Genomic DNA, 56,200 nt, shown 5'->3' with positions numbered 1-56,200 from the left:
CGCCGGTCGTGTGCCGGCAACGTGCCGCCGCTCTGGGCGCGGTGGGCGCTGTCGAGGTAGCCGGTGACGATGTTCCAGCCGATCCGGCCGCCGGTCAGGTGGTCGAGGGTCGAGAGGCGCCGGGCGAAGGTGTAGGGCGCCTCTTGGTGGACGTTGATCGTCACCCCGAAGCCGAGATGTTCGGTCACCGCCGCCATGGCGGTGATCATCACGGTCGGGTCGTTGACCGGGAGCTGCACGGCCTCCCGGGCGGTCACGTCGATGCCGTCGCCGTAGACGTCGTAGACGCCGATGATGTCGGCGATGAACAGGCCGTCGAACAGGCCGCGCTCCAGGAGCTTCGCCTGGTCGGTCCAGTAGCCCAGCGTGTTGTAGGCCGACGAGCGGTCGCGCGGGTGCGTCCAGAGCCCGTGATTGATGTGGCCCACGCAGGCCATGTTGAAGGCGTTCAACAGGATCTGCTTCTTCTGGGCGGCCATCAGAGCGCTCCGTGCCGGGGCGGCAGCCGGCCGTCGAGGTGGTAGGCGCCGATCCAGTGGTACTTCCAGCGCACCGGATCGTGCAGGGTGTGGGTGCGGACGTTGCGCCAGTAGCGGTCCAGCGCCTCGGCCCGGTCGGTGGCGGAGGTGCCGCCGAGTTCGATGAGCGCGTTGGCCGCCCGCAGGCCCGCCCGGTGGCTCGCCGCCCGGGCCTCCGCCACCGCCACGGAGGCCGCCGCGACGTTGTCCGCATCGGGGGCGTCCTGCGCGGCGTCCACGAAGCGGCCGGCCCGCGTCAGCAGGGCGTCGGCCGCCGCGAGGCGGACCTGGACGTCGCCCAGCGCGTGGAGGGTCAGGGGATCCTCGCTCGCTCGGGTGACGCCGGAATCGATCCAGGGCCGGGCGCGGTCCCGCACGAAGGGCAGCGTCGCCGCGAAGGCGCCTTCGCCGATGCCGAGATCGATCCCGGCGTGCAGGATCTGCGCGAAGGGGCCGATGGCGGTGGGCCGCTCCAGCGAGGCCTGGAACGGCACCACCCAGCCGGGCTCCACGGCGACCCGCTCGAACAGGACCGAGCCCGAGCCGGTGACCCGCTGGCCGAACCCGTCCCAATCGTCCACCAGGGTCACGCCCGGCGCGTCCCGGGGGATGAAGACCAGGTAGGTGGCCGTGCGGCCCGCCTCCTCGGCCTCGACCAGCGTCGGGATGCGGTGGGCATAGAGCGAGCCGGTGCAGTAATACTTGCGGCCCTCGACGAACCAGCCGGCCGGATCGCGCACGAGCCGGGTGCGGCGGGTGTGGTCCCGCGCGCCGATCTCGGCCAGCGCATTGCCGAATCGCTCGCCCGCCAGGACGCGGCCGTAGAGGTCGCGCTTCTGGGCCTCGGTGCCGCCGTTGCGGAGCACCTCCAGGGCGTAGAAATGGTTCTGCGGGATCTGGCCGAGGGACCCGTCCGCCGCGGCGATCCGGGCGATCACCTGCGCGACCGTGGCGCTGTCGAGGCCGGGGCCGCCATAGGCCTTCGGCACCGTGATCGCCCAGAGGCCGGATTCGCTGAAGCGCTCGACCTCGGCGACCGGCAGGCGCCGCTCGAGATCGCGCGCGACCGCGGCCTCCGCGAACGCGGCCGCCAGCGTGTCGGCGATGGCCAGCGCCGCCGCGGCGTCGGCGATCACCGGCACCGGGCGCGGCGGTGCGGGCGCCTGCGTGAAGGCGGTCTCGTGGGGCTGGAGCGGCATGGCCCGATCCTCAGTTCCACTGGTGGCGGGCCGGCAGCACGCCGTTCAGGGCGTGGTTGCCGAGGAGGTGGTACTTCCAGCGCACGGGGTCGTGCAGGGTATGGACCCGGGCATCCCGCCAGAACCGGCCGAGATTGTACCCGTCGCGGGTCGCCGAGGCGCCGGCGAGTTCGAGCAGCCGCTCGGAGGCCTCCAGGGCGACCTCGGTGGTGAGGATCTTCGCCTGCGCCACCGCCACCGAGGCCTCGGCCGCGCTCTGGGCGGTGACGGGGGCCGCGGCGATCCGGTCCAGGGTCCGGCCGGCCCGGGCCAGGACCGCCTCGGCGGCGTGGAGGTCGACCGTGAGCCGTCCGACCTCGCCGAGGATGTGGGGATCCTCCGCGACGGTCTCGGCGGTGAAGGGATAGGGCCGCGTCCGGGTGCGCAGGAAGTCGAGGGCCGCGGCGACTGCGCCCCGGGCGAGGCCGGCATCGATCGCCGCGTGGATCAGCTGGGAGATCGGCCCGAACAGGCCCGGGCGCCCGGCGAGGGGCGCGAGGTCGATCGTCAGATCCGCCTCGACGGGGGCGTTCTCGAAGATCACGCTGCCGCTCGCCGTGGTGCGCTGGCCGAAGCCCTGCCAGTCGTCCACGACCCGCACGCCCGGGGCGTCCCGGCGCAGGAAGACCAGGAGCGGTCCTCCGTCGGGGCCGACCGCGCGGGTCGGGATCCAGTGGGCGAAGAGCGCGCCGGTGGAATAGAAGCGGTGGCCGCTCAGGCGCGGGCCCGCCGGCCCGGATGTCAGCCGCGTCTCCACGCGGGTGATCGCCTTGCCGTTGCGGGCGGGGCCGGCATTGCCGATCCGGTGGCCGGCGAGGACGTCGCGGTAGATCCGCGCCTGCTGGGCGGGGCTGGCGGCGACCGCGACCAGCGCCAGGACGCCGAACTGGTTCTGGGGGATCTGCGCCGCCGAGCCGTCGGCGGCGGCCAGGATCGTGAACACCTCGGCCAGCGTCGCGTACGAGACTTCCGCGCCGCCATGGGCCCGCGGCACCGTGAGGCCGCCGAGCCCGCTGTCGGTGAAGGCCGCGATCTCCCCCCAGGGCAGGCGCCGGTCGCGGTCGCGCTCGGCCGCGCCCGCCGCGAAGATCCGGGCCACGGCCTGTGCGGCCGCGATCGCCTCGGCGTCGGATCCGATCCGGTGCGGGGGCGACGGCGGCGGGGGCATCGGCTCGGCCGCCCCGTCGGCGACGGATTCGTCCATGTCCAGGCTCATGGGTGCAGGCTCATGGGTGCAGGCTCACGGGTTCAGCCTCAGGGATGCGGCCTCGGGTGTGGGCCGCCTCCTGCCGGGGCGCGGGGCCGTCAGCGGGCCCGGAGCCGCCGCACCGCGGTGTCGCCCGCGAACTGGACCACGCACACGAGGGCGATCAGGATCGCGATCACCGCCATCATCACGGTGGTGTCGAAGCGCTGGTAGCCGTACCGGATGGCGACGTCGCCGAGGCCGCCCGCGCCCACCGCCCCGGCCATCGCGGAGGCGCCGATCATCGACACCACCGTGATGGTGAAGCCCGCGACGATCCCCGGCAGCGCCTCGGGCAGGAGCACGTGGGCGAGGATGTGCCGGCGTCGGCAGCCGATGGACTGGGCGGCCTCGATCAGGCCGGCATCCACCTCCCGCAGCGAGACCTCGGCGATCCGGGCGAAGAACGGGGTGGCGCTCACCGCGAGCGGCACGATGGCCGCCCAGACGCCGATGGTGGTGCCGGCCACCAGCCGGGTGAACGGGATCAGCGCCACCAGTAGCACGATGAACGGCACGGCCCGGAAGCCGTTGACCACGGCCCCGACCACCCGGTTGGCCGCCGGTGCCGGGACGATGCCGCCGGGCCCGGAAATGACGAGGAACAGCGCCAGGGGCAGGCCGGCCAGCACGGCGATCCCGGCCGAGACCCCGACCATGAGCCCGGTGTCGAGGAAGGCCTGCCAGAGGCGGTCGATCATCTGCGGGGTCATGCGGGGCTCCGGGTCGGTGGGTTCGAGGGGGAACCGCTTGCGCGGCGGAGTCTCTGCCGGGGTCCGCGGGGAAGGCGGCCCATCGTCGCCTCACCCCGCCTCCGCTTCCGGGGCGACGTAGCCGAGCCTCTCGACGGCCCCGCCGAGCGCCCGCAGGCGCGCCTCCACGTCCGGATCCGCGCCCGGGACGGCGACCAGCATCCGGCCGACCGCGTGGCCCTGGATCCGCTCGATGCCGGCCTGGAGCAGGCGCACCGGCGTGCCGGCCGCCACGGCGAGGCCCGAGAGATCCGGCGTCCCCTGCCCGGCCCAGGTGATCCGCAGGATCGCGGATCCGCCGGGTGTCGGCAGCGGCTGCAGCCGGTCCGCCAGATCCGGCGGCAGGCCGCGGGTCAGCGGTTCGAGCAGCGCCTGCGTGGTCGGGTGCTCGGGCGCCCCGAAGACGCGCCAGACCGGCCCGGTCTCGACCACCCGGCCCCGTTCCAGCACCACCACGTCGCTGCAGATCTCGCGGATCACGTGCATCTCGTGGGTGATCAGGATGATGGTGATCCCCAGGCGCCGGTTGATGTCGCGCAGCAGGTCGAGGATCGCCAGCGTGGTTTCCGGGTCGAGGGCGGAGGTCGCCTCGTCGCAGAGCAGGATCTCCGGATCGCTCACGAGGGCCCGGGCAATGCCGACCCGCTGCTTCTGGCCGCCGGAGAGCCGCGACGGGTAGGTGTCGGCCTTGTCCTCCAGGCCGACGAGGCGCAGCGCCTCCGCGACCCGCGGGCCGATCGCGCTTCTGGGGACGCCCGCGACCGTCAGCGGCAGCGCCACGTTCTGCCGGACGGTCTTGGCCGCCAGCAGGTTGAAGTGCTGGAAGATCATGCCGACGCGCCGGCGCAGGGCCACGAGCCCGTCGGTGTCGAGGGCATCGACGGGGGCGCCGTCGACCAGAACCCGGCCGGAGGTGGGCGCCTCCAGCCGGTTGACCATGCGCAAGAGGCTCGACTTGCCCGCCCCCGAGCGGCCGATGATGCCGAAGATCGCCCCCGCCGGAATGGCGAGGTCGACGCTGTCGAGCGCGCGGACCGGTCCGGCGGCGGACGGATAGGTCTTGGAGACCGCCTCGAACCGTACCGTGCCGGGCCTCCGGCCGGGCGCTGCGGCCGGACCTGGGGCGGTGGCCGCGGCGCCCGGACTCCGCCGTCCGGTCGCGACCGGCGTGCCCGGAGTGTGCAGGCTGTCGAAGACGAGGCCGGCCATCAGTTCTGCCACGCCAGCAGGTAGAGCTTGTCGCTGTCGGCGAAGGACTTGCGGATCTGCCGCTTCACGGCGTCCGAATTCTGAAACAGGGTCACGAACTTCCGGATCGCCGGGTCGTCCTTGCGGGCCGTCTTGGTGACGAAGCTGACCGTGAACAGCTTGTCCTCAATGCCGGAATAGATCAGCCCGCTGGTCGGGTCGAAGCTTCCGGCCGCCACGATGAAATGCGGATAGCCCTGCGCGAGATCGACATCGCCGGTGATCCGCGCGAGCTGCGGTCCCTCGACCTCGGTGAATCGCAGCTTCTTCGGGTTCTCGACGATGTCGTCGAGGGTGCCGAGGAAGCCGACACCGTCCTTCAGCCTGACCAGCCCGGCCTTCTGGAGGAGCAGCAGGCCGCGGCCCTGGTTCACCGGATCGTTGGCGAGCGCCACCGACCCGCCCACCGGGATCTCGTCGAGGCGCTTATGCTTCAGGGAGTACAGGCCGATATTGGACAGGATCCCCTGCCCGACGATGTCGAACGCGTAGCCCTTCTGCTTGGCCGCGTTCTCCATGAAGGGGCGGTGCTGGAAGAAGTTCACGTCGATGTCGCCGGCATCGAGCGCGACGTTGGGCGTCGTCCAGTCGCTGAACTCGACCACCTTCACGTCGAGGCCCTCCGCCTTGGCCTCCCGGGCCGCCACCGTGACGGCATCGCCGTAGGCCCCGGGCACGACGCCGATCCGGAGGGCCTCTGCCCCGGCGGAGGATGCGCCGAGGCAGAGCGCCGCGACGGCGAGGAGACGCAGGATCTTCATCGGGCAGGACTCCGGCGGGGCAATGATCGGGCAATTCCGGATGTGGAGCCGCGAGACAACGGTCGACATCCGACGCGCAGGCGCGGGCGATCCCTCGATTCGACAGGCACAATCTTGTCCGGATGAGCTTCTTGAGAAAGTCTAGATCAGCTCGACGCGATCCGAAATTCCAAAGATGATTGTTTGGCGACATGAAAGATCTCCGGAAGGCCCGGTCAGGGGGATGCGGATGCTGCGTGCATCCCGTACGGCGCCTCTCGATCCTCGTCTCGGACGAGACCGGACCAGTGCCCGTCGGATCGGGACCGTACCGGTCATCGAGCACGAACCGTGGCTCATCCAAGACCGCGTTCGTCCGCGAACAGGCCGCGACCGATAGCCCTGGATCCGGGGGATGAGCCTGCGCGGGAGGATTCCGTGCCCCGTTGGGCGGCCCCCAGGCGACGCCGGCACAGCCTGGGGACCGCGCCCGACGTCCGCGTCCACGGCCGACGGCGATCCCCGCAGATCTGTCGCGCGAGAAGACATCGAGTGTCTGTTTTCGCGACACTTTCCCGGCTCGACGGCGCGTACGGCCCTGACTCACGAAAATGTAGGCTCCCGCCACCGCGGGCATCATCCCGAACCCGGAACCCGGCCGTGTCCGAAACGTCGGGCCGGTCGCGACCACCGCGGCCGATCCCCGGCCGGGGCGGGCTGGCCTGTCCGGGGAGCATGATGGCGCAGGGGAACGACAGAGCGCGCGCGGCCCACGCGGCCGTGTCCGGCCCCGTGGGCGCGCCATGACCGCAGATCACGGTGTCTTCGCCTTCGCGCATGTCGGCGATCTCCATCTGGAGCGGAGTTCCGACCCCCATGCCGCCGACCTGCGGGCGATCCTCGCGGAGGTGGACGGGCTGCACGGACACGGCCTCCTCGACTTCGCCTACCTCCCGGGCGATCTCGCCGAGGACGGGCGGGCGGAGCAATACGCGGTCCTGCGCGAGGCTCTGCGCCGGCACCCGGACCTGCCGGTGCGCCTGATCGCCGGCGACCACGACCGCCAGCACGGCACGATGACGGATTTCGACGCCCTGTTCGCCGCGGTGGCGGGCAGCCCCCGCGGCGGCGGCCACGCGGCGCGGCGCCATGACCTGCCGCGCCCGCACGACCCGGCCCCCGTCACGCATTACTACTTCGCCGAGACGTTCGCGGGCGTGCGCTGCCTGTTCCTCGACATGGTCAGCCCCGGCTACGGCCGGAAGGGGTTCGGCCTCGACTTCCGGCTCGGCCCCTGCCAGCTCGCCTGGCTCGCCGAGGAGCTGGCCCGGGCCGACGAGGAGGGCCGGCCCTGCGCGGTCTTCACCCACACCTACCCGGACGATCTCTGCGTGCCCGACGAGAAGGCGGCGCTGGCCGGCCTGATCCGCCACCACGGCGTGCGCCTCGTCGAGATGGGCCACACCCACTACAACGAGCTCGCCCCGGACGGGCGCACCCTCTACGCGGCGGCCCGCTCCGTCGGCCAGAACGAGGACGGCTCGGTGGGCTACGCGGTCGCGGCGATCGACGGGCCGGTCACGAGCTGGCGGTTCAAGCCCCTCGACCGGGCGCTGCCCTTCGTGATGATCACGAGCCCCGCCGACCGGCGCCTCGCCACGGCGCCCCTCGCCATGGCGGACGGCCGGATCTCCGTGCGCGCCCTCGTGCTGTCGGACAGGCCGCAGGGCGACTGGTGCTGCTGCGTGCGCGTCGATGACGGGCGGCCCCACGCGATGGTGCCGGACGGGCCGCGCACCGTCCATGCCCGCATTCCCTGGCCGGAGGGCGCCCGCCGCCTCGCGGTCACGGTCACGGACGGCACGGGGCAGGCCGATACCGAGGTGATCGAGCCCGTGGGCCGGAGCTTCGTCCCGCCGACCGCACCCGATCGCCCCGGCAGCGACGCCACCCGGCTCCCCGCCTGGCCGCAGAAGGGGCTTCGGGGCGACCAGCTCGGCCCGAACCGCAACGGCCGGCCCTGGTAGCCGGCCTCACCCGAATCGCGGCACACCGCACCGCACGATCCACTCCACCAAAGGACCACCGGACCCGATGGGCGCGCTGACGCTGACCCCCAATATCGCGACCTGGGCGATCGCCGCGCTCGCCACCCTCGGCGTCATCCTGCGGCCGTTCGCGTGGCCGGAGGCGATCTGGGCCGTGCTCGGCGCCGGCGCCCTCGTGGCCCTCGGCCTGCTCGCCCCCGCCACCGCCTGGGACGGCGTGCTGAAGGGGACCGACGTCTACCTGTTCCTCGTCGGCATGATGCTGATGTCGGAGGTAGCCCGGAAGGAGGGCCTGTTCGACTGGCTCGCCTCGATCGCCGTGCGCGCCGCCAAGGGCTCGGCGACGCGGCTGTTCACCCTGGTCTATCTCGTCGGCACCGTGGTCACGGTGTTCCTGTCGAACGACGCCTGCGCGGTGGTGCTGACGCCCGCCGTCTACGCGGCCACCAAGGCCGCCAAGGTGGAGAAACCCCTCCCCTACCTGTTCATCTGCGCCTTCATCGCCAACGCGGCGAGCTTCGTGCTGCCGATCTCGAACCCGGCGAACCTCGTGGTCTTCGCCGAGCACATGCCGCCGCTGGTGCGCTGGCTCGGCCTGTTCGCGCTGCCCTCGCTGCTGGCCATCGCGACGACCTACGCGGTGCTGCGGCTGACCCAGGCGAAGACCCTGCGCGGGCAGGAGGTCGCCACCGACGTCGAGGCCGTGTCGCTGTCCCGCACCGGCCTCGTGGCGGGGATCGGCATCGTGGCCACCGGCGGCGTGCTGATCGCCGCCTCGGCGCTCGGCCTCGACCTCGGCCTGCCGACCTTCGTGGCCGGGCTCGCCACCACGATCGTCGTGCTGCTGCTCAAGCGCGGCGGCCTCGTCGAGGTGGCCAAGGACGTGTCGTGGAGCGTGCTGCCGTTGGTGGCCGGCCTGTTCGTGCTGGTGGAAGCGCTGGAGAAGACCGGCGTCCTGGCGATGCTGGCGGACCTCCTGAAGGGCTACGCCCACGCCGCTCCGGAGGCCACCGCCTGGGGGGCGGGCGGCCTGGTCGCGGTGCTGTGCAACCTCGTCAACAACCTGCCGGCCGGCCTGATCGCGGGCGCCGCCGTGCAGGCCGCCCACGTTCCCGAGAAGGTCGCGGGCGCGATCCTGATCGGCGTCGATCTCGGGCCGAACCTCTCGGTCACCGGCTCGCTCGCCACGATCCTCTGGCTCACCGCCATCCGCCGCGAGGGCCAGGATGTCGGCGCCTGGACCTTCCTCAAGCTCGGCCTGCTGGTGATGCCGCCGGCCCTCGCGCTGGCGCTCGCCGGCCTGCTCCTCGTCTGATCCCTTCCCGGAAACCCAAGGTCCGCGCCCGTGACGGCAGCCCTCCTCTATCCCTTCATCCTGGTGGCGGGCGCGCTGCAGGCGATCGGCAACGCCATGAACGCGCAGCTGCGGGGCCGCATGGTCAATCCGTGGCTCGCCGCGACGGTGTCGTTCCTGCCGATCGTCTTCGTGTTCACGACCCTATTCTTCACGATGCCGACGCCGCTGCCGAGCCTCGACAGCTTGAGCAAGATGCCCTGGTACGCGCCCCTCGGCGGCCTGGCCGGCGCGGTGGCGGTGTTCGGGGGGCTGGCTTTCATCGACAAGGTCGGCGCCGGGCCGTTCAACGGCCTGACCCTCACCGCCAACATCCTCACCTCCCTGGCGATGGACGCGCTCGGCCTGTTCGGCCTGCAGGCCGCGGGCTTCAAGCCGATGCCCTGGCTCGGCGGCCTGCTGATGGCCGTGGGCGTGATCTTCATCGCGCGCTCGGGGGGCAGGAGCAACGGCGGCGAGGGGCACGGCGAGGGGCACGGGATGTCGGGCAAGCTGCTCTACCCGTTCATCCTCGTGGCCGGCGCCCTGATGGCGATCGGCGTGGTCTGGAACGCGCAGCTCCGCGGCGCCCTGGAGAACCCCTGGCTCGCCGCCACGGTGTCGTTCGTGCCCGTGGTGTTCGTGTTCGCCCTGATGTTCCTGCTGCGGCCGTCGCCGCTGCCGACCCGGGACGACATCGCGGGCGTTCGCTGGTGGATGCCGCTCGCTGGGATCACCGGGGCGGTGGCGGTGTTCGCCGGGCTGCTCTTCGTCGACAAGGTCGGGGCCGGGGCCTTCAACGGCCTGCTGATCACCGCCAACCTCCTGACCTCGGTGGCCCTGGACCATTTCGGCTGGTTCGGCATGAAGCAGGTCAAGGCCGGCCCGCCGCGCCTGATCGGCGCCGCCGTGATGGTGGCCGGCATCGTGCTGATCTCGCTGTTCTGAGCATCCGGACCGATGTGGAGCCTGCCCGCCTGGTTGCTGCGCCGGGAAATGCTTCTCCTGGCGGGCGCCGCCCTCCTGGGCGCGGGCGGGATCGCGGCGTGGGTCCTGCTCCAGGCGACGGTCCTGACCATCGCGGTCGCGCCCCGCGACGGCACCGAGCCCGGCCTGATCAAGGCCTACGCGGACGCGCTCGAGGCCGCCCACGAGAATGTCCGCCTGAAGATCCTGTCCTTCGACGACGTGCGCGAGAGCGCCGCCGCCCTGCAGGACGGCCGGGCCGACCTCGCGGTGGTCCGCCCCGACGTGCTGCTGCCGACGAACGGGCTGACCCTGGCGATCCTGCGCGACCAGGCGATGGTCATCGCCTCGCCCGAGCAGGCCGGGATCACGAGCTTCCCGAAGCTCGCCGGCAAGCGTCTCGGCATCGCGGCGCACCGGGACGCCGATCTCTGGCTGCTCCGGAATCTCCTCGGCTATTACGGCCTCACCCTGGAGGAGGCCGCCGGCCCGGCCCGGGACTCGACGGTCCTGCTGGTCCCGGTCGATCAGGAGGCGGTGGCCGGCGCCTTCCGCGAGAGGCGGATCGACGCCTTCGTCAGCATCATCGCCCCCTCGGCGCCCAAGGCGCTGGCCCTGGTCTCGGCCGTGCAGGGCGTCGCCCGCGGCGGCAAGGTGGCGTTCGTCGCCGTTGAGGATGACGGCGCCGTGATCGAGCGCTTCCCGCGGCTCCAGGCGGTCACCGTCCCGGGCGGCCTGTTCGGCGGCCGCCCGAAGCTGCCGGCCGACGACGTGAAGACGGTGGGCGCCTCGTACCGGCTGATGGCCCGCGCCTCCTTGAGCCGCGTGGTGGCGGCCGACGTGACCCAGCAGCTCTTCGAGAAGCGCAGCGCCGCCGCGCTGGCCACCGACGCCGCCGAGTACGTCCAGGCCCCGGCCTACGACACGACCGTGGCCGCCACCAGCGCCCGGATCCCGATCCATCCCGGCGCGATCGACTATTACGAGCGCGACCAGCACGGCTTCATCGAGCGCTACGGCGACACCCTCTACCTCCTGGGCGCGCTGGCGGGCGGCCTCGTCTCGGTGCTCGCCTGGATCCGGAAGCGCCTCGCCAGCCTGCGCCGGGAGCGCATCGACGAGATCATGGACCGGCTTCTGGAGATCGCCGGGCAGGCCCGGGCGCTGCGCGACCCGGCGGCGATCGAGGCGCTCACCGTCGAGGTCGACGCGCTGGCCATGGACGTGGTGCGCTACGCCCGGGAGCGGGAGCCGGACACCCGGATCCTGTCGGCGGCGTCCGTCGCCATCGACACGGCGCGGGCGACCATCGCGGATTGCCGGACGCAGGCGGTCGAGGGCGGGGGGCGGATCGGGCGGTCCGTCCGGCTGCACGGCGCGGGCGGGGCCTGACATGTCCGGTCCCGCCACCGTGCCCGCGCCGGACGTCGCCTCCGTCCGGGACCGCGTCGAGGCGCGGGTGCAGCGATCCCTGCGCTCGCGCACCGTGACCTGGATGACGGTGGGCTTCGCCACGATCCTGGTGATGACCGCCATCGCGCTCGGCGCCTTCGTCTACCAGCAGCGCGGCATCGACGCCGTGCGCCACACCGTGGCGGTGGACGGGCGCCTCGCCCGGGTGCTGTCGGCGGTGCAGGACGCCGAGACCGGCCAGCGCGGCTACCTGCTCACCGGCGACGAGGCCTTCCTGCTGCCCTTCACCGAGGGCCGGCTGAACGTCGACCGCCAGCTCGATTGGCTGCGCGACCTCGTCCAGGATGACGCCGACCAGAGGGCCGAACTCGACACCCTGGCCGCCCTGATCCGCGAGAAGCTCGACGAACTCGGTGCCAGCGTCGCCCTGATGCGCGGCGGCGACAGCGCCGCGGCCCACACCTCGGTGGCGGACGGACGCGGCAAGCAGGTGATGGACGCGATCCGCGACCGCGTGCGCCGCATGGAGACGTACGAGGCGGACAGGATGGAGCGGCGGCAGGCGGCGGTGTCCCGGATCGCCCTCGCCCTCTGGATCATGGTCGGTGCCCTCGCCGTCCTGTTCGTGCTGTTCGCCGTCTCGGCCCTGCGGGAGGCGACCCGCCGCAACCGGCTGTCGCGGTTCCTGCCGCAGGAGCTGGTCCTGCGGCTCGCCGACGGCGACGGGAGCCTGAAGGCCGGCCGCCGCCAGCAGGCCGCCATCGTGTTCGTCGACATGCGCGGCTCGACCACCCTGGCCGAGAACCTGGATCCGCACCGGCTCTCCGAGTTCCTGTCCGCCTTCCGGCGGCGGGTGACGCGCCTCGCCCGCCTCCGGGGCGGGGTGGTCGACAAGTTCATCGGCGACGGTGCCCTGGTGGTGTTCGGCCTGCCCGAGCCCAGGTCAGACGATGCCGCCCGTGCCCTCGCCTTCGCCCAGGATCTCGTCGCGGTGATCGCCCGCTGGACCGACAGAGCCGGGCCCACGGGGACCGTGCGCATCGGCGTGGGCGTCCATTACGGCGAGGTGTTCTGCGGGATCATCGGCGAGGAGGCGCGCTACGAGTTCACAGTGCTGGGCGATGCGGTCAACGTCGCCGCCCGCCTGGAACAGGCGACCAAGCTCCACGGTGTCCCGATCCTGGTCTCCGAGGCCGCGCGGCGCGCCGCCGGGGCCCCGGTCGAGGCGTGGCGCGAGGTCAGCCGCGAGCCCCTGCGGGGACGCCGGGAGCGCATGGCCTATCATACCCCCGCCGGCCCGGGGCCGGCCGCGCCGGCGCCCTGTGGAGACGAAGATGTGCCGCTTCCGGCGGCAGGAACGGCGGTCTGAGAAGAACCTGTTTGCCGCCGATGGCGGATAGAGAACAAGCATCTCCCCGGACAGAGAAATACGAAAGACGCGTCCATTGCGAAGGGACAGGCCGAGCGCGACATTCGCCATCATGCGCAGCGCCTCCGAAAACCAGTCGCCGGCCTTCGATCCGTTCGGCGAGCCCGTCGCCGACGGCGTCGCCCGCGCCTGCCCGGCCACCGCGGCCGGCGACCGCACGGCCCGTCGCGTCGGCGGTGCGGTGTTCTGGACGCTGGCCCTGGCGATCCTGGCCGGTCGCGTCTACGCGTACGATCTTCCGGCCGTTCAGGTCGTCGCCACGCACGCCGCACAGGCCCTCGCCCTGCGCTGACAACCCGGATCGGGTTTCCGGCCGGGGCGTCGTTCCGGGCCTCTCAGTACGTATCGGCCAGGTAGGCGGCGATCGCGCCGGCATCGGCCTGTTCGATGGGGGCGTGGTAGGCCTTGATCATCTTGGACACCTCGGCATCCCAGAACGCCTTCCCGCGGCCGGGCGGCTGCGTGGCGATGTAGTCCACCGAGTGGCAGGTCTGGCAATTGGCCTGGGCCGCCTCGTAGCCCGGGGTCAGGCTGTCCGCCTTCGGCGGCCGCAGCTGCGCGGTCGGGTCCGGAACCGCGTAGGTCCGTGGCGCGGCCCAGGCCGAGCCGGCCGTCAGGCCCCCGATCATCGCGCCGAGCAGAAGCATACGCATCCCGTTCGTCCTCCCGTTCGCGTTCACGCCGCCTGCACCCGGGTGGTCTCGACGCCGTTGCGCATGTAGCCGGACGGGTTCCAGCGGGACGCCATCGGCTGGCTGCTGCCGTCGTTGGCGGTGGCCCGGACCCGGATCGCGTGGGCGCCCGGCGTGAGCGCGGCCGTGAGCGACCAGGGCCGGAACGCGTAGGGGCCGAGATCCCGGCCGAGCGCGGCCTCGGTCCAGGTGGCGCCGTCGTCGGTGGAGACCGCGACCGTCCGGATGCCGGAGCCGCCGTCGAAGGCGATGCCCCGCAGGGAGACCGGACCGGCGGTCACGCGCGCGCCGTCGGCCAGATTCGTGAGGAACGACCGCACGTTGAGGCGCCCGATCGGCACCGTGGCGGCGGCCGCCTGGCCGGGTTCGGTGCAGGCGCAGGGATTGTCGGGGATGCGGTAGGCGGTCTTCATGAAGAAGCCCTCGAAGGGCTTGTCCAGCACCGTGACGGTATCGAGGTGCTTGACCCAGTAGGTGCCGTAATAACCCGGCACCACGAGGCGGAGCGGGTAGCCGTTGAGCCAGGGCAGGTCCTCGCCGTTCATGCCCCAGGCGAGCAGCACCGCGCCGTCGCCGGCCTGGTCGAGGGTGAGCGCCTTGGCGAAGTCCGGCGTCTCGGGCAGCACAGGCCGGTCGAGCCCGTTGAAGGCGACCTGTACGGCCCCGGCCTTCACGCCGGCCCGGTCCAGCACGCTTCTCAACGGCACCCCCGTCCACCGCGCGCAGCCCATGGCGCCGTTGCCGAGCTGGCCGCCGGCCATCCGGGGCTCGAAGAAGCCGCGGGAATTGCCCGAGCACTGGTTGACCGCCACGATCTCGGTCCGGCCCGGCAGCGCCTTCAGCTCCGACAGCGACAGCGCGACGGGTCGCTCCACATGGCCGCCCACGGTCAGCCGGAACGCCTCCGGGTCGATCTCCAGGGGGATGTCGGCGAGGTGGTAGCGGACGAAGAAGGCGTCGTTCGGCGTGATCGCGCCCTCGTCGAAGACCGCGAACGGCGTCTCCAGCTGGGGCGGCCGGGCGGTGGTCTGCAGCAGCGGCCGCTTGCCCGGATAGGCGACGAGCGGGCGCTCGCCGTTGCCGAAGGGCAGCTGCGCGTCCTCTCCGGCCCAGGCGGGCCGCAGGCCGCTTCCCGCCGCCAGGGCACCGAGCGCGGCGCTCTTCAGGAAGGCCCGTCGTGCCGGATCGGTCATCCCCTGCTCCCTCCCGGTCTGCCCCGACAGCCTCGGTCGCGCGGCGCCGGATCCATGGGATAGCCTGCGCCGGGCGAAAGGCCCAGATCCCCCCGCGTTCAGCCCTGCGTGAGATGCCGGCGCACCGCCGCGGCGATCACGGCCGAGACCCGGACGTTCGATTCCTGCGTCACCCCGGCGATGTGGGGCGTGAGGATCAGGTTCGGCACGCCCGCGAACGGGGCGCCGGCCGCGGCGTCGAGGGGCTCGCGGTCGAACACGTCGAGGGCCGCGCCGCCGAGATGCCCGGACCGCAGGGCGGCCGCCACCGCGGCCTCGTCGACGATGCCGCCCCGGGCGGCGTTGATCAGCACGGCGCCCGCGGGCATCCGGGCGAGGGCGGTCGCGTCGATCAGGCCGCGGGTCTCCGCGGTGAGCGGGACGTGCAGGGAGAGCACGTCGCTCTCCGCGATCAGCGCCTCCAGATCCCAGCGCCGCACCGGACCGTATGGGGGCGTCCAGGCCGGATCCTCGGCGGCCAGGAACGGGTCATGGGCCGCGATCGCCATGCCGAGGGCAGCGGCGCGGCGGGCGGTCTCCCGGGCGATCGATCCGAAGCCCACGAGCCCGAGGCGCTTGCCGGCGATCTCGCGCCCCATCAGGGCGTTGCGCGGCCACGTCCCCGCCGCGACCGCCTCGCTCGCCCCATAGGCACCGCGCAGCAGCAGCAGCGCGGTGGCGACGACGTACTCGGCGACCGCGCCGTCATTGGCGCCCGTCGCCGGCTGGACCGTGATCCCCCGCGCCCGGCAGGCCGGAACGTCGATGTTGTCGAGGCCGACCCCGAGACGCCCGACGATCCGGAGGCGTCGGGCACCCGCGAGCAGCGCGCCGCGGACCTGCGTCCGGTTGCGCACGATCAGGGCGTCGGCCTCCGCCACGGCGGCGGCGAGTGCCTCGGGCCGGTCGACGAGTCCGGGATCGTACAGGGTGTCGAAGCCCGACAGGTCGGCGGCGATCGCCGCAGGGTCCATGAATTCGCTGATGACGACCTTGGGCATGGCGCGCCTGTTCCCCGGTTCCGCGTGGTCGCCCCCCGCTAGAGCCGTTCCCGGGCGCGTGGCAACACGGATCCGTCCCCGCCCGCGACGCGGCCGGGACGATTCCGGCGCTCCTTCAGGCGACCGCGCGGACGGTCTGCTCCGCCGGAGCGGCCGTGCGCGGCGCGCACGCGATCCGTATGCGCTCGATCAGGCCGGGGATCTCCCCGGGCGGCCGGGCCGGGCTGTACAGGAAGCCCTGCGCGCTGTCGCAGCGCCGCAGCCGGAGCAGTTCGGCCTGCTGTTCGGTCTCGACGCCCTCGACCGTGACGTCGATGCCCAGGTCGCGGGCGATGACCATGATGGCCGCGATCACCGTCAGGCATTCGGGGCGGCTGCTCAGGTCGCGGACGAAGGCGCGGTCGATCTTGATCTTGTCGACCGGGAACTGCGTCAGGTAGCTCAAGGAGGAATACCCCGTCCCGAAATCGTCGAGGGCGATCCGCACCCCGAGCGCCCGCAGGGAGCGGAGATTGTCCAGCACGTGCGGCGTGTTGGCCAGGAAGATCGACTCGGTGATCTCGATCTCGAGGCGGTTCGCCGCCAGGCCGGTCTCGGCCAGGACCGCCGCGACGTCGGCGAAGAAGTCGGGCCGGCGGAAATGGACCGACGAGATGTTGACGGCGACGCGCAGGCTTGCCGGCCAGGTCAGCGCCTCCGTGCAGGCCCGCCGCAGGGCCCAGCGCCCGATCGTGACCACGAAGCCCGTTCCCTCGGCGATCGGGATCAGCTCGGCGGGCGAAACGGGACCGAGGCCCGGCCGGGTCCAGCGCAGCAGCGCCTCGCAGCCCACCACGTGGCCGTCCTGCAGGCTCACGAGCGGCTGGTAGTGCAACGTCATCTCGCCGTCGGCGATGGCGTGGCGCATCGCCTCGTCGAGTTCGCGCCGGCGCTGCACGCGCACTTCCAGGCCGCTGTCGAAGTCCCGCCAGCGCCCCTTGCCGGCCTCCTTGGCGCTGTAGAGCGCGAGATCCGCCTTCCGGAGCAGATCCTCGGGATCGGTTGCGTCCGCGGGCGCGCAGGCGATCCCGATACTGACGCCGATCTCCGCCCGGACGCCGTCGAGGAGGTAAGGCTCGCGCAGGGCCCCGATGATGGCTTCGGCCAGGGCCTGCGCCGCCGCGGCATCCCGGCCGCGCTGCAGGATCGCGAACTCGTCGCCCCCGAGGCGGAACGCCTGCGCGTCGGCCGGGAGCAGGGCGCGCAGGCGATCGCCGACCTGCCCCAGCAGGGCATCGCCGGCGGCGTGGCCGATGCTGTCGTTGACGGTCTTGAAGCCATCGAGGTCGAGGTAGAGCAGGCTGACCACCGGGGCCGGCCCCTGCGCGACCGCTGCCGCGCAGGCCTCCGACGCGACCGCGTGGAACATGACCCGGTTCGACAGGCCCGTCATCGGGTCCCGCGTCGCCAGGAAGGCGATGTGCGCTTCCGTCCGGCGGGCCTCCGTCATGTCCGAGCCGACGCCCCGGAAGCCTGCGAAGCGCCCTCCCTGGTCGAGGAAGGGCTTGCCGCTGAGCCGGAGCCAGCGCCGGCCGGCCGGCGTGTCGACGGCGATCAGGAGCTGGTGGAAGGGGGTGCCCCCGCGGAGGCGCTCCAGCAGGTCGACGCTCTGATCGGCCTCGATCGGCGCCTCCCTCCGCCCGGCGAGCAGGGCCTGGAACCGGGCGTGCTGGAGCGTCTCTACCGGGCGGGCCAGGACATCCGCCATCCGGGTAGAGACGTGTTGGAACTGCCCGGTCTCGTCCGTCTCCCAGAGCCAGTCGCTGGCATTCGCCTCGAAGGCGTTGAGCAGCAGACCGATCGTCTCACTCTGATCCTCGACGCGCACCCGGTCCAGGATGCGCTGGCAGGACAGGCGGCTCATGCGGCGCACGCTCGTCACCACGAACACCGCGTAGACGGCGAGCAGGAAACCGATGCTGAGCGCGATCGGCTCCCCGGACCGGGCGAGCCCGACGAAGCTGCCGACGATGACCGGGACCGCGAACAGGTACGAGACCGACAGGAGCGGCCCGACCACGTAGGCGTCCGAGATCAGGCCCGCCACGATGGCGACGACGAGCAGCCGCTCCTCGCTGCTGCAGGGGGTGAACAGCACGACCGGCATGGTCGCCCAGGCGAGGCCCAGGGCGAAGGCCAGCCCTGCCGAGATCCGGCAGCCCCACCGGACGCTGCGTTCGGACGCGGTGCCGGCATAGGCGCGCCAGTAGAGCCAGGTCGTGTAGGTCGTTGCCGTGATCAGCGCCGCGACCACGGCGAGCAGGCCGAGAAGATAGGTGTGCGAGGCCGAGCCCCAGAAAAAGTACGTGACGGCCAGCGCGATGATCAGGTGCGTCACCGCCGAGTAGGTGGCGAGCTTCAGCGTCTCGTCGAGGAGCCCGGTGCGCACCTGCAGCCGGTAGCGGTTCGGCAGCGCGTCGACCGTGTCGGGGCCGCGGAGGCGGCCGAGCAGCGATCCCGTCCGGCGCCGCGACCGCCGGGCCGGATCGGGCCCGCCGGCCGGGCCGGCGGCCGCGGCGGACGTCTCACGCGACATGGCGGGGCTCGACCCTCATCGTCAGGCCGCCCTTGGGCCGCAGCGTCACGCGGAACTGCGTCGCGGGCATCGCCCGGGTGACCGGTCTGAAGCGGAAGGCGGGCAGCAGCGTCGCCAGGATGACGAGGCACTCGGTCAGGGCGAGGCTCATGCCGATGCACACCCGCGGGCCGGCTCCGAACGGCAGGTAGGCGTAGCGGTCGCGCGCGGCGGCCCGCTCGGGGGCGAAGCGATCCGGATCGAACACCTCCGGCCTGTCCCAGAGCAGGGCATGCCGGTGCAGGGCGTAGACCGGCACATGGACCGATTGCCCGGCCGGCACGACCCTGTCCCCGAGCCGGACCGGCGCCCGGGTCCGCCGCACGATCAGCGGCGCCGGCGGATAGAGGCGCATCACCTCGAGGAGCACCTGGCGGGTGTAGGGCAACCGGTCCGCGGCCTCGGGATCGGCGGCGGGGTCGTCGCCGAGCCGCGCCATCTCGGCGACGACGCGCGCCTCCACCTCCGGGTGTTCCGCCAGGACCCGGAGGGTCCAGGCCAGCGCCAGGGCGGTGGTCTCGTGGCCCGCGGCCACGAAGGTCAGCAGGTTGTCGACGACGCGCGCTTCGGGGAGCGGCTGTCCGGTCTCCGGATCCCGCGCCTCCAGCAGGAGGCCGAGGAGGTCGGTGCCGGGCTCGCCGCGCGCCCGGCGGCGCGCGATCGTCCGGGCGACCTCGCCGCGCAGGTGGCGCACCGCGGCCGCGCCCCCCCGGGCCCCGGGATGCGGGACCCAGGCCGGGGCGCGCAGCATCGCGAGGGCGATCTTCCAGCTGGTCTGGCCGAGATAGGCGTCCATCGCGCGCCCGAACGGCTCGACCTCCAGATGGGGATCGCCCGACACCATCGTGGCGACGATCACCTCGAAGGTGGTGCGCATCATCTCGTGCAGGACGTCCCGCTCCGCCCCGGCCGGATCGGCGCCATGCCAGCGCGTCCGCGTCGCCGCGGCGGCCCGGGCCATGGCCGGCACGAAGCTCCGGACCCGGTCCGGGCGGAACATCGGGCTGGCGGTCCTGCGCTGCCCCCGCCAGTGGGAACCGTCCGCGGTGAGGACGCCCGAGCCGAGGGCGGGCGCGAGGGCCCGCAGCATGAACGGCTCCCGCTCCAGCGCCTCGGCCTGATCGACCAGCAGGCTGCGGATGTGTCCGGGGTCGCAGACGTAGGTGGTGCGCTGGCCGAGGAAGCGCGTTGTCACCAAGGGTTGTGTGTAGATCTGCCGGGGCCAAGCCTCGATCAGGCTGCCCAGCATCGTGACGAGCACCGATGGCAGGGCGATCGCCTCCGCCACAGCCTCCCCCACGGCCTCCGTGAGCGGCAGCCTTCCCGGCTCGCAGACCCTGAACGTTCCGACCGCTGGCATCCCGGCACCCTCGCGGGACCAGATTCGAGGCTCAACGTTAAGTTTTGGCGCTCCTCGGCGCCGCCGTCGAGGCATTCGCGCCCGGGCGGTGCGGAAATCGCCGCGGTGCTTACCGGAGGCTTACCGGAATGCCTCCGGGAAGCCGTGCGGCCGGACGGGGGATCCGGCACGCGCCGCCGACGCGGATGCCGGGCGGGCGGGTCAGACCGACGGCCCTAGCGGGCCTGCGCCCGGAGGGCCTCGCGGAGCCGGCCCTCGATCAGCAGGGCCGAGCCGTAGTGGAACTCGATGTCGAAGGCGTGGCGCTGGTTCATCGAGAGCGACGCGCTCTGCATCGCGACGAGATGCCCGGCCTCGTCGAACAGGCCCGAGCCCGACCCTCCGTAGCCGTCGTTGCAGTCGTGGCGGGCGCGGCGGATGTCGCCCTCGCTGGGCGGATCGATCCGCCGGATGGCACAGGATTCCCGGCTGCTCTGACCGCGGTAGTTCTCGTGGCCGGCGGGGGAGACCATCGTCACCGGGAGCGTCAGGTCGCCGGTCGGAAGGTGCGGGGCGTCCGGGATCGGCTGCGGCCGTGCCTCGGCCGGCTCGGCGAGGCGCAGGAGCGCCCAGTCGTCGGTGATGTGCAGGCGCCGCGCCTCCGGCTCGATGCCGAGTTCCAGAAAGTCCGGCGCGAAGCCGTAATTGCGGCCGGCGATCTGGAAGTAGCAATCGGCAACGGTGCGGGTGACCTCCAGTTGGCGATTGCGGAAATTGTGCGCGTTCATCAGCACGAGGGAGCGGGTCCCGATCAGCCAGGCGGCGGCGGCCTTCTGGGGGATCCCGTCCGGGCGGCGGCACCACAGGACGCCCGCGCCGGTAAAGCGCTCCAGATCCGCCCCCGTCAGTTCGCGCCGCCCGTCCTGTGCGTAGAGGGCGGCGAAGCGTTGTCCGCCGCCGGTCCCGGCCGCCGTGGCCGGAATCGCGACACAGGTCGCCAGCGCCAGAAAGCGGCCTGCGCCGCCCGTGACAAGACCCATCGCGTCCTCCCGGAGCGGGTCGGCGGACGGCACCGTGCCCGCACGCCCGCATATCGTTTCCGCTTGTCTGGGATGGATGTCGGCGATCGGTCAAGACCTCGCTGATCTTACCAAATCTCCGGTGGCGTATTGCCAGATTGTCCCGAAAAGAAATGTTTCGTTTTGCAAAGACACGCATTACAAGCCGTGCGAATAATCGAGTGGCGCACAACGATAATAAGTCTTTCATAAGCCTAGCGAATACTGGAAATAGCCGGGATATCGCGATGCTGAAAGCGGATTTGTCGTCGGAAGACGTGTCGCCATCGGATGAACACCACGATGACTGCGAGGCCAAACGGCGTGGCAGTCCGGCGAGGAGACGCAGGATGATCAGGCTCCGGAATTCCGTCTCGGCATTGGCGATCATGGCGCTCGCGCCGGTCGCCATGGCGGGCGTGGCGCAGGCCAACGACAAGCTCGTCGAGAAATCGAAGAGCGACGAGAACTGGGTGATGCCCGGTAAGAACTACGACTCGAACAATTACAGCGATCTGACCCAGATCAACAAGAGCAACGTCAAGCAGCTCAAGCCGGCCTGGACGTTCTCCACCGGCCTGCTCAACGGCCACGAGGGCGCGCCGCTCGTCGTCGACGGCGTCATGTACATCCACACCTCGTTCCCGAACAACACCTTCGCCCTCGGCCTCGACGACCCGGGCAAGATCCTGTGGCAGGACAAGCCCAAGCAGAACCCGGCCGCCCGTTCGGTCGCCTGCTGCGATCTCGTCAACCGCGGCCTCGCCTACTGGCCGGGCGACGGCAAGACCCCGGCGCTGATCCTCAAGACCCAGCTCGACGGCAACGTGGCGGCGCTGAACGCCCAGACCGGCGAGACGGTGTGGAAGGTCGAGAATTCCGACATCAAGGTCGGCTCGACGCTCACCATCGCCCCCTACGTGGTCAAGGACAAGGTGATCATCGGCTCCTCGGGTGCCGAGCTCGGCGTCCGCGGCTACCTCACCGCCTACGACGTCAAGACCGGCGCGCAGGTCTGGCGCGCCTACGCGACCGGCCCGGACGAGGACCTGCTGCTCGCCAAGGACTTCAACATCCACAACGCTCATTACGGCCAGAAGGGCCTCGGCACCTCGACCTGGGAGGGCGATGCCTGGAAGATCGGCGGCGGCACCAACTGGGGCTGGTACGCCTATGACCCGGGCACGAACCTGATCTACTTCGGCACCGGCAACCCGGCGCCGTGGAACGAGACCATGCGTCCCGGCGACAACAAGTGGACGATGACGATCTTCGGCCGCGACGCCGACACCGGCGAGGCGAAGTTCGGCTACCAGAAGACCCCGCACGACGAGTGGGACTATGCCGGCGTCAACGTGATGATGCTGTCCGACCAGAAGGACAAGGACGGGAAGATGAGGAAGCTCCTCACCCACCCGGACCGCAACGGCATCGTCTACACCCTCGACCGGACGGACGGGACGCTGGTCTCGGCCAACAAGATCGACGACACCGTCAACGTGTTCAAGTCGGTGGATCTGAAGACCGGCACGCCGGTGCGCGATCCGGAATACGGCACCCGGATGGACCACCTCGCCAAGGACATCTGTCCCTCGGCGATGGGCTACCACAACCAGGGGCACGATTCCTACGATCCGAAGCGCCAAGCCTTCTACATGGGCATCAACCACATCTGCATGGATTGGGAGCCCTTCATGCTGCCCTACCGGGCGGGTCAGTTCTTCGTCGGCGCGACGCTGAACATGTATCCGGGCCCGAAGGGTGACCGGCAGAACTACGAGGGCCTCGGCCAGATCAAGAGCTACAACGCCATCACCGGCAAGTTCAACTGGGAGAAGATGGAGCGCTTCGCGGTCTGGGGCGGCACCACCGCCACCGCCGGCGACCTGGTCCTCTACGGGACGCTGGACGGCTTCATCAAGGCGCGCGACTCCGACAACGGCGACCTCCTCTGGAAGTTCAAGCTGCCGTCGGGCGCCATCGGCTACCCGATCACCTATACCCACAAGGGCACGCAATACGTCGCCATCTACTACGGCGTCGGCGGCTGGCCGGGCGTGGGCCTGGTGTTCGACCTCGCCGACCCGACCGCCGGCCTCGGCGCGGTGGGCGCCTTCAAGAAGCTCGCCAACTACACCCAGATGGGCGGCGGCGTGATGGTGTTCTCGCTGGACGGCAAGGGCCCCTACGACGACCCGAATGTCGGCGAGTACGAGCAGCACGCCGCCAAGTAGGGCCCGCCGAGTAGGGCCATTCAAGTAGGGCCCGCCTTCATCCCGCCGGCCAAGCGGCCGGCGGGACTCCGGGCCGGGTCCGGGACGCGCGGGGCGCCACGGCGCCCCGCAGCCCGGCCGCGCCCCTCCGGACCGCCATCAAGAAACGCTTCGACAACAGGGATCAACGTCCATGCCGCGCCCGCGCGCCCGCATCCTGGCGGCCCGTTTCGCCGCCGTCCTGACGCTCGCCACCCTGGCCGCCGGGCCGGTGGCGGCCCAGGACTCCGAGGCCCAGGCCATCCAGCAGGATCCCGGCAAGGCCCCGGCCGCCCCGCCGGCCGACCCCGCGACCCTGCGCATCTGCGCCTCCGAGAAGCAGCCGCCGCTCTCGATGCGGGACGGATCGGGGCTCGAGAACCGCGTCGCCGTGGCGGTCGCGGAGGCGATGGGGAAGAAGCCCGTCTTCGTCTGGCTGCCGAAGCCCGCGATCTACCTCGTCCGCGACGGCCTGGAGAAGCGGACCTGCGACGTGGTCGTCGGCCTCGACAGCGACGACCCGCGGGTGCTGACCACGAAGCCGTACTACCGGAGCGGCTACGTCTTCATCACGCGCGCCGACAAGGATCTCGACGTGAAGTCCTGGTCCGACCCGCGGCTCAAGACCCTCGACCACATGGTGGTGCCGTTCGGCTCCCCCGGCGAGGCGATGCTCAAGGATATCGGCCGCTACGAGGAGGACATGGCCTACCTCTACTCGCTGGTGAACTTCCGCTCGCCGCGCAACCAGTACACCCAGATCGACCCGGCCCGCATCGTCAGCGAGGTGGCCAACGACAAGGCCGATGTCGGCGTTGCCTTCGGTCCCGACGTCGCCCGCTACGTCAAGGATTCCCCGACGCCCCTGCGCATGACGCTGGTCCCGGCCGACACGGTCGGCAGCGACGGCCGCAAGGTCCCGCAGGTCTTCGACCAGTCGATGGGCGTGCGCAAGGACGACGAGGCCCTGCGCAAGGCCCTCGACGCCGGGATCGAGAAGGCGCGGCCCGCCATCGCGGCGATCCTCAAGCAGGACGGGGTGCCGGTCGTCGCCTCGAACTGAGCCCCGCCCGCCCCGACTCCCCCGAGACCGGCCCGGCGCGCCCGGGCCACCGACCAAGACATCAGGATCCGCTCAACAGATGCTCATCGTTCGTTCGGCACGCGTCGCCCTTCTCACCCTCGCCGTGGCCATGCCCGTTGCGGCCCGCGCGCAGCCCCAGTCCGGCCCGCAGACCGGGATCGTCTTCCGCAACACCATCACCGGCGAGGCGATGGACACGGCCGAGGGCAAGCCGGGCGGGCGGGACACGCAGGCGGTCAAGACCTTCTTCCAGACCGGCAAGAATCTCTACATCGACGACAAGTCCTGCCTGCGCAACGGCGAGAGCCTGTTCCTGACTTCGTGCTCCGGCTGCCACGGCCATCTCGGCGAGGGCAAGGTCGGGCCCGGCCTCAACGACGATTACTGGACCTACCCGGCGAACACGACCGATGTCGGCCTGTTCTCGACCCTCTGGGGCGGCGCCAACGGCATGATGGGACCGCACAACGAGGATCTCAATCCCGACGAGATGCTGCAGGTCATCGCCTGGATCCGCCATCTCTACACGGGTCCGGTGAAGGATGCCGAGTGGCTCACCGACGCGCAGAAGAAGACTTACAAGCCCTTCAAGGAGGGCGAGACCTTTGCCAAGGACGTGCCCGGCCAGTGCAAGCCGCTGGACTAGCCGTTCTCGGCAAGTCGCGCCCCGCAGGAGACGGGGCGAACCGACGGCCCGACCGGCCGGCCAAGGAAGAGACGGAGGAATCAACGATGCGCACAGTGATCACGACGGCGATGCTGATCGCGGGGGCGGCCTTCGCGGTGCCGGCGCTGGCCTATGACGGGCAGACCTGCAAGGCGCCGGGCAATTGCTGGCAGCCGAAGCCCGGCTTCCCCGAGAAGGTCGCCGGGACCAAGTACGATCCCAAGCACGACCCGAAGGAGGTCAGCAAGCAGGCCGAATCCATCAAGCAGATGGAGGAGCGCAACAAGAAGCGGATCGAGAACGCCAAGAAGACCGGCAAGTTCGAGTACGACGTCGCCAAGATCTCGTCGAACTGATCGCGTCGAACGGATCGCGGCCGACCGATCCGGCCGGCCGATCGGGCGTCCTGGGGCCGGCCCGCGCCGCGGCGCCGGCCCGCAGCGACGCTCGGTACCGCGCGCCGCACCGACACGCCGCATCGACACCCGGCGCCACCGTACCGGCGCCCCGCCCGACACCGCAGGCACCGCCTCATGAACACCCTCCGTCCCGGAGACACGATGCTCACCGACTGGCGGGCCGCGGCGGCCCGCTTCGAGGCGGAGGTCGCCAAGGCGGTGGTCGGACAGGAGCGGGCGATCCGCCTCGTGACGATCGCGATCTTCGCCCGCGGCCACGTGATGCTCGAGGGCGATGTCGGCGTCGGCAAGACCACCCTGCTGCGGGCGGTGGCCCGGGCGCTGGGCGGCGCCTACGAGCGCGTCGAGGGCACGGTCGACATGATGCCGACCGACCTGATCTACCACACCTATCTCGGCCCCGACGGCCGGCCGCGGGTCGATCCCGGCCCGGTCCTGGCCCGGGCCGAAGATCTCTCGGTGTTCTTCTTCAACGAGATCAACCGGGCGCGGCCGCAGGTCCACGCCCTGCTGCTCCGGCTGATGGCCGAGCGCAGCGTCCAGGCCTTCGGCCGCACCTACACGTTCCCGAACCTGCAGGTCTTCGCCGACCGCAACCGCGTCGAGCGCGAGGAGACTTTCGAGCTCCCGGCCGCGGCCCGCGACCGCTTCCTGATGGAGATCGGCCTGGAGGCGCCCCGGGACGCGGCGGTGCGCCGGACCCTGGTCTTCGACCCGCGCTTCCACGACACCGACGCCCTCGTCGGCGCGGTCGCGGAGGGCGTGCTCGACCACGCCCGGATCGGCGGCATCGCCGCCGCGATCCAGCACGCCGTCCGGGCGGAGCCGTCGATCGAGGCCTACGTGGTGGCCCTCTGGGACGCCCTGGTCCGCCCCGCGGAGGCCGGGATCCGGCTCCCGGGCCTCGACACCGCCACCCTCGTCCAGGGGGGCGCCTCGCCGCGCGGCGTCGCCTTCCTGGTGCGCGCCGCCCGGGTGCGGGCGTGGCTGGAGGGGCGCGACTGGCTGGTGCCGGAGGATGTGCGGGCGGTCTTCACCGAGGTGATGGCCCACCGCGTCTTCCTCGAACCCGTCCACGAATTGCAGCGCGGCGCGATCGTGCCGGCCCTGTGCCGGGCCGCGTTCGAGACGGTGCCGGCGCCGTGAGCGACCCGCGCACGGCCGACATCGTCTACCTGCCGCGCTGGCGGCCGCGCGGCAGCCGGGCCGGCCTCCACCGGGGACGCGACGCCGGCGGCTCCGGCCCGTTCCGCGATCAGGTGCCGTTCCTGCAACTGCCGGATGCCCGCCGCATCGACCTGCGCGCGACGCTGCGCGACCCGTTCGAGGGGGTGCATGTCCGCCGCTTCGAGGCGCGGACCGCGGTCGAGACCTGGGTTCTGGTCGATCTCTCGGCCTCTATGGGCTTCCGCGGCACGGCGGACCGGACGCGGCTCACGGGCGATCTCTGCCGGGCGCTGGCCGTCTCGGCGACCCGGATCAGCGACGGGTTCGGCCTGATCGGCTGCGACGAGACCCTGCGCGACGACCTCACCCTGCCCGCCACCCGCCACCGGGGCGCGGCCGTCGCCGCCGCCGAGCGGGTCGCGGGCGCGCCCCGCACGGGTCGCGGCTGCGCCGGCATGCTCGAGGCCGCGCGGCGGCTCGCCGGGCGGCCGAAGCTCGTCTTCCTCGCCTCCGACTTCCGCTGGCCCGAGGCCCTGATCGCCCAGGTCTTCGCCGCGCTGGCGCCGCACGACACGGTGCCGATCCTGCTCGCCGACCCCGCCGAGGCGGAGGCGCTGCCGGCCTTCGGCCTCGTCGAGCTCGACGATCTGGAGGGCGGCGGCCGCCGCGTGGTCCTGCTGCGCCCGAGCCTGCGCCGGGCCTGGATTGCCCGGGAGCGAGACCGGATCGCCGCCCTGGAGCGCGCCGCCGCGCCCTTCGCCCGCCGGGTCTTCCAGCTCGCCGGGCGCTTCGACGCCCAGGCGCTCACCCGCCACCTGATGACGACCTGAGCATGGGCGCGCGCGTTCCCGCCCTCCTGCTGGCCGGCCTCCTCGCCGCGCCCCTCGCCCTGACGGCCGGCACGGCGGCCGCGCAGGTGCGCTCCGTCGAGGTGCGCAGCCCGCGGCCCTTCGGAATCTTCCTGGGCGACCTCGTCGAGGCGCAGGTGGAGATCCTGGCCGATCCCGATTTCCGGCTGCAGCGCGCGACCCTGCCCCAGCCCGGTCCGGTGACCTACTGGCTCGACCTGCGCGCCGTCGCGGTCGACGACGTTACGGTGGCCGGCGCCCGGCGGGTGCGCCTGCGCCTCACCTACCAGAGCTTCTATGCCGCCCTCGACGCCCGCACCCTGGAAGTGCCGGGCTTCCCCCTGACGCTGGCGAGCGAGGCGGCGACCGGCCTGACCACCGCCGCCGTCCAGGTGCCGGGCTGGAGCCTCGGCGTCTCCCCCCTGCGCGAGGTGCAGCCGCAGCGGCGCGAGGATCCGGCCGAGTACCTGCGCCCGGACGGTCGCGGCGGCCGGATCGATCCCGGGCCGGATGTGGCGGCGGCGGCGGGCCTCGGGACCCTGGCCGGCCTCGCGGCGCTCGCGCTGGCGCATGACCGCGCCTGGGGGCCGTTCCGGACACGGCGCGGCCGTCCCTTCGCGACGGCCCTGCGGGTGCTCCGGCGGCAGCGGGCGGGGGCCGAGCCCGATCAGGCCTACCGGGCGGCGCTGCTGGCCCTGCATCGGGGGCTCGACCAGACCGCCGGCCGGCGGGTGCTGGCCGACGATCTCGGGGACGTCCTCGCGCGCCACGGGGCGTTTCGGGGGCAGGCGCAGGGGCTCGCGCGCTTCTTCGAGGCCTCGCGCCTCGCCTTCTTCGGCGGCCGCCTGCCCGCCGCGCGCGCGGCCTGGCCCCTCGCCGAGGCCGAGATGCTCCTGACCCGCCTCGCGGCGGCGGAGCGGAGCGCGTGACGCCGTGACCGATCTCCTCGCCCGCCTCGGCGCGACCGAACCCTGGATCCTGTGGCTGCTGCCGCTGGCGCTGCTGCCGCTGGCCCGCTCGGCCCTGCGCCGGACCTCCGTGCCGGCGGTCGCCGCCGCCCCGGCCGATCCCCTCTCGGCCTGGCTCGGCCGGGCGCTGACGCTCGCCGGCATCCTGGCCATCGCCGGCCTGATCGTGGCCCTGGCGGGCCCCTACCGGACGGGGGCGCGGATCGAGCGCCTCGGAATCGGCGCGCAGGTCTCGCTGCTGATCGACCGCTCGGGCAGCATGAACGAGACCTTCGCGGGCCGGCAGCCCTCCGGCGCCGAGGAATCGAAGGCCGCCGCCTCCCGGCGCCTCCTGGCGGATTTCGTCGGCGCGCGGGGGCACGACCTGTTCGCCGTGACGGCCTTCTCCACCGCGCCGATGCTGGTCATGCCGATGACCGACCGCCACGACGCCGTGCGGGCGGCGATCGCCGCCATCGACCGGCCCGGCCTCGACTACACCAATATCGGCCGCGGCCTCGGCATGGCCCTGTCGCAGTTCGGGGTCGATGTCGGCGCCTCGCGGGTGCTCCTGCTCGTGTCCGACGGCGCCGCGGTGATCGACCCGCGCATCCAGGACCAGCTGCGCGCCGCCGTCGCGCGGATCCGGCCGAACCTGTACTGGCTGTTCCTGCGCACCAAGGGCTCGCCCGGCATCGCCGACCGGCCGGCCGGCGAGGACACGCCCCAGGCCGCGCCGGAGCGGCACCTCGACCTGTTCTTCAAGAGCCTCGGCGTGCCCTACCGCGCCTTCGAGGCCGAGGGCGCCGCGGCGGTGGAAGCCGCGATCCGGCAGATCGAGGCCCTGGAGCGGGACCCGATCCCCTATGTCGAGGAGCGCCCGCGCCGGGACCTGACCGGGCTCGCCGCCGCGCTCGCCGCGCTGGGCCTCGCCGTGCTCGTCCTCGCCAAGCTCGTGGAGGCGGACCTCGTGGAGACGGACCTCGCGGATGCGCCGGCGGAGGCGGAGGCGGAGGCGGAGACGGCGACGGAAGCCGCGGGCGCGGCGCCGCGGAGGGCGGCATGAGCTCCGGCGCCCTCCTCGACGGCCCGGCCCCGCGCCGCCGCGCCGCCCTTCACCGCCTCGGCGTGGCCGCGGCCTGGCGCAGGGTCCGGCCGGCCCTGCTGGTCGCCCTGCCGCTGGTCCTCGCGGCCGCCGCCCTGTGGTTCGCCGTCTCGGGCTGGAGCGCCGCGCGCGACGACGACCGGATCGCCGCCCTGGAGGCGGGCCGCGACCGGCCGGTCGACCCGGATGCGCGGCCGGCCCTCCTGGTGGCGCGGATCGGCTTCCTCGCCGCCCGGGACCGTCTCGGCGAGACCGAGCCCCTCCTCGACGCCCTCGACCGCGCCGGCGCGGTGCGGGAGGCGGCCCGGGCGCGGTACGTCATCGGCAACGCGCGGATGCGGCAGGCCTTCGTGCTGATCGGCCGCGGCGATCTCGACAAGGCCGCGCCCCAGGTGACGCTGGCGCGGCAGGATTACCGCCGCGCCCTCCAGGCCCGGCCCGAATTCTGGGACGCCAAGTACAATCTCGACGTCGCCTCGCGCCTCGTGCGCGACTACCCGGAATTCGACCGCAAGACCGGGGACGAGCTGCGCGCCGAACCGAAGAAGATCTGGACCGACATCCCCGGCCAGCCGCGGGGCGGCCCGTGAGACCGCGGCGCGTCCTGCCCCCCGTTCGGCCCTCCGTCCTGCCCCCCTTCGTCGCCCGCAACCTGCGCGACGGGCGGTTCCGCGTCCTGGCGGCCGCCCTGGTGCTGGCGCTGGCGGCCCTCGTCGCCCCGCCGATCCCGTTCACCCGCACCGGCGTGTCGGTGCTGGCGGTGGTCGACATCACCGGCAGCATGGCGGTGCGCGACTATCCCGCCGCCGCGGGATCCTTGAGCCGGCTCGAGACCGTCAAGGCGGCGCTGCGGGCGATGCTGCCCGACCTCCCCTGCGGCTCGCGGGTGGCGCTCGGCCTGTTCACCGACCGGCGGCCGTTCCTGCTGTTCACGCCGGTCGAGGTCTGCGCCGATTTCGCGCCGCTGGACGGCGCCATCGCGGCCCTGGATCCGCGCATGGCCTGGGAGGGGGACAGCCGCATCGCGGCCGGCCTGTTCCGGTCGCTCGCCATGGCGGGGGAGATCGACGCCGACCTCCTGTTCCTCACCGACGGCCAGGAGACGCCGCCCCTGCCGGCCTCCGGCGGCCCGACCTTCGACGGCAAGCCCGGCGCGGTGCGCGGGCTGATCGTCGGCGCGGGCGGCTACGGCCTGTCGCCGATCCCGCGCTTCGACGATCGCGGCCGGCCGGCGGGCTTCCTGGGCGAGAGCGACGTCCAGCAGGAGAACCGCTCCGGGCCGCCCCCGGCCGACGCGGAATCGCGCGAGGGCTACAACCCGCGCAACGCCCCCTTCGGCGCCCAGGCGGCCCATGGCAGCGAGCACCTCTCCGCGGTCCGCGAACCCTATCTGAAGCGCCTCGCCGCCGAGACCGGCCTCGGCTACGCCCATCTCGACGGCCCGGGCGGCCTGGCCGCCCCCCTGCGCGCCGCGGCGACGCCGCGCCCACTGCCCGGCCGGCTCGACCCGCGCCCCGCCCTCCTGGCGGCGTCCCTGGGGCTGACGCTCCTGGCCCTCCTGGCGAACCCCCTCGCCCTCGTCCAGCGCGCGCGCCGCGGGCGCGCGGCCCACCCTGTTCCAACCCTCGTTCCAACCGGACCGATCAGGACCTGACCATGCGGATGCCCCTCGCCCTCGTCCCGGCCGTCGCCGCGGGCCTCACCGTCGTCGGCCTCGCCGGCGCGGCGCTGGCCCACGGGCCGACGCCGCAGAAGATCGACCAGTCGATCACTATCCAGGCGCCCCCGGACGCGGTCTGGAAGGTGGTGGGCGATTTCGGCGGCATCGGGCGCTGGCACCCCGACGTGGCCAAGGCCGAGGCCAGCGGCGGCAATGTCGAGGGCACGACCCGCCGGGTGACCCTCAAGGCCGGCGGCACCCTGGTCGAGGGGCTGGACGAGTGGCTGGCCGACGGCCGGACCTACTCGTACCGGATGTCCGACCCGGACCTGAAGGCGCTCCCGGTCTCCTCCTACTCGGCGACCCTCACGGTGACCCCGGACGGGACCGGCTCCAAGGTGTCGTGGATCGGCCGCTTCTACCGGGGCGACACCGGCAACGAGCCGCCGGAGAACCTCAGCGACGAGGCCGGGCGCACGGCGATGAACCGCTACTTCGCGGACGGGCTCAAGGGGCTGAAGGCGGCCGTCGAGGGCCGGACGACCCATTGAGGCCCCGCATGCGCCACCTCCGGCTGATCGCGACGCTCGCGCTCGCGGCCGCCACCGGGACCGGTGGCGCGTCCGCCTCCGCCGACCCGGTCTGGGTCGTCAGCCAGCAGGGGGCCGAGCTGGCGCGGATCGAGGCCGGGACCGTGGCCGGGCGGATCCCGCTCGGGCCGGCGCCGGTGGCGGCGGCCACCGACCGGGCCGGCCGCCTCTATCTCACCCACCCGGACGGGCGCGCCGTGACCGTCGTCGAGCCCGGCAAGCCACCCCGCCGCCTGCCCGTCCCCGGCCAGGTCTTCGGCCTCGCGGCGAGCCCCGACGGCGCGCACCTGTTCGTCGGCGACTGGTCGGGCGACCGCGTGCTGCGGATCTCCGCGGCGACCGGCGCCGTCGAGGGCACCGCGGCGGTGGGGCACGAACCGGCCCATCTCGTCCTCGACCGGCGCGGGCGGCTCTACGTCGCCGACCGCGAGAGCCGTCAGGTCAGCGTGATCGACACGGGGACGATGACCCGCGTGGCCGTCGTCCCGACCGGCGAGGCGCCCTTCGCCCTGGCGCTCGCGCCGGACGAGGCCAGCCTCTACGTCGCCAACGTGCGCAGCGGCGACCTCACGGTGATCGACACGGCGACGTTGCGGGCCCGTGCCACGGTTCCGGCCGGCCGGATGCCCTACGGCGTCGCGGTCACCGGCGACGGCAGCCGGATCCTGGTCACCAACCAGCATGCCGCCGCCGTGACGGTGATCGATGCGGCCCGGCTCGAGATCGTCGCCACCGTGGCGGTGGGGCCCTATCCCGAGGGCATCGCGGTGGTCGGTCCGCGGGCCTACGTGGCGAACTGGTTCTCGGACGATGTCTCGGTGATCGATCTCGCCACGTGGCGCGAGACGGCGCGCATCAAGGTGGCGGAGGGCCCGCGCACGGTCCTGGCGCCGGGGGAGCCCGCGCGATGAGACGGGCCGGCCGCATCCGGATCGCGTCCGGCTTGGTCCTGCTGGCCCTCGGCGCCTGCAACCGGGACTCGGACGAGCGCGGCGACGCCGCGGGCGCGGTGGTCGCCACCACCGCCGAGGGCACCCTGCCGGCTTGGCTCGCGCCGACCGACGGGACCGACCCGGCCCGCTGGCTCGCGGGCCGGGAGGCCGGCAAGGCCCTGCCGGCCGACGAGCCCCGCGTGCGCGCGATGGCGGCGGCGCTGGCCCGGGCCCGCGACGGCTTCATCGAGGATCCGCGCATGATCGCCAACCGCACCGTCCAGCTCGGGCAGATGCTGGCCGAGGCCGGCATCGGCGAGGGCTACGGCGCGATCCTCGACGGGCTCGGCGGGATCGCGGCCGAACGCGGGCGCCGCAAGAGCCTCTACGGCGAGATGTGCCAGCACTACTACAACGCGCGGATGCAGGGGGCCGACCATGCGGCCGCGCTGGCGCGCCTCGCCGCCCCGCATCCGGTCCTCGAGGGCACGCCGTGAGCGCCGCCCGGGCCTCGGCCGATTGGCCGGCGGGGGGGGACGGTGCGGCCATCCTCGACGCGGTGCTGATCGTCGACGACCACCCGGTGGTGCGGCGCGGCTTCCGCCACCTCGCGGAGGATGCCGGCGTCCGGGCGGTCCACGAGGCCGCCGACGTGGTGTCGGGATACCGCACGTTCCACCGCCACCGTCCCGGGCTGGTGGTGACCGACCTCGGCTTCCGCGACCAGGGCCTCTCCGGCCTGTCGCTGATCCGCCGGGTGCGGGCCCTGGAGCCGGCGACCCGGATCCTCGCCTTCAGCATGCACGACGACCCGGTGATCGTCGCCCGCGCCATCGAGGGCGGGGCGCATGGCTTCGTCCTGAAGGACACGGCGGTGACGCGCTTCCACGAGGCGCTGGCGGCCGTCTCGGCCGGGCACAGCTACCTGCCGCACGAGGTCGCGACCAAGATCGCCATGCTGAATGCCGGTCTGCTGGACTCGCCCCTCGCGCGCCTGACCGCGCGGGAGGTTCAGGTCCTGTCGCTGCTGGGGGCGGGCAAGTCCAACGAGGCGATCGCCGACAGCCTGTCGATGAGCCACCGAAGCGTGTCGGCCATCGTCTCGGGCATGAAGCAGAAGCTCGGCGCCGGCAGCCTCGCCGACCTCCTCCGCATCGCCCTGTCGCGGGACGGGCGGCCGGTGTGAGGCGGGCAGCCGACAGCGCGTCCGACAGCGCCGCCGACAGCGGGCCGGGGCTACCGCGGCACGATCAGGCCGGGAATGATCGATCCCTGCGGCCCGAACGTCGCCTCGGCCTTCCGGCAATTCGCCGCCACGTCCTTCTGGTAGGCCGCGATGTACCGGGTCGCGATCAGGTGCAGGTCGCCGGTCTCCAGGCTGGCGGCATCGACGCCCAGGGCCTCGACGGTCTGCTTGAGGCGCGCGGGATCGCTCCGCAGGCCGGGGCATTCGAGGTTCACGAATCCGGCGAGCCCGGCGAGCTTCGCCGCCTGGTTGCGCCGCGGGTCGCCGGCCGATGGGTCCTGAGTCTGGGTCTGGGTCTGGGTCTGCGCCTGGGCCGTCAGCAGGCTCAGAAGGAGGCCGGCCGAGACCAGACCGGACAGACGGACCACGCGCATGGCTTCTCTCATCCTGTTCGAAGAGCAGCGCGTCCGTCGACCGTCACCGCTGCGCAGAGTCACGCAGGGTTATGCCGCAGGATCGGGGATTTACAATGCAGACCAAGCTTATAATCGTCTTAATTGCTCTGACCTGCGGGACCTTGCCGGCGGATGCCGCCCGCCTGACCATGGACGACAAGGCCTCGCTGTGGCCGCGGGCGAGCATGACCGACAAGATCGATTTTTCCAGCCGGATGGGCCGGGCCTTCCACACGCTGTCGCCCAAACTCGACGAAGCGTATTTCATGCGGTGTCTGGAAGAGACCGCCAATATCGGTGACACGAAGGAACTCAGGCTCGAAGAGATGGTGCGGGCCTGCATCTCCCTCGTCCGGGACGAAGGCGAGTGAGCGTCCGGCCGCGCTGGCCTGCGGTGCCGCCGACATCCCCGGGGGCCGCGAAGGTCAGGATCCGGCCGTGATCCCTGACCACCTTCAGCCCGGGTCCGCCTGTGGTCCGCCTGCGGTCCGCGTATCGGAAAGCTCCGCGGGCAGCCCGGCAAGGGCCGATGCGGCGCGCCGGACGCCCGCGGAACCGTGCTCCATCCGCCTCCGGGATTACACGCAGCAATTGAAATCAGGTCTTCCGGAAAGAATCCGGAAAGCTCCCCGTTGCTAAAGTCCCGCCTGGTGGGAGCGTGCACCGTCCAGCAGTACGTTCGCGCAGGCGGACGAGTGGGATCCCCGGAACATGAACAGTGGGATGGGCGCGCTGCGGGAGAAGGCGAAGCTTCTGGACACCGTCCTCGACACGATGGACCAGGGTCTCATGATGATCGACGCCGCCGGCGTCGTTCAGGTCTGCAATGCCCGCGCCCTCACGCTGCTCGATTTGCCGCCGGCGCTGATGCGGACCCGCCCGACCTTCGAGGCCGTCCGGCAATATCAGATCGCGCAGGGGGAGTTCGGCGCGGCGTGCGAGACCCTGCGGCGCTGGGTGGCCGCGCGCGGACTGGAGCGCCGCGCCCACACCTACGAGCGCGAGCGCCCGAACGGCACCGTGCTGGAGATCCGCACCGTGCCGCTGCCCGATGGCGGGGCGGTGCGGACCTTCACGGACATCACCGCGCGCAAGCGGGCCGAGGAGACGCTGCAGGTCAGCGAGACGCGCCTCGCCCTGGCGCAGGACGCGGGCAGTGACGGGCTCTGGGACTGCGATCTCACGACCGGGGAGGCGTGGTCCTCGGATCGCTGGTGGGGGGTGCTGGGCTACGAGCCCGGCGAGCTGGCGAGCCACGCCCAGACGTGGCGGGCCCTGCTCCACCCGGAGGATGCGGGCGCGGCCGAGCGGGCCCTGATCGAGCATCTGAGCGGGCGGGCGCCGACCTTCGCGTGCGAGCACCGCATGCGGCGCAAGGACGGCACTTGGGCCTGGATGATGACCCGCGGCAAGGTCGTGGCCCGCGCCGCGGATGGCCGTGCCCTGCGCTTCATCGGCACGCAGATCGACATCAGCGCCCGCAAGGCGGCTGAGGGGCAGGTGGCCCACATGGCGCGCCACGACGGCCTCACCGACCTGCCCAACCGCGCGCTGTTCTACGAGCGGCTGGAGATCCGGCTCGCCGACCTGCATCTCCACGGGGGCGCCTGCGCGGTGCTGTGCCTCGACCTCGACCGCTTCAAGGCCGTCAACGACAGCCTCGGCCACGCGGCCGGGGATTTCCTGCTCCGGGCGGTGGCCCATCGCATCCGCGCGGTGCTGCGGGCCGAGGACATGGTGGCGCGCCTCGGCGGCGACGAGTTCGCCGTGCTGGTGGCCGATGCGGGCGATCCCGCCCACGCCGAGACCCTGGCGGCGCGCCTCATCGCGGCGGTGCAGGCGCCGATCCGCTTCGGCAAGCAGCGGCTGAAGGTGGGCCTGAGCGTCGGCATCGCGCAGGCGCCCGGCCACGGTCCCGATAGCGAGACGCTGTTCCGGCGCGCCGATCTCGCTCTCTGCCGGGCGAAGGCGGAGGGCGGGAACACCCATCGGGTGTTCGAGCCCACGATGGACGAGGCCGAGGCGGCCCGGCGCGACCTGGAACGGGATCTGCGCCAGGCGATCGAGGGCGACGAACTCATCCTGCACTACCAGCCGCAGGTGAGCACCGCCACCGGCCGGCTCCTCGGGTTCGAGGCGCTGGTGCGCTGGGAGCATCCGACCCGCGGGCTGGTGCCGCCGAATGCCTTCATCCCGCTGGCGGAGGAGAGCGACCTGATCCTGCTGCTGGGGGAGTGGGTGCTGCGCGCCGCCTCCCGGGAGGCGGCGCGGTGGTCCCGTCCGCTGAAGGTGGCGGTGAACCTGTCCCCGCGCCAGTTCCAGCAGGCGGATCTGCCCGAGCGCATCCTGGCCATCCTCACCGAGACGGGCCTGGCGCCGACGCGGCTCGAACTCGAGATCACCGAGACCCTGATCATCAACGACATGGCGCGGGCGCTCGGCATCCTGCGTCGGCTGAAGGCCTTCGGCATCTCCATCGCGATGGATGATTTCGGGACGGGCTACTCGTCGCTGGCGACGCTGCAGGCGTTCCCCTTCGACAAGATCAAGATCGACCGGTCGTTCGTGGGCCATGTCGAGGTCAGCGCCCAGGCCGCTGTGATCGTGCGCGCGGTCCTGGGGCTCGGCCGCAGCCTGGGGATGAGCGTCGTGGCCGAGGGCGTCGAGACGGATGCGCAGATGCGCTTCCTGGCCGCGGAGGCGTGCGACGAGGCCCAGGGCTATCTGATCAGCAAGCCGCAGCCGATCGAGCATTTCGCCGAGCAGATCGGTGCGTGCGAAGGCTTCGTGGCACCGGGCCGCCCGGACGCGGCCGTCGCCTGAGGCACGCTGCGGATCGACGACGGCCCGGAGCCCGGACGGTCGATGCGGGGCCGGATCGGGCCGCCCGATCGGCCGGCGTCCCACGGCGGCGATAGCCGCCCTGCGGCCTCGACGCGTTCCGGGGTCCGCCGGGACCGCGGGCGCCGCGCCGGCCTCTGTGGCGCGGCCGCGACACCCGACGACGACCGCCTGTGGATGACGTGACCTGCCCCCGATCCGTCAAGGTTCGGAGGCCAGCATGACCGCGCACCGCCGATCCGGCTCACCCAGCGCCCTCATCGCATGTTCGCCCAGCCCCACGCCCTCATCCTCCGTCATCGCGAGCGCGTCGCCGTGCTCATCTCCTCCGCGCTGTTCCTGGCGGGCGCCCTGCCGCTCTTCTGGGCGATCGGCTGATCCCCCGGCTCTGACCAATAGAGAATCGGCTGCGGACCGGGCCGCACAGGCTCTCGACGCGCCGCACGCCCGGCGGGCGGTCCGGTACGGATTCCGCGTGAAGCGCTCGGACGACGCCGGCGTCCAGGTTTCACGCGTGCAGCGAAGCCATCCGGGGCGGGCCACCCGCTCCGAGGTCGCCCGGCCCTGGTTCACAGCGCTCCGCGGTTGAGGCCGTGGAAAGTCCGTCCTGTCGCAGACGCGACGGCCTCCGAACGCCGAAGGGGCCGCGTCCGTTCGGACGCGGCCCCTTGCGAGCTCGGCTTGGCGCGGCGGTCGGGATCCGACCGCCGCGGCGCGGTCTTAGTAGGAGCCGAACTTGTAGTTCAGGCCGGCGCGGACGACGGCGAACTCGTCGGAACGGCGGCCGATGCCGCTGTAGACGACGGGGAAGTTGTTGGCGGCGTTGATGACGAACGCGCCCTGGTTGCGGGTGTTGCGGTCGAGGTTGACGTACAGGCCTTCGACCTTGAGCGTCACGGCCGAGGAGCGGAAGAAGTTCAGGAAGGAGTCGGTGGGGAGCGCGTACTCGACGCCGCCGCCGACGGCCCAGCCGGTGCGGAAGCTGTCGTTGCCGGCGTAGCCGCCGAAGGAGCGGTCGGCGCTGCCGGAGCCGTAGGCGAAGCCGCCGGTGCCGTACACGAGGGTGCGGTCGAAGGCGTAGCCGAGGCGGCCGCGGACGGTGCCGAAGAAGTCGAGGCTGGAGAGGCCGCGCGGGTCGGTGACGTAGTAGCCGGGAGCCAGCGCGCCGGCGACGAAGGCGTTGTTCCGGTTACGGCCGAAGTCGAGGTACTGGGCATCGGCCTCGATACCGAACACGACACCGGAGCCGGGGGTCAGCTGCCAGTTGTAGCCGATCTGGCCACCGCCGGAGAAGCCGTCCTGGCTGCGGTTGCGGAAGGAGGCGACGGTGCCGGGAGCGGCGTAGGGGAACGGCACGGCGAAGGTGTTGCCGGTGTTGCGGTCGCTGGCGTCGAAGGCGTAGCCGGCGTTGATACCGAAGTAGGCGCCGGTCCAGGTGAAGACCGGGACGGGGGTGAAGACCGGCGGCGGGGCGGCGCGGCGCGGCAGGTCGGCGGCCGAGGCGGCAGCGGTCAGGGCGGTGAAGGCAGCCAGCGAGGCCAGGAGCTTGGTCATCAGGTAAGGTCCAAATTTCGATCTGGACGTATGGCTACCGATCATCGACGAAAATGGCTGTAGTTTTACGGACACACCGCCCGTCGATGGCGGGCAATGCCATAGTAAATCATCCCTCAAGATTCGCCGACGTGCCGAAATACATCGCTCATACCGCGAGCGCGCGCGAGAACAATGTGAAGGCGTTTTGGTTGCATCGCACTGTGCCTACGCCCGCACCTGTGGCTGTCGAGCCACAGGTGCCCCTGCGCGACCGGCCGGCCTCGTGGGGGGAGGGCGCCGCCTGGGCCGGGCCTGACACTCGAGATCGATCCCGCGGGATTCCGGACCGGGCCGCCGAGCCAGTCGCCGGCAATCGCGCGCCGCGCGGATGATCGGGTTTCGGCACCCTCGCCGCTGTCCGGCAGCCGATCGACGGTAAATCCTATGGGCCGCCCAAAGTTATCACTCCCGTTACCAGCGGGAAAATAGACGGGATCGACAGTCATTGTCTCGAGCGACCCATCGATAGGAACCCGGCTGCCATGCATGTGAGAGTTCGCCTCGACGGCGCGAACCCGCGCCGCTGGCACGTCGCGCTGCTGACGCGACTCTCGGGCCTGCCCGGCATCGAAGCCGTCAGTGTCGAGGCCGCACCCGGCCCGGACGGTTGGCCGGTCCAGGCCGACCTCCTGTTCCGGCTGGAATCCCTGATCTTCCGGGTGGCCCCGAACGGGTCGGCGCCTGTGCCGCCGGCGGACTTGGCCGCCTGGACCGATCCCGCGGCCCCGGACCTCTTGCTCGACCTGTGTGGCGATGCGGTCGCCCGCTGCCCGGTCTGGCGGGTGGCTTACGATGGCGGCTTCGGCGAGACCGGCCTGCTCGGGAGCCTGCTCGCCGGCCGCGTGCCGCGCCTCGACCTGCTGGAAGGCGACACCGTCCTGGTCTCGGGACGCCTCGGATCGGACTACCGGGGCTCCATCGCGCTGTCGTTCGAGGACGCGCTGGTGCGCACGACCACGCTGGTCGCCGCCGCGCTGCGGGACCGATTGGCGGGCCGCGCCGCGGCTGAGATCCCGGCCCCGGCGGCCGCCGGGCCCGCGCGCCCGGCGCGGATCTGGGCGTCCCGACCGGCGCGGCTGCTGGCCCGCAGTCTCGTCGGCCGCCTGTACAGGCTGTGCTATCACGCGCCGCACTGGCGCACCGGATGGCGGGTTCTGCGCGGGCCGGATCTCATCGACCTGGGGCGCCATCCCGAGGGGGGATGGCAGATCCTGCCCGACGACGGCCGTCGCTTCTACGCCGACCCGTTCCCGCTCGCCGCCGATGGGACGACCCACGTCTTCGTCGAGGAATTCCCGCACGCGACCGGCAAGGCGATCATCTCGGCCGTCCGCTTCGGGCCGGACGGTCCCGTAGGGGCGCCCATCCCCGTGCTGGAGGAGCCGTATCACCTCTCCTACCCGTTCGTGTTCGCGCGGGCGGGCGCCGTCTGGATGGTGCCGGAGAGTTCCGCGGCGGGCACGGTCGACCTCTACCGGGCGACGCGCTACCCCGGCGGCTGGGTGAAGGAAGCGACGCTCCTCTCCGGCGTGGTCGCGAGCGACGCGACGCTCCTCGAACAGGACGGCCGCTGGTGGCTCTTCGCCACCGTGCGCGACGCCCCCCCCGGCGCCCCGGCGGGATCGGGGTGCCACCACGACGCGCTGTATCTCTGGTCGGCCCCCGACTTCCGGGGACCGTACGTGCCGCATCCGGCCAATCCCGTTCTGGTCGACCCCTCGTTCGCGCGGCCCGCGGGCCGGATCGTCGCGCGCGGCGGGCGCCTGATCCGTCCGGTTCAGGATTGCGCCCACGGTTACGGCCGCGCCCTGTCGCTGGCGCGGATCGACCGCCTGGACCAAGACGGGTTCGCCCAGACTGTTCTCGGCCGGATCGAGCCCGGGCCGGCTTGGCCCGGCAGCTGTCTCCACACGCTCAACGCGGGCGGCGGCATCGAGTGCATCGACGGATCCGGCCGGGCTTCGCGCCTCAGGGCGCGGCTCGGCGCCTAGAGCCGCACCCGGCCCCGGGCGAACCGGCACGGTGTCGGATGCCCGTTCTCACAAGCTCTCCGGCGCCGAACCGGCATCCGCCCTGCGCCCCCGGGGCCTCGATCCGGAGCCTCGATCCGGGACCTCAATCCGATGCGTGTCGCGGCGGAGGCCCGGCCCCCAGGAACCAGCCGGCGCTTTCCGTGTTCGCTCACGAACCCGGAGACACGTCACCCCCATGATCATGATCCTCATCTGCTTTCTCGCGCCATGGCTCGCCATGTTCCTGCGCGGAAAGGTGCTTCAGGGTATCCTCTGCATCATCCTCCACCTGACGATCATCGGATGGATCCCGGCGACGATCTGGGCCCTGGTCGTGACCCGGAGAGAGGCGGCCTGACGGACCGGCCCGCCTTACGCCCGAAGATCGACGGAGGCCGCACCGTCGCGGAAGGTTCGATCCGAGCGATCCCACCGAGGGACGTGACCGACCTGATGCTCCGACTCGGCTCCAGCGGCCGGCCCGAACCTGGGGAGACCGGCCGAGGCGGCCGGCGGCGTGCCGACCCCGGCGGTCTCGAACCGGCGATCCGCTTCGCACGGTAAAGGAATGTCGGGCCCGATCCCGCATGCCGGCGGGATTCCGGTTCGCCTCAGCGTCGATCGGGCGCGGCGCACTGCGCCCGGCCGTCACGCGCCACCGGATCCCGCTGGCCGGCCGTCGACTGGAAGTGGGTTGCGTTCGCGGCTTGCGCGGCGGTGCCGCGATCTGCCCGGTCCCCGAACGCGAAGACGGCGGGGCAAGAACCCCGCCGCCCGCGAAGACCGTCGCCAGGGCAGCCTCGCAGGCTGCCAGTCTCCGTCGCTCAGAAGCCCATCAGGACGCCGGCCGAGCCGGTCACCGTCATCGCGAGGCCGCCCAGGAAAGCGCCGATCATCGCGTAGGAAAAGCCCTTCAGAACCATGTCGTGCACTCCTTTCATCACGCGGCGGGCCTTCAAAGGCCCGGGAAAACCAACTGCAACGATGATGCCGGATCGGCCGGGCGCGTGCGGTGCGATGCGTCACGTTGCATTGCGGAACCGTTCGGCGCAGGTTCAGCGACACGGCTGAGCGTGCCCCGGCGCGGGACGGGATGCGGCGGTCGGCCGTCCCGCCGGTCCGTCCTACGCGAAATGCGCGGGAAGGCTCAGAGCCTGCGCGTAGGTGACCAGCGCGATCGCGCCCGCGATCAGGGTGGCGGCGATCGTGATGCGGTTCGTCCAGGTCATCGTCATCTCCATCAGATGTGCGGCGGCGTTCGCGGTGTGATCCTGATGTAAGCTCAAGCATTCAGGTCCGGCGTGTCCTGAAACACCCGCGGTGGAGGGCGCCCCTCACATCGTCTGCGCGGCGATGGCCGGCGGAGCCCGCACCGCGCTGCACGCCGGCGCGGTGCGGGCTCGGTCCGTCCTTCTGGCGCGGGCCCCTCCACAGAACCGGCATCCGCTTCGGCGGAGGGCGCCCTAGGCACCCTGCTGAAGACCGGAGGCACCGTCCCGCGCCGCACCGCGGAGGGCGGCCGGTCGCGCCCGGCAGCGCTCCAGATAGGCCTCGAAGGCCTCGCTGGCCGGGAACGCGGCGCGGCCGAAGCCCAGCGCGCTGGCGATGAGGATGTCGGCGCCGGAAAACCTCTCACCCATCGCGTAGGGGCCGCGCGCCAGGGCGGTTTCGAGGCGGCGGACCACCGCCTCGTGGGCGCGGCGCTTCTGCGGCGATCCCGGGAGCTCGCCCGCCATGCCGGCGAACAGGGCAGGCTCGAACTCTGCCACGTACCAAGCCAGCCAAGTCAGGTATGCGCCGCGATCGGGGTCGCCGATCGCCGGCGCCAGCCCCGCTTCGGGGAAGTGCTCCGCCAGATGGAGCACGATGGCCAGGGACTCCGCGACCAGCACGCCGTTGTGCAGGAGGGCCGGGACGCGTTTGTCGGGATGCGGGTTGGCGGCATCCGGCACGCCCTCCCCCGTCATCGGCCGGAAGATCGAGACCGGCTCGATGGCGTAGGGAACGCCCAGCTCCTCCAGCAGCCAGATCATGCGTGAGGATCGCGATTGCGGGGCGTGATACAGGGTGATCATGGCGCGGTTCCTTCGTCACGGCGGGCGGGATGGCCGCGACGGGAGGCTTGTAGGACCACCCTGCTGACAGCATCCTGTCAGCAGGAGTCGAGTGATGCGCCGCGCCGACAGGCTGTTTCAGATCATCCAGATCCTGCGGCGTGCGCCGCGCCCGGTGACCGCCGCCGAGATCGCCCGGGAGCTGGAGGTGTCCGCCCGCACGGTCTATCGGGACGTGGCCGATCTCGTCGGCCAGCGCGTGCCGATCCTGGGCGAGGCCGGGCTCGGCTACGTGCTGGGCGAGACCTTCGACATGCCGCCGCTGATGCTGACACCCGACGAGATCGAGGCGGCGGTTCTCGGCGCGCAATGGGTTGCGGGCCGGGGCGAGCCGGTCCTCGCCAAGGCGGCGCGCGATCTCATCGCCAAGATCACCGCCGTCGTGCCCGAGCGCCTGCATCCGTTCATCGCCGATCCCTCGATCGGTACGCCGCCGGCTTTCACGCAGACCGCGGACGGGATCGATGTCGCGCGGACCCGGGCCTGGATCCGCGAGGGCCGCAAGATTCGCATCGACTACCGCGATGCGCGCGGCGATCCGAGCCGGCGCGTGATCTGGCCGGTGATCGTCGGGTTCTTCGATCAGGCACGGATGCTGGCCGGCTGGTGCGAGCTGCGCGGGGAATTCCGGCACTTCCGCACCGACCGGATCACGGACCCCGACTTCCTGGAGGAGCGGCACGGCCTCCGGCCCGCCGTCCTGCGCGCCCGGTGGAAGCGGAGCCTGTCGGGCCGGCCGGTGGGTCCGCACGCGCCGACGCAGGTCGTGACGTGAAGGCGTCGGGATCCCGGCTTGCGGCCACCCGCCGTCGAGGGCGGGCGCCCCCTGGCGTTCCGAACGCGATCCGGGTCGCGCCGCGATCGCCCCCGTCGCCCACCCGGATGCGAGCCGCCGGGCGACCCCGACCGCCCGGCTGTCACGCGCTGGCCGAACTGCGCCCGCGCCGCCCGGGGGCGGCGCGACGGATCGCCCTTGGGACGCCGCCGCGCTCCTCAGATCGCCCAGTCGGCCGCCAGTGCCGCGGCGGCGTATCGGGCGCGCGCCGCCGCATCTCTCTGAAGCCCGGCCCGCTCGCACCACGCGGCGAAGATCTCCGGCTCGATCGGCACGCGCACGACCTCTACGCCGCTGCGCTGCACCTCGCGTTCCATCTGTTCGGTGGCGACGCGCCACGTCTCATAGTCGGGCGGCAGCTTGGCGCCATCCGCCAAGCGCGCGCGCAACTCCGCGTAGCGCTCCGGAGCGTACCAGGGCAGGCCGACGCGGCGGGGGCGGTCCATGGGAGGCTCTTCGAACGGTCACGCTGAACGGCCATCAACGGTCCAGAGCGCTCTTCGGTTCGAACCAGGATGGCCGGAGCGGCGGTGATCGTGCCGCAGCGGCCGAACGCCCGATGGCCGAGCCGGCGGGTCGCCGCTACGCGGCCCTCATGGATATCGTCCCGTTCGCCCTCATGGCCTCCGCCCTCACGTTTTCCGGCTTCGTCGTGCTGCTCGGATGGCGGTGAGTTCCTCGGCGTCGAGGTCGCGTCGGTGCCGTGAACGCGGAGGAGGACGCTGCGGCACCGTGAAACCCGCTCCGTCATCCCCGCAGCGGGCAAGTTGCTGGCGACCCCGGTAGGGCTCGAACCTACGACCTGCCGCTTAGAAGGTCGGCGATCGAGTCGCTGGGCAGCCCGGTGAACAGCCTTCGGCGAAGGCGGAACGCCCAACGCCCAGGGTCGCTAAGACCCTGAAATTTCCGGTCAATCGGTACCAAACTGGACTTCACTTCCAGGTCCGTTTTCGCCAAACCGAAGGAAAGGCGTTTCGGTCCATGGGCATGCTCGTTTTCCGGGAGCCGTCCTAAGGCCGTCCTAGCCCGACCTGGCATCCGGAGGGGGCCGTGGCCACGAGCGAGCGCATCGAGATCCGGCAGACGACCATCGACAAGGCCAAGCGGGACGCGGCCGCCGGCATCAGGCGGGAGGTCGCCGACATCGAGGCGAGGGGTTTGGTCCTGCGCGTGCAACCGTCGGGCTGCGTCTGGCAGGTTCGGGTCCAACACGAGCGCAAGGCCTACCGCGTCACCATCGGCCCGGTCGCGCTCTGGTCCCTCGCCCATGCTCGCGAGGCGGCGCGGAATGTGAACTGGCATATCACGCGGGGGCACGGGGTGCCCGAGCCCTATTGGATGAAGTCGTTCCTAGACCAGGCGCTCTGGCTGGACCGGCAGGCGGATCGCAAGGGTAAGCACGTCCCTGAGGACCCGGAGCCGCACCGCAAAGTCTACCAGCCGCGGCCGGAACGGGTGACGACCTGGACGTACAAGACCGCGCGCGATGAGTGGGGGGCGTACCTCAAGGCCGAGGCCGCGGCGGGCAACCTCTCGCCCGAAACCGTCAAGAACTATCTCGGCATCGTCGGCTCCCCTGCCATGCGCGCGCTCGACCCGATCCGGGTCGCCTCGATCACCGACGTTGACGTCGACAAGATCGTTCAGGCGCTCGTGAAGGCGGGTAAGCGCTCATCTGCCCGGGACGTCGCCCGCGTCAGCAAGCGCATGTGGAAGTGGCTGTATCGGCCCGCTAACCGACCGCTCTCGGGTGTGGCACGCGGCGCGCTCGCGGACATCGAGGCGCCCGACCTGGGCAACGTGAAAAAGCGTCAGCGCTACCCGGATATCGGGCGGCTGGGCCTCGTCGTCGCGACGGCCCGCAGCGGTGCCTTGGACCGCGTGATATCGGCGGCCGTGGAACTCCTGGCCTGGACGGCCCAGCGCCGCCTTACCGTCGTGCGGGCGCACGTCGATGAGTTCGAACCCTGGGAGGCGCGGTCCGGCTGGGGCCTGTGGCGGGTCGGACATCGGAAGTCCCACAAGCCGGGCGACGGAACCGTCGCGCATACGGTACCGTTGCCGCCGCCGATCTGGGGCAGGATGAAGGAGCACACGGAATGGCTCGCCGTCACCATGCCAGGGACGGAATGGTTGTTCCCTGCCCGCCGCGAGGCCAAGCTCGGCGTCCCGGCCGCATCGGGCCACCTGGGTGCGGATACGCTGACGCATGTGCTGCCGACCATTCCCGGGGCGGGAATGACTCCGCATGACGTCCGGCGCTGCTTCCCGACAACGCTCGCGACCGCGGGGCATCACCTGACGTTCGTCGGCTACGTCATGGACCATCTCTCGCTCGGCTCCGTCACGACGCGCGACGAGAACGGATCGACACGTCGGTACACGGAAGCCGAGATGCTGAGCTTCAAGGCGCCGGTCATGGAGACGTGGGAGACCTTGCTGGAGCCGGCGGCTCGGGCTGCAGTCCTACTACCCTTTCCCGAACTAAAGGCGGAGATCGCGCGGTTGAGGGACGAGCGGCGAGGCATCGACCCTGCCAAGGAGAAGGTCAGGCTGAAGGCCGTGAACGCCTCAGCCTATGCCGCGGGACGCACATTTCACCAGCGCAAACGCTCGACCGCAGACTCACGGCGTGATCCCGTCGGCGAAGCCGGTGAGCCAATTAAATGAATCGAGTTCGCCTGTGTCGAAAGGGGGACGACCACCCATTAACGAGGGAAGATCGATCCACCCTCATCTTCGGCTATTCGCGCACGGACTTTTTCTCGGTCGGGATGCTTGTGATCATTCCGCCGCTGCCGACGGTCGCCAATTCCCCCTAAGCTTAGGGTCAATACGAAGTTCGCCCCCGTCTTCTTCGTAGATGCACGGCACATCGGCTTTCCAGAAAAGGCAGTACCAAGCAAGCCGGTCCAAAACCACTTCGCATGGCATGCTTTTGGTGCATTTCATGTGCGAGGTACCTCCGGCGACGACGGTGCAGCGTTCCAGCAATGCCCCCGCAGCGTCCGCGCCGATGGTCTGCCGGCACGACGGGGCACGCAGGTTCGTCACGGGATGCGACAAAGCGTAGGTGCGGGCCTTATTGAAGGCCGCCACATAATCGGCAGTCGTATGCTGGTCCGTTTCAGCGGATGCCGCTGTCGTGAACAGGACCAGAAACAAAGCGACGTTGCGCATCAAGGTCTTCTCTTCTGGATAGCTGGGCCGAGTTGGTGCGGAATACCGCCCCGGCCCAACGATGAGCCGCATGCCTTCGACGCTCGGGCCGGCCGGGATCGGACGACGGGTCCGAGCGACCGTGATGGTGCATGCGCCTCCTAGTACGGTTCCGCTCCTATGCCGGCCTCAGGCGGTCGCCGTCAGGGGCGAAGGAGGGGGCATTGTTTCCCGGTAACCCGCGCTCGAACGTCTCGCGCGACCGCCTGGCGCCGAACGTCGCCGCGTTGAAGAAGTAGCCGATGGCCGACAGGATGCCGAGCACGCCGATCCCGATGACGGGCAGCAGCAAGATGCCTATGGCCAAATACTTGAATCCCTGGTTCCGCAGGTAGGGTCCGAAGATGTCACCGTACCACGTCTCCCTGGCGGTCCTGACGCCGTAGGGGTAGGCCCGTACGTCCTTCCCGGTCAGCCACAACTCGACCGGTTCACCGCGGTCCATGGCCTCGTTGATGATCAGCGACGCCTCGGCCTCGACCAGCATGCTCGGATAGAACCGGGACTTGCCGTCCGCGGTCCGGACCTTGACGCCGGTCCATATCTCCCGGCCGGTCGGGTTGGTGACGACGTCTCCTATCGCCGTCGAGGCGATGCCGGTGACGGTGCCGGTGATGATCTCGTCCATGGTGAAGCTCCGGGTCAGTCGTCGAGGAGGTAGGAGAAGGACAGCGCGGCGTGCGGGCTGCGCTCGGAGTAGCCCACGACCTCGCAGCCGCGCCGAACGGGCCCGGCGCCGCGGAGCGTGAGTTTGTAGTCGTGGTCGAAGTAATGGCCGCGCACCGGGTAGGGCGCGGGCGGACAACCGTCCTTGAAGGCGTAGGCGGTCCCGCTCGCCGGACCACCGGGCTTGAGGGTTCCGCGGAAAAGGACTGTCCCGGGCTGGATGCTCGCGCGCAGGGAAGCCTTCGGCTCTCGGTAGGCGATGATTCCGGTGGAGGGGTCGATCATCACCATGGAACCGTTGTGCATCCAAGGCCTGCCGGTCGGCTCGACCTTCGCCGACGTCGATGGCTTCCGGGTCGGCGCGTTGACGCCGTACTGCTTCACGGTCGGGATACCCGACGCGCAAGCGGCGTTCGGGACCGTCATCATGCCGGTATGGTTCAACATGTCGTTGTCGGCCTCGACCACGTCGATGTCGCCGACCGGCGGGGCGACACCGCCGAACGAGCCTTGGGCGAGCATCGCATCGCCCGAGCCGGTCAGCACCGTGACCTTGCCCGTCGCCGGGTCCCGGGTCTCACACCGGACATGCACCTGCCAAAGCGCACGACCGTTCTGTACCCGCCCGTCGTAGGTGAAGTCCGCCAGGGTGCGGTAGGTTATGCCGCCGCGCACCTGGGTGGCCTCGGCGGTCCAGCGGTCCTGGATCGGGCCGGCGCGAGCGCCCGAAGGACCGAGTGCGTTCAAGGCGAGGATAAAAAGGAGAGCTCTTTTCGGATTCATGGAAATTGCTTCGTCTCCGCAACGGCCGCGCGCGACGGCCCGGCGCGCAGCCGGACCGTGCGTGGGGCGGCATGGAAGGTCAGAGCTAGCGGAGGAGCTGAAGGATGCCCTGGTTGGCGGTGTTGGCCAGCGACAGGGCCGAGATGCCGAGCGACTGGCGGGTCGACAGCGCCTGGCTGTTGGCCGCCTCCTCGTTCATGTCGGCGTTGGTCAGGTTCGCCGCGCCGGTGGTCAGCACGTCGATCATCGACTTGGTGAAGTCCTGCCGGTTCTGCACCGTCGACAGGTTCGATCCGAGGTTCGACGAGAGTGACTTCAGGCTGGCGAGGGCGTTCGTCAGCGCGTCCGAGGCCTTGTTCAGGTCGGCGTTGTTCTGAATGCCGACGTTGGCCCCGCCTTGGGTCGTCGCCGAGTCCACGAAGGTGCCGATGCCGAGGCTGTCGGTGGTGAGGGCGTTGCCCTGGATCGACAACTTGGACTGTGCGGTGCCGGTCTTCTCGTTGAAGGCGATGGTCAGGTTATCGCCGGTAAGCAGGTTGGTGCCGTTGTAGCCGGCGTCCTTGGACGTCTGGTTGAGCTGATCGCGCAGGGCAGTGAACTGGCTGACCAGGGCCGAGCGCTGCGCCGAGGTGCCGCCGGCCGCGGAAGGCGCCGCGCCGCCGGTGAGCTTGGCAAGCTCGCCCGCATCGGCCGTGAGCGCGCCCGTGGTGGCGTTGAGCTTGCCGGCGGCGACCGTCAGCGTGTCGGAGCCGGTGCCGGTGATCTGCAACTGGCCGAGGCTGTCGATGGCCGCCGTGGCGATGCCGGACTTGTTGATGTTGTTCACGAGGTCGTTGACCGTGCCGGAGGTCATGCTGACGTTGTAGACGGTGTTGCCGGCGGCGAGCTGCAGCGTGTCGGCCTTGGTGTTGTCGATGCCGACGACGCCGACCGCGGTCGAGCTCGCGGGGGCGGCGGTGCCGGCGAGCGTCTTGGCCAGCACGGTGTCGTGCAGGCTTTTCCCGGTGGCGGTGGCCTCGTTCGCGGTGGCCATGGCCTGGGTGCCCTGGAGTTTGGGCAGGTTGGTCGTGGCGTTCGATTGGGCCTGCGCGACCACCGACTGCATCTGCTTCACGATGCTCGTGATGCTGTCGATGCCCTTCGAGGCCGCCTGGATCGTCTGGATGCCGTTGGAGATGCCGTCGAGCAGGCTCCCGAGTGCGGTCGAGCGGTCGGTCAGGCTGGCGGCGGTGAAGTAATTCACCGGGTTGTCGAGGGCGGAGTTGACCTTCTTGCCGGTCGACAGGCGGTTCTGGTTCGTCGCGGCGAGCGCGGCGGTGTCCTGCAAGGATTGCAGGTTCTGCCGCGTGGCGGCGGACAAGGTGATGGAAGAAGACATGAGGCGTGATCCTTCGACGTCCGACGCTTCAAGTCGGATCGACTAGATCCTCGTGTCCGCAAGTTTATGCGGGAGAAATATTCAGGGCCAGCAAACAGCCGTTATGTCTACTGGCGTCCTGGATATGTCTACTGGCGTACTATAGCCTGTTTTCCCTGGGCAATTGCCTCAAATTTCCGGCGCGCCCTTGACCGAGCTCTTGGAGCGCTCGATGCATATCCGGAACAGGCGGGCTCGACATGCAATCCGACGCGCTGGAAACGGACTTCTCGCAGATCGACGACGAGCGCGTCCGGCGGGAGGCGTGGGTTCGCGCGATCTCCCCCGTCTACGAGGCGAGGATCGACGAGGAAGTCCCGCGTACGGTCAGTTTCCGCTCTTGGAAGCTCGGAACCGTCCTCTTCAACCACATGAGGGCCTCGGCGCAGGCGGTCGAACGAACCTCGTCGCAGATCGCCGTCCAGGCCGTGGACCACGTCGTCCTGCGGCTCTACTCGTCCGGCAGGACCGGCATCGACACCGCCGGGGGCGAGGCGGAGATACCTCATGGCGGCATCGTGCTGTTCGACCTCTCGCAGCGCGCCCGCTCGGTCACCCGCGAGATGTCCGGGCTCAACCTCGCGCTCCCCCGCAGGCTGTTCGACGCGCGCGTAGGCGAGCTCTCGGCCCGACACCTCGACATCCTCCGGCCGGAGAGCACCCCGCTGATCCGCCTGCTTGGTGACCACATGCACAGTGTCCATGCCGGCATCGACGGCATGGACGAGTGGCAGCGGAGCCTGGTCTCCACCGCGACGGTGGCGCTCTGCAACGCCGCGATGACGCCGGTCACGGACAGCGCCTACAACCGGCCCGCCATCGCGGCCATCGAGATCAGGCAGTTCATCGAGGCACACCTCGGCATGGCCGATCTCGGCGTCGACATGATCTGCGCTCGCTTCGGGCTGTCCCGTACTCCCGTCTACTCGCTTTTCGAGGCCGACGGCGGGGTCGCGACATATATCCGCAATCGCCGCTTGTCCCGGGCGATGAGGATGTTGACGGGGGCCGAGGCGGGTCCGCCACGGGTCTCGGGCGTCGCATATGCCTGTGGCTACGAGAGCCTGAAGAGCTTCAGCAAGGCCTTCCGCGCCCGCTACGGCATCAACCCCCGCGACGTCGGAACCGGCCTGCGCGGCGTCGCGCAGCGCGAGAGCGGCGACACCCTGATGTCCTGGATACAGGAGCTATGACCTCGTCCACGGAACCCGACGTCATCGACCCGGGCATCGCCCGTCTGGACGACGAGCGCTTACGGCGGGAGGCGTGGATCGAGACGGTCTCACCGATCTGGACCGCGACGCCGGACCGGTCTGCGCCGCATCCCTGGCAGGCGAGCTTCCGGGCCTGGAAATGCGGCGGCATCCACCTCTACAAGACGCATTCCTCCCCCCAGACCGTCGAGCGCACCCGCTCGCAGGTCGCGACCCTCGCGGTCGACCACGTCTACCTGCAGCAGCACGTGACCGGGCATTCGAGCGTGGAGGTGGCATCCGACGAGCAGGCGATCACGTCCGGGACCATCGTGCTCGTCGACCTGGCGCAGCCGGTATTCGGGCGCTCGACCACGTCCGTCGATGGCATCGGGCTGTGCATTCCGCGCCGGCTGTTCGACGCCCGGGTCGGCGAGATCGGGAGGCTGCACCGCTCCACTTTCGCGCGGACCGGAAGCCCGTTGAACCGGCTCCTGTCGGACCACATGCGGAACATGCAGGACTGCCTCGATACGTCGGACTTGGCCCAAAAGTCGCTGCTCTCGACGGCTACCGTCTCGCTGTTGAACGCGATGCTGACGCCTTCGCAGGACAGCGCCTACAACCAACCGGCGGTCATGGGTATCGAGATCCGGCAATTCATCGAGGCGAACCTCGGTCGGGTCGACCTCGGCATCGAGATGGTATGCGCCCGCTTCGGGTTGTCCCGCACGCCGGTCTACGAACTTTTCGAGGCCGACGGCGGGGTGATGACCTACGTCCGCAACCGGCGCCTCGCGAAGGCGATGCGCATGCTTTCCGGGGTCGAGGGACACGCGCCGACGCGGGTATCGAACGTCGCCTATGCCTGCGGCTACGAGAACCTGAAAAGCTTCAGCAAGGGCTTCCGCGCTCGGTACGGGGTGAACCCGCGCGACGTGGATGCCGATCATCGTGTCGGCGCCCGGCGCGAGAGCGGGGCGGCCCTCCTGTCATGGATGAAGGAACTCTGAGTCGTCGGCGGCATACAGGTCGCAGCGGGGTCCTTGGAGTATCGACGCTATCTCGCAGATAAGGACGTGCCACCTATATGGTCGTCTCGGAGGTGGTTCATGTCGAAGATCAAGGGACGCAACGACGGGCCGGGCGGCCGCAACGAGCATTACGATGTCGGGACGCGCAAGAACGTGCCGAGGCGGAACGTCGTGGCGGAAATCAAGCGCGGCGAGCATCCGGACAGCCACGTCGTGAAGATCAACGGCCGTGAATACGCACGGGACAACCCGGACAGCTCGACGGCGGACAACGTCAACAGGGACGAGTAGACCCAGGACGGACGATTGGCCGTCGATACCTTGTGCCGGTGCCGACCGGTCGCCACGATTCGGGTCATCGTCGGAACCTCACGGGTCGCGTTTTGGCCGGGACGTCCCGGAGACGGTCACCGGACGGGGACGCCCCAGATGTCCGTGACGCCCCACAAGGCCAAGCCCCTCGTCCGGCCAGCGTCGGCGAGCTCGTCCAGGCGCTCCCCGGGCACGCTCGGCCGCGGCCTGGTAGCGGTCGAGCGAGACGTCGAGACCGGCGATGCGACGTCGCATCACGGCACGGCGCGTCCCGCTTGCGGCCGGCAGCCGTTCGAGCGCAGCACCTCGACTGAACGGTCAGCCGACATTCGGAACTGGTATGGACCGAAACGCCGTCGACGTTCGGCAGCAGGCCTTCGCCATTTTGGGATCAATCGTATGACGGTGCCGGATCGACGCTTGTGACCGGCCTGAGACCATCCCAGCAGGCACGGTCATACTCGGCAACGAACACCCTAGGATTGTCGTGCGACCTCTTGGCGATGGTCAGCACCTCGTCGCGGATCATCTGCATCGTCCAGTTCTCGCCCGTGGCATCGTACATCGCATGAGGGAGATGCCACAGGGCACCCCCGGTTGCCTGGATGACCGTGTAATAGCGGGCTTTGTACATATCCCTGTGCAACTGGGCGTAGTCGCCGTGCGGCTTGTTCGGCAGTTCGACACGGACGATGAAGGACGGCATGGTCTACCCCCGTTAACGCTTGCATAGGTGGTCGCGGGCGCCCGGACCTGCAAGCGACCTGGGGTGGTTACGGCCACGCGCGGGCATGACATCATCTCCGTGGGTGACGTCGCATCCTTAGGGGCCCCATGCGGCGCCGAGGTATGACACGCCTTTCGCGAGAGCGTTGACCAAGTAGGACCAAGCATCCCCGACCACGTCGCGGACCACCGTCCATATTGCATCGAGGTCGATCCAACCTCCCTCGACAGCGGCGCCGGCCATCAATGCGAAGCACACCACGACCACGAACACCGTCGACCGGTTCTCGGTCCGTCGATAGGCTGCGAGCGCCTCCGTCACCGGGCGATCCGCCAGCGTCCCGTAGTCCGCGTCGTCAAGAAACCCGTACAGCTTCGTACGCCATGCGGCGCGGGACTGCTCGACGATGTCCAAGAACCGGCGGTTCGTGCCTACGCTCATGCGGAACGACGCTGCGACGTAGAGGGCGACCATCAGGAAGACCCAAGCGAAACCTTTTCCCGCGGCCGCGGACTTCGTGCTGTCGACCGCCAGGCGTACAACCATCACGCCCACCGCCACGGCGATGTCCCGCCAGACCGCGGTCGACAGGTCCCGCGATTGCTGCAGCAGTTTCTGCACCTCTTCGGCGAGGGTCTTGCGCAGGTCGGCCAGCGCCTTGAGCGTGTCCTTGCTGCTGCTCCTGAGGTGCGCCTTGTAGAGAAGGCGGGCGGAATCAAGCGCGGGCGGCAGTCGCGTGGGCAAGCCGTCCCTGAATGATTCGCCAAATGTCCATTCCCGCGCGAGTTCGGCGGTGAGGAACGTGTGCCGGACCTCGACGTCGGTGCCTTCGAGATAGACCCACGACGCGGCGGACAGAAGCGCCCGGAACCCGACATCGGTCACGGTGCCGGACCCTAGGACGAGCTTGCGCGGGGGCTGGCCGGACAGGATCAGCCAACCCTCGGTTCCGTCGCGGTACAGCTCATTCGGCAGGGCGCGTGCGATCATGGCGGCGGCCACCTCGCGCCAAGCGGCGAACGCAGGCCCGGGCGCGGGCTCCCCGGACGTGATGAAGGGTTCGATCCGCGACGGGGCCATGAGGTCGGGGGATTGGCTGCGAACCACGCGGCGCGGACCTACTTCCGTTCTCGGCTCGGAGGACTCCGGCGGCTCCGACGCCACGGGTTCGCCGACCCAGCGGTCCACGGGAAAGGCGCGCGTCGAGAAAACGTCCTCGGCGGCTGCGAACGCCAGCCGGACGGACGTCGAGTTGCGGACGCGCGCATCGTCCAAGAGAAACGACCGCCATCCCTCGACGGTGAACAGGTGGGTGCTCCCCGGCGTCGGGACGAACGCCAAGGTCACGCGCACGCGCTCGCCGACCTGCACAGTGCCGGGGTTCACCTCGTCCTGCGAGCCGTCGACACACCTGACCGAAAGCCAAACCGGGGCATCGTCGAAGACGCGCTGCCAGGCGACGAGCGCACCGGGCGAGAACGTCCCGGTCACGACGAGGCGACCGGCATCCTCGTTGACGGTGAAGTCGGGGGCCGAGCGGCTCGCCTCAACGGCCGAGTGTACGCTTATCGATGTCGACATCGTCCCTCGTGATCCCGGCCGTGACGATCTCGATGCGCTCGCGCCCGTCCTCCATGCGTTCGGTCGTCGGTCGGTGTCCCTCGTCGTAGAGCACCACCGTACCCTCCGCCGTCTCCATCACCCGGCGGCTCGGCTTGCGAACACGCTCCGGGTTGATCTCGAACGTCTCCTCTGAAACCCCGTGCTCGCGCAGCATGCGGTCGAGTGTCCGACGTATCGGCGCATCCTCGGCGAGACGCCCGAAAACGGCCGTGAAGAGTGGTTCGGGGTCTTCTGGGTCGTAGCGGTGGCCGCCCTGCCGCAGGGTCTCGTAGATGCGATTGACGCCACCCTCGCGGACATTTTCCGGAAGCGTGTCCTTATGCTTCCTGAAGGTTTCCCTCAGCGCATCGACCAGCTTGCCGCTCAGTTCGTCCGGGGCGTTGACCCGCCGGGCGTCGAGGAACGTCTCGAAGTATTCCGATATGTGCGTCGGCTTGCTCCGGTCGCGGACCATGATGCGGCCGCCCGCCACCGGGTCGAGCCTCACCAATGCGATCTTCTGCATGGCCTCGGTCTTCTTGACGAAGGTCTTCTGCAACCGTTCGAGGTGCGGCATCCCCTCCTCCCCGGGGTTGCCTAGAGAGTAATGCACCACCTCGTCGTGATCGTACTTGATCAGGGCGAAAACCGTGTCCTGTCCCGTCGCCAACTCGAAGACGAGGAAGACGCCGTTGCTGGTGCCTGTACGGTGCAGGCGGTGGAACTCACGCGCCAGCGCCTGCGTGCCCTCGGCGAAGTTCCCGCCGGTCGTGAGCCCTCTCAAAGTCGCCTCGACCGCGGCACCGTCCCGGAATGCGAAAAGGTTGCCGCGCAGCGCTAATTTCACCCGTGCCAGGAAGAAGCCCGGTTCCTGCAGAGGGGTGATCTCCGGGAGCAGGACCGGCTCGGCCAGGTCCTTGCCAACCACGTGGAAGATCATCCGTCGGATCGTCAGCGCATCCTTCTCTTCGTCCTGCAGGAAACCCATGACGCCTTTCCGCTCCCCCGCACCTCAGCACCCCATCGTACAACCTCAAGGCGGGGTTTTCCCATGGATCTGGTAACCGGCCACAACTTTCGCGATAGGGATTCATGCTTCCCAACCGCGGCCATGTTCCTTTTATGTTCTCATAGCGGCGCACGGCATTCAATGGCTGCTGAAAGCCGTAAGCGACGTTCGTGCCGGTCTGGATCGAGGATGTGGTACCCATCACCGAACCATCCCTAGGTTTGACGGGCCGGGGGTGTGGCTCCCGCGTCATAGCAACCTGGCGTTTAGATATTACGGTTGCTGGACCGACACCGATTGCGCCCTGGGGTTGCCGCCCACGGAGCGCCGAAGCACCTTCGGGACCCAGATGCACATCACCAATTGCGGGCGAGGCATCCACGCGCGGGAGGTCAAGGGCATCGAGCTCCTGCAACGAGCCTTGCCACACAACTGGTACGCCTTCACGAACCTCGACCTCATCCTCGGTCTCGGGGTCGCCCGCGAGATCGACGTCATCATCGTGGGCACCAGGCGCGTGTTCCTCGTCGACCTGAAGGACCTGCACGGCCGGATCATCAGCTCCGACGAGAAGTGGTTCCTCGGCAAGAACGACCTCGGCCGGTCACCGGCTAAGAAGGTCGCGGAGGTCGCCCGCGACCTGTCCACCCTACTGAAGGAT

53 protein-coding genes and 1 tRNA gene (2 of these 54 only partly in view) are annotated in these 56,200 nt (G+C 71.0%); 30 read left to right on the top strand and 24 right to left on the bottom strand.

Going from position 1 to position 56,200, the window contains the following annotated elements; genetic code table 11:
* The 6 genes from P9K36_RS24590 to P9K36_RS24565 form a co-directional block, all read right to left on the bottom strand.
* Positions 1-479 carry the 5' end (the start) of an LLM class flavin-dependent oxidoreductase gene (locus tag P9K36_RS24590; protein ID WP_278306163.1) on the bottom strand. The gene continues 901 nt to the left of window position 1, outside the view, so only the first 479 of its 1,380 coding nucleotides appear in the window; the start codon lies at positions 477-479; its stop codon lies off the left edge, out of view.
* Complete coding sequence (locus P9K36_RS24585) at positions 479-1,717, bottom strand: SfnB family sulfur acquisition oxidoreductase (RefSeq protein WP_278306162.1); 1,239 nt, start codon at positions 1,715-1,717, stop codon at positions 479-481. Before P9K36_RS24585 ends, P9K36_RS24590 begins: the two co-directional genes overlap by 1 nt.
* A 10-nt stretch (positions 1,718-1,727) precedes the next feature.
* Positions 1,728-2,972 carry an SfnB family sulfur acquisition oxidoreductase gene (locus P9K36_RS24580; RefSeq protein WP_278306160.1) on the bottom strand — a complete coding sequence of 415 codons (1,245 nt, stop codon included), beginning with the start codon at positions 2,970-2,972 and terminating at the stop codon, positions 1,728-1,730.
* A gap of 89 nt (positions 2,973-3,061) precedes the next feature.
* A complete protein-coding gene (locus tag P9K36_RS24575; RefSeq protein ID WP_278306159.1) occupies positions 3,062-3,715 on the bottom strand; it encodes a methionine ABC transporter permease in 654 nt (217 codons plus the stop codon).
* A 90-nt stretch (positions 3,716-3,805) separates the two neighbouring features.
* Positions 3,806-4,963 carry an ATP-binding cassette domain-containing protein gene (locus tag P9K36_RS24570; RefSeq protein ID WP_278306158.1) on the bottom strand — a complete coding sequence of 386 codons (1,158 nt, stop codon included), beginning with the start codon at positions 4,961-4,963 and terminating at the stop codon, positions 3,806-3,808.
* Positions 4,963-5,763, bottom strand: a complete 801-nt coding sequence (locus P9K36_RS24565; RefSeq protein ID WP_278306157.1) for a MetQ/NlpA family ABC transporter substrate-binding protein — start codon at positions 5,761-5,763, stop codon at positions 4,963-4,965. Before P9K36_RS24565 ends, P9K36_RS24570 begins: the two co-directional genes overlap by 1 nt.
* Positions 5,764-6,545: 782 nt before the next feature.
* Between P9K36_RS24565 and P9K36_RS24560 the strand changes: the two genes are divergently transcribed.
* The 6 genes from P9K36_RS24560 to P9K36_RS24535 all read left to right on the top strand — a co-directional run bounded on the left by P9K36_RS24560 (position 6,546) and on the right by P9K36_RS24535 (position 13,223).
* The gene (locus tag P9K36_RS24560) at positions 6,546-7,769 is read left to right on the top strand and encodes a metallophosphoesterase (RefSeq protein ID WP_278306156.1); all 1,224 of its coding nucleotides are present in this window, start codon (positions 6,546-6,548) and stop codon (positions 7,767-7,769) included.
* Between the two features lie 67 nt (positions 7,770-7,836).
* Complete coding sequence (locus P9K36_RS24555; protein WP_278306155.1) at positions 7,837-9,105, top strand: arsenic transporter; 1,269 nt, start codon at positions 7,837-7,839, stop codon at positions 9,103-9,105.
* 30 nt (positions 9,106-9,135) lie between these two features.
* Complete coding sequence (locus tag P9K36_RS24550; protein ID WP_278306154.1) at positions 9,136-10,071, top strand: DMT family transporter; 936 nt, start codon at positions 9,136-9,138, stop codon at positions 10,069-10,071.
* 12 nt (positions 10,072-10,083) lie between these two features.
* Positions 10,084-11,481, top strand: a complete 1,398-nt coding sequence (locus P9K36_RS24545; RefSeq protein WP_043352333.1) for a TAXI family TRAP transporter solute-binding subunit — start codon at positions 10,084-10,086, stop codon at positions 11,479-11,481.
* Position 11,482: 1 nt separating this feature from the next.
* The gene (locus P9K36_RS24540; protein WP_278306153.1) at positions 11,483-12,871 is read left to right on the top strand and encodes a CHASE3 domain-containing protein; all 1,389 of its coding nucleotides are present in this window, start codon (positions 11,483-11,485) and stop codon (positions 12,869-12,871) included.
* Between the two features lie 112 nt (positions 12,872-12,983).
* On the top strand, positions 12,984-13,223 hold the full coding sequence (locus P9K36_RS24535; protein WP_278306152.1) for a hypothetical protein: 240 nt from the start codon (positions 12,984-12,986) through the stop codon (positions 13,221-13,223).
* Positions 13,224-13,266: 43 nt separating this feature from the next.
* On the opposite strand, the gene P9K36_RS24530 is transcribed toward P9K36_RS24535, so the two are convergent.
* The 6 genes from P9K36_RS24530 to P9K36_RS24505 form a co-directional block, all read right to left on the bottom strand.
* Entirely contained in the window at positions 13,267-13,584 is a 318-nt protein-coding gene (locus P9K36_RS24530; RefSeq protein ID WP_053610245.1) for a sulfite:cytochrome C oxidoreductase subunit B, read from the bottom strand.
* Positions 13,585-13,607: 23 nt separating this feature from the next.
* Entirely contained in the window at positions 13,608-14,816 is a 1,209-nt protein-coding gene (locus P9K36_RS24525; protein ID WP_179697417.1) for a molybdopterin-dependent oxidoreductase, read from the bottom strand.
* Positions 14,817-14,914: 98 nt separating this feature from the next.
* Complete coding sequence (locus P9K36_RS24520; RefSeq protein WP_278306151.1) at positions 14,915-15,856, bottom strand: NAD(P)-dependent oxidoreductase; 942 nt, start codon at positions 15,854-15,856, stop codon at positions 14,915-14,917.
* Between the two features lie 115 nt (positions 15,857-15,971).
* Entirely contained in the window at positions 15,972-18,431 is a 2,460-nt protein-coding gene (locus tag P9K36_RS24515) for an EAL domain-containing protein (RefSeq protein ID WP_278306150.1), read from the bottom strand.
* Positions 18,421-19,830 (bottom strand): cytochrome P450, encoded by a 1,410-nt coding sequence (locus P9K36_RS24510; protein ID WP_278306149.1) that lies wholly within the window; start codon positions 19,828-19,830, stop codon positions 18,421-18,423. The genes P9K36_RS24515 and P9K36_RS24510 overlap by 11 nt, the downstream gene beginning before the upstream one ends.
* A 215-nt stretch (positions 19,831-20,045) precedes the next feature.
* A complete protein-coding gene (locus P9K36_RS24505; protein ID WP_278306148.1) occupies positions 20,046-20,849 on the bottom strand; it encodes a trypsin-like peptidase domain-containing protein in 804 nt (267 codons plus the stop codon).
* A 368-nt stretch (positions 20,850-21,217) separates the two neighbouring features.
* Between P9K36_RS24505 and P9K36_RS24500 the strand changes: the two genes are divergently transcribed.
* The 14 genes from P9K36_RS24500 (at position 21,218) to P9K36_RS24435 (ending at position 33,724) form a co-directional block, all read left to right on the top strand.
* On the top strand, positions 21,218-23,101 hold the full coding sequence (locus P9K36_RS24500; protein ID WP_043386654.1) for a methanol/ethanol family PQQ-dependent dehydrogenase: 1,884 nt from the start codon (positions 21,218-21,220) through the stop codon (positions 23,099-23,101).
* Positions 23,102-23,273: 172 nt separating this feature from the next.
* The gene (gene moxJ / locus P9K36_RS24495; protein ID WP_043386657.1) at positions 23,274-24,182 is read left to right on the top strand and encodes a methanol oxidation system protein MoxJ; all 909 of its coding nucleotides are present in this window, start codon (positions 23,274-23,276) and stop codon (positions 24,180-24,182) included.
* 79 nt (positions 24,183-24,261) lie between these two features.
* Positions 24,262-24,849: a cytochrome c(L), periplasmic gene (moxG, locus tag P9K36_RS24490; RefSeq protein WP_043759515.1), complete on the top strand. Its 588-nt coding sequence runs from the start codon at positions 24,262-24,264 to the stop codon at positions 24,847-24,849.
* A gap of 86 nt (positions 24,850-24,935) precedes the next feature.
* Positions 24,936-25,226: a methanol dehydrogenase [cytochrome c] subunit gene (locus P9K36_RS24485; protein WP_043386662.1), complete on the top strand. Its 291-nt coding sequence runs from the start codon at positions 24,936-24,938 to the stop codon at positions 25,224-25,226.
* Between the two features lie 177 nt (positions 25,227-25,403).
* Complete coding sequence (locus P9K36_RS24480) at positions 25,404-26,435, top strand: MoxR family ATPase (RefSeq protein WP_043386668.1); 1,032 nt, start codon at positions 25,404-25,406, stop codon at positions 26,433-26,435.
* Positions 26,432-27,286, top strand: coding sequence for a DUF58 domain-containing protein (locus P9K36_RS24475; RefSeq protein WP_043386697.1), 855 nt, complete (start codon positions 26,432-26,434; stop codon positions 27,284-27,286). The genes P9K36_RS24480 and P9K36_RS24475 overlap by 4 nt, the downstream gene beginning before the upstream one ends.
* A gap of 2 nt (positions 27,287-27,288) precedes the next feature.
* Positions 27,289-28,233 carry a nonribosomal peptide synthetase MxaA gene (locus P9K36_RS24470; RefSeq protein WP_278306147.1) on the top strand — a complete coding sequence of 315 codons (945 nt, stop codon included), beginning with the start codon at positions 27,289-27,291 and terminating at the stop codon, positions 28,231-28,233.
* A gap of 4 nt (positions 28,234-28,237) precedes the next feature.
* Positions 28,238-29,317 (top strand): vWA domain-containing protein, encoded by a 1,080-nt coding sequence (locus P9K36_RS24465; protein WP_278306146.1) that lies wholly within the window; start codon positions 28,238-28,240, stop codon positions 29,315-29,317.
* Positions 29,314-29,946, top strand: coding sequence for an MxaK protein (locus P9K36_RS24460; RefSeq protein ID WP_278306145.1), 633 nt, complete (start codon positions 29,314-29,316; stop codon positions 29,944-29,946). Before P9K36_RS24465 ends, P9K36_RS24460 begins: the two co-directional genes overlap by 4 nt.
* Positions 29,943-31,010, top strand: coding sequence for a vWA domain-containing protein (locus tag P9K36_RS24455; protein WP_278306144.1), 1,068 nt, complete (start codon positions 29,943-29,945; stop codon positions 31,008-31,010). The genes P9K36_RS24460 and P9K36_RS24455 overlap by 4 nt, the downstream gene beginning before the upstream one ends.
* A gap of 2 nt (positions 31,011-31,012) precedes the next feature.
* Positions 31,013-31,567 carry an SRPBCC family protein gene (locus P9K36_RS24450; protein ID WP_278306143.1) on the top strand — a complete coding sequence of 185 codons (555 nt, stop codon included), beginning with the start codon at positions 31,013-31,015 and terminating at the stop codon, positions 31,565-31,567.
* Between the two features lie 8 nt (positions 31,568-31,575).
* The gene (locus P9K36_RS24445) at positions 31,576-32,517 is read left to right on the top strand and encodes a YncE family protein (RefSeq protein ID WP_278306142.1); all 942 of its coding nucleotides are present in this window, start codon (positions 31,576-31,578) and stop codon (positions 32,515-32,517) included.
* The gene (locus P9K36_RS24440) at positions 32,514-33,035 is read left to right on the top strand and encodes an MxaH protein (protein ID WP_278306141.1); all 522 of its coding nucleotides are present in this window, start codon (positions 32,514-32,516) and stop codon (positions 33,033-33,035) included. Before P9K36_RS24445 ends, P9K36_RS24440 begins: the two co-directional genes overlap by 4 nt.
* On the top strand, positions 33,032-33,724 hold the full coding sequence (locus P9K36_RS24435) for a response regulator transcription factor (protein WP_078947215.1): 693 nt from the start codon (positions 33,032-33,034) through the stop codon (positions 33,722-33,724). Before P9K36_RS24440 ends, P9K36_RS24435 begins: the two co-directional genes overlap by 4 nt.
* A gap of 50 nt (positions 33,725-33,774) precedes the next feature.
* On the opposite strand, the gene P9K36_RS24430 is transcribed toward P9K36_RS24435, so the two are convergent.
* The gene (locus tag P9K36_RS24430; protein WP_278306140.1) at positions 33,775-34,158 is read right to left on the bottom strand and encodes a hypothetical protein; all 384 of its coding nucleotides are present in this window, start codon (positions 34,156-34,158) and stop codon (positions 33,775-33,777) included.
* A 170-nt stretch (positions 34,159-34,328) separates the two neighbouring features.
* Here P9K36_RS24430 and P9K36_RS24425 point away from each other — a divergent pair, with 170 nt between their 5' ends.
* Both P9K36_RS24425 and P9K36_RS24420 read left to right on the top strand, forming a co-directional pair.
* Positions 34,329-34,550 (top strand): hypothetical protein, encoded by a 222-nt coding sequence (locus P9K36_RS24425; protein WP_043357079.1) that lies wholly within the window; start codon positions 34,329-34,331, stop codon positions 34,548-34,550.
* A gap of 340 nt (positions 34,551-34,890) precedes the next feature.
* Entirely contained in the window at positions 34,891-37,002 is a 2,112-nt protein-coding gene (locus P9K36_RS24420) for an EAL domain-containing protein (protein ID WP_179697411.1), read from the top strand.
* Positions 37,003-37,740: 738 nt separating this feature from the next.
* On the opposite strand, the gene P9K36_RS24415 is transcribed toward P9K36_RS24420, so the two are convergent.
* Positions 37,741-38,574: a porin family protein gene (locus tag P9K36_RS24415; RefSeq protein WP_043756327.1), complete on the bottom strand. Its 834-nt coding sequence runs from the start codon at positions 38,572-38,574 to the stop codon at positions 37,741-37,743.
* Positions 38,575-39,098: 524 nt separating this feature from the next.
* On the opposite strand from P9K36_RS24415, the gene P9K36_RS24410 reads away from it, so the two are divergent.
* Together P9K36_RS24410 and P9K36_RS24405 are read left to right on the top strand one after the other, a co-directional pair.
* Positions 39,099-40,607, top strand: a complete 1,509-nt coding sequence (locus P9K36_RS24410) for a formyl transferase (RefSeq protein ID WP_278306139.1) — start codon at positions 39,099-39,101, stop codon at positions 40,605-40,607.
* A gap of 217 nt (positions 40,608-40,824) precedes the next feature.
* Positions 40,825-40,986 carry a YqaE/Pmp3 family membrane protein gene (locus tag P9K36_RS24405; RefSeq protein WP_085987713.1) on the top strand — a complete coding sequence of 54 codons (162 nt, stop codon included), beginning with the start codon at positions 40,825-40,827 and terminating at the stop codon, positions 40,984-40,986.
* A 1,105-nt stretch (positions 40,987-42,091) separates the two neighbouring features.
* Here the strand turns inward: P9K36_RS24405 and P9K36_RS24400 are convergent.
* Positions 42,092-42,703, bottom strand: a complete 612-nt coding sequence (locus P9K36_RS24400; RefSeq protein WP_043357054.1) for a glutathione S-transferase family protein — start codon at positions 42,701-42,703, stop codon at positions 42,092-42,094.
* A 94-nt stretch (positions 42,704-42,797) separates the two neighbouring features.
* On the opposite strand from P9K36_RS24400, the gene P9K36_RS24395 reads away from it, so the two are divergent.
* Complete coding sequence (locus P9K36_RS24395) at positions 42,798-43,517, top strand: YafY family protein (protein WP_043387833.1); 720 nt, start codon at positions 42,798-42,800, stop codon at positions 43,515-43,517.
* 218 nt (positions 43,518-43,735) lie between these two features.
* Here P9K36_RS24395 and P9K36_RS24390 read toward each other — a convergent pair whose 3' ends face one another.
* On the bottom strand, positions 43,736-44,023 hold the full coding sequence (locus tag P9K36_RS24390; RefSeq protein WP_043351475.1) for a hypothetical protein: 288 nt from the start codon (positions 44,021-44,023) through the stop codon (positions 43,736-43,738).
* Between the two features lie 325 nt (positions 44,024-44,348).
* Positions 44,349-44,465 (bottom strand) — tRNA-OTHER (locus tag P9K36_RS24385).
* Between the two features lie 162 nt (positions 44,466-44,627).
* Here P9K36_RS24385 and P9K36_RS24380 point away from each other — a divergent pair.
* Positions 44,628-46,247 (top strand): integrase family protein, encoded by a 1,620-nt coding sequence (locus P9K36_RS24380; protein WP_278306137.1) that lies wholly within the window; start codon positions 44,628-44,630, stop codon positions 46,245-46,247.
* Between the two features lie 114 nt (positions 46,248-46,361).
* Here P9K36_RS24380 and P9K36_RS24375 read toward each other — a convergent pair whose 3' ends face one another.
* The 4 genes from P9K36_RS24375 to P9K36_RS24360 form a co-directional block, all read right to left on the bottom strand.
* Positions 46,362-46,760 (bottom strand): hypothetical protein, encoded by a 399-nt coding sequence (locus P9K36_RS24375; RefSeq protein WP_274926612.1) that lies wholly within the window; start codon positions 46,758-46,760, stop codon positions 46,362-46,364.
* A gap of 154 nt (positions 46,761-46,914) precedes the next feature.
* Positions 46,915-47,424: a hypothetical protein gene (locus tag P9K36_RS24370; RefSeq protein ID WP_274926613.1), complete on the bottom strand. Its 510-nt coding sequence runs from the start codon at positions 47,422-47,424 to the stop codon at positions 46,915-46,917.
* A gap of 14 nt (positions 47,425-47,438) precedes the next feature.
* Positions 47,439-48,245, bottom strand: coding sequence for a hypothetical protein (locus tag P9K36_RS24365; protein ID WP_278306136.1), 807 nt, complete (start codon positions 48,243-48,245; stop codon positions 47,439-47,441).
* A gap of 85 nt (positions 48,246-48,330) precedes the next feature.
* The gene (locus tag P9K36_RS24360) at positions 48,331-49,623 is read right to left on the bottom strand and encodes a flagellin (protein ID WP_274926615.1); all 1,293 of its coding nucleotides are present in this window, start codon (positions 49,621-49,623) and stop codon (positions 48,331-48,333) included.
* Positions 49,624-49,862: 239 nt separating this feature from the next.
* On the opposite strand from P9K36_RS24360, the gene P9K36_RS24355 reads away from it, so the two are divergent.
* From P9K36_RS24355 to P9K36_RS24345, 3 genes are all read left to right on the top strand, one after another.
* Positions 49,863-50,855, top strand: coding sequence for an AraC family transcriptional regulator (locus P9K36_RS24355; RefSeq protein WP_278306135.1), 993 nt, complete (start codon positions 49,863-49,865; stop codon positions 50,853-50,855).
* A complete protein-coding gene (locus P9K36_RS24350; protein ID WP_278306134.1) occupies positions 50,852-51,868 on the top strand; it encodes an AraC family transcriptional regulator in 1,017 nt (338 codons plus the stop codon). The genes P9K36_RS24355 and P9K36_RS24350 overlap by 4 nt, the downstream gene beginning before the upstream one ends.
* 99 nt (positions 51,869-51,967) lie before the next feature.
* Positions 51,968-52,180 (top strand): DUF3892 domain-containing protein, encoded by a 213-nt coding sequence (locus tag P9K36_RS24345; RefSeq protein ID WP_111473968.1) that lies wholly within the window; start codon positions 51,968-51,970, stop codon positions 52,178-52,180.
* 412 nt (positions 52,181-52,592) lie between these two features.
* Here the strand turns inward: P9K36_RS24345 and P9K36_RS24340 are convergent, their stop codons facing one another.
* The 3 genes from P9K36_RS24340 to P9K36_RS24330 all read right to left on the bottom strand — a co-directional run bounded on the left by P9K36_RS24340 (position 52,593) and on the right by P9K36_RS24330 (position 55,518).
* Positions 52,593-52,907 (bottom strand): hypothetical protein, encoded by a 315-nt coding sequence (locus P9K36_RS24340; RefSeq protein WP_278306132.1) that lies wholly within the window; start codon positions 52,905-52,907, stop codon positions 52,593-52,595.
* A 117-nt stretch (positions 52,908-53,024) separates the two neighbouring features.
* Entirely contained in the window at positions 53,025-54,509 is a 1,485-nt protein-coding gene (locus tag P9K36_RS24335; protein ID WP_278306131.1) for a hypothetical protein, read from the bottom strand.
* Entirely contained in the window at positions 54,475-55,518 is a 1,044-nt protein-coding gene (locus tag P9K36_RS24330; protein WP_278306130.1) for a nucleoid-associated protein, read from the bottom strand. The genes P9K36_RS24335 and P9K36_RS24330 overlap by 35 nt, the downstream gene beginning before the upstream one ends.
* A gap of 256 nt (positions 55,519-55,774) precedes the next feature.
* Between P9K36_RS24330 and P9K36_RS24325 the strand changes: the two genes are divergently transcribed.
* Positions 55,775-56,200: the start of an AAA domain-containing protein gene (locus P9K36_RS24325; protein ID WP_278306129.1), read on the top strand. The gene runs 4,686 nt beyond the window's last position; only the first 426 of its 5,112 coding nucleotides appear in the window; its start codon is at positions 55,775-55,777; the stop codon falls past the right edge of the window.

The organism is Methylobacterium sp. 391_Methyba4, assembly GCF_029691625.1.
In the GTDB taxonomy this organism is placed as follows: domain Bacteria; phylum Pseudomonadota; class Alphaproteobacteria; order Rhizobiales; family Beijerinckiaceae; genus Methylobacterium; species Methylobacterium fujisawaense.
Note: the sequence above shows the minus strand (reverse complement) of the source record. Positions and strands in the feature narration are given on the sequence as shown.

Bases quoted from the DNA above. Each gene is read 5' to 3' on its own strand.
- P9K36_RS24430 (WP_278306140.1), bottom strand. From the start codon at position 34,158: ATGCGCGTGGTCCGTCTGTCCGGTCTGGTCTCGGCCGGCCTCCTTCTG.
- P9K36_RS24515 (WP_278306150.1), bottom strand. From the start codon at position 18,431: ATGTCGCGTGAGACGTCCGCCGCGGCCGCCGGCCCGGCCGGCGGGCCC.
- P9K36_RS24545 (WP_043352333.1), top strand. From the start codon at position 10,084: ATGTGGAGCCTGCCCGCCTGGTTGCTGCGCCGGGAAATGCTTCTCCTG.
- P9K36_RS24360 (WP_274926615.1), bottom strand. From the start codon at position 49,623: ATGTCTTCTTCCATCACCTTGTCCGCCGCCACGCGGCAGAACCTGCAA.
- P9K36_RS24390 (WP_043351475.1), bottom strand. From the start codon at position 44,023: ATGGACCGCCCCCGCCGCGTCGGCCTGCCCTGGTACGCTCCGGAGCGC.
- P9K36_RS24525 (WP_179697417.1), bottom strand. From the start codon at position 14,816: ATGACCGATCCGGCACGACGGGCCTTCCTGAAGAGCGCCGCGCTCGGT.
- P9K36_RS24500 (WP_043386654.1), top strand. From the start codon at position 21,218: ATGATCAGGCTCCGGAATTCCGTCTCGGCATTGGCGATCATGGCGCTC.
- P9K36_RS24510 (WP_278306149.1), bottom strand. From the start codon at position 19,830: ATGCCAGCGGTCGGAACGTTCAGGGTCTGCGAGCCGGGAAGGCTGCCG.
- P9K36_RS24440 (WP_278306141.1), top strand. From the start codon at position 32,514: ATGAGACGGGCCGGCCGCATCCGGATCGCGTCCGGCTTGGTCCTGCTG.
- P9K36_RS24420 (WP_179697411.1), top strand. From the start codon at position 34,891: ATGAACAGTGGGATGGGCGCGCTGCGGGAGAAGGCGAAGCTTCTGGAC.
- P9K36_RS24470 (WP_278306147.1), top strand. From the start codon at position 27,289: ATGGGCGCGCGCGTTCCCGCCCTCCTGCTGGCCGGCCTCCTCGCCGCG.
- P9K36_RS24580 (WP_278306160.1), bottom strand. From the start codon at position 2,972: ATGAGCCTGGACATGGACGAATCCGTCGCCGACGGGGCGGCCGAGCCG.
- P9K36_RS24565 (WP_278306157.1), bottom strand. From the start codon at position 5,763: ATGAAGATCCTGCGTCTCCTCGCCGTCGCGGCGCTCTGCCTCGGCGCA.
- P9K36_RS24460 (WP_278306145.1), top strand. From the start codon at position 29,314: ATGAGCTCCGGCGCCCTCCTCGACGGCCCGGCCCCGCGCCGCCGCGCC.
- P9K36_RS24520 (WP_278306151.1), bottom strand. From the start codon at position 15,856: ATGCCCAAGGTCGTCATCAGCGAATTCATGGACCCTGCGGCGATCGCC.
- P9K36_RS24535 (WP_278306152.1), top strand. From the start codon at position 12,984: ATGCGCAGCGCCTCCGAAAACCAGTCGCCGGCCTTCGATCCGTTCGGC.
- P9K36_RS24415 (WP_043756327.1), bottom strand. From the start codon at position 38,574: ATGACCAAGCTCCTGGCCTCGCTGGCTGCCTTCACCGCCCTGACCGCT.
- P9K36_RS24575 (WP_278306159.1), bottom strand. From the start codon at position 3,715: ATGACCCCGCAGATGATCGACCGCCTCTGGCAGGCCTTCCTCGACACC.
- P9K36_RS24450 (WP_278306143.1), top strand. From the start codon at position 31,013: ATGCGGATGCCCCTCGCCCTCGTCCCGGCCGTCGCCGCGGGCCTCACC.
- P9K36_RS24505 (WP_278306148.1), bottom strand. From the start codon at position 20,849: ATGGGTCTTGTCACGGGCGGCGCAGGCCGCTTTCTGGCGCTGGCGACC.
- P9K36_RS24425 (WP_043357079.1), top strand. From the start codon at position 34,329: ATGGACGACAAGGCCTCGCTGTGGCCGCGGGCGAGCATGACCGACAAG.
- P9K36_RS24485 (WP_043386662.1), top strand. From the start codon at position 24,936: ATGCGCACAGTGATCACGACGGCGATGCTGATCGCGGGGGCGGCCTTC.
- P9K36_RS24480 (WP_043386668.1), top strand. From the start codon at position 25,404: ATGAACACCCTCCGTCCCGGAGACACGATGCTCACCGACTGGCGGGCC.
- P9K36_RS24410 (WP_278306139.1), top strand. From the start codon at position 39,099: ATGCATGTGAGAGTTCGCCTCGACGGCGCGAACCCGCGCCGCTGGCAC.
- P9K36_RS24405 (WP_085987713.1), top strand. From the start codon at position 40,825: ATGATCATGATCCTCATCTGCTTTCTCGCGCCATGGCTCGCCATGTTC.
- P9K36_RS24570 (WP_278306158.1), bottom strand. From the start codon at position 4,963: ATGGCCGGCCTCGTCTTCGACAGCCTGCACACTCCGGGCACGCCGGTC.
- P9K36_RS24340 (WP_278306132.1), bottom strand. From the start codon at position 52,907: ATGCCGTCCTTCATCGTCCGTGTCGAACTGCCGAACAAGCCGCACGGC.
- P9K36_RS24330 (WP_278306130.1), bottom strand. From the start codon at position 55,518: ATGGGTTTCCTGCAGGACGAAGAGAAGGATGCGCTGACGATCCGACGG.
- P9K36_RS24370 (WP_274926613.1), bottom strand. From the start codon at position 47,424: ATGGACGAGATCATCACCGGCACCGTCACCGGCATCGCCTCGACGGCG.
- P9K36_RS24560 (WP_278306156.1), top strand. From the start codon at position 6,546: ATGACCGCAGATCACGGTGTCTTCGCCTTCGCGCATGTCGGCGATCTC.
- P9K36_RS24555 (WP_278306155.1), top strand. From the start codon at position 7,837: ATGGGCGCGCTGACGCTGACCCCCAATATCGCGACCTGGGCGATCGCC.
- P9K36_RS24355 (WP_278306135.1), top strand. From the start codon at position 49,863: ATGCAATCCGACGCGCTGGAAACGGACTTCTCGCAGATCGACGACGAG.
- P9K36_RS24400 (WP_043357054.1), bottom strand. From the start codon at position 42,703: ATGATCACCCTGTATCACGCCCCGCAATCGCGATCCTCACGCATGATC.
- P9K36_RS24445 (WP_278306142.1), top strand. From the start codon at position 31,576: ATGCGCCACCTCCGGCTGATCGCGACGCTCGCGCTCGCGGCCGCCACC.
- P9K36_RS24540 (WP_278306153.1), top strand. From the start codon at position 11,483: ATGTCCGGTCCCGCCACCGTGCCCGCGCCGGACGTCGCCTCCGTCCGG.
- P9K36_RS24585 (WP_278306162.1), bottom strand. From the start codon at position 1,717: ATGCCGCTCCAGCCCCACGAGACCGCCTTCACGCAGGCGCCCGCACCG.
- P9K36_RS24530 (WP_053610245.1), bottom strand. From the start codon at position 13,584: ATGCGTATGCTTCTGCTCGGCGCGATGATCGGGGGCCTGACGGCCGGC.
- P9K36_RS24365 (WP_278306136.1), bottom strand. From the start codon at position 48,245: ATGAATCCGAAAAGAGCTCTCCTTTTTATCCTCGCCTTGAACGCACTC.
- P9K36_RS24345 (WP_111473968.1), top strand. From the start codon at position 51,968: ATGTCGAAGATCAAGGGACGCAACGACGGGCCGGGCGGCCGCAACGAG.
- moxG (WP_043759515.1), top strand. From the start codon at position 24,262: ATGCTCATCGTTCGTTCGGCACGCGTCGCCCTTCTCACCCTCGCCGTG.
- P9K36_RS24350 (WP_278306134.1), top strand. From the start codon at position 50,852: ATGACCTCGTCCACGGAACCCGACGTCATCGACCCGGGCATCGCCCGT.
- P9K36_RS24395 (WP_043387833.1), top strand. From the start codon at position 42,798: ATGCGCCGCGCCGACAGGCTGTTTCAGATCATCCAGATCCTGCGGCGT.
- moxJ (WP_043386657.1), top strand. From the start codon at position 23,274: ATGCCGCGCCCGCGCGCCCGCATCCTGGCGGCCCGTTTCGCCGCCGTC.
- P9K36_RS24335 (WP_278306131.1), bottom strand. From the start codon at position 54,509: ATGTCGACATCGATAAGCGTACACTCGGCCGTTGAGGCGAGCCGCTCG.